At 60.3% G+C, this 57,671-nt stretch carries 42 protein-coding genes and 1 riboswitch (2 of these 43 running past the window's edge); of the genes, 28 read left to right on the top strand and 14 right to left on the bottom strand.

What is annotated here, in order from left to right:
• From BCM02_RS12385 to BCM02_RS12400, 4 genes are all read left to right on the top strand, one after another.
• A protein-coding gene (locus BCM02_RS12385) for a response regulator (RefSeq protein WP_148929409.1) crosses the window boundary here: on the top strand, positions 1-1,049 show its 3' portion. The gene continues 133 nt to the left of window position 1, outside the view; 1,049 of the gene's 1,182 nt are visible here — the last part of the coding sequence; the start codon falls outside the window, past its left edge; the stop codon is at positions 1,047-1,049.
• 622 nt (positions 1,050-1,671) lie between these two features.
• On the top strand, positions 1,672-2,319 hold the full coding sequence (locus BCM02_RS12390) for a DUF4912 domain-containing protein (protein WP_246183366.1): 648 nt from the start codon (positions 1,672-1,674) through the stop codon (positions 2,317-2,319).
• A gap of 115 nt (positions 2,320-2,434) precedes the next feature.
• Positions 2,435-5,296: a 1,4-alpha-glucan branching protein domain-containing protein gene (locus BCM02_RS12395; RefSeq protein ID WP_148929411.1), complete on the top strand. Its 2,862-nt coding sequence runs from the start codon at positions 2,435-2,437 to the stop codon at positions 5,294-5,296.
• Between the two features lie 475 nt (positions 5,297-5,771).
• The gene (locus tag BCM02_RS12400; protein WP_148929412.1) at positions 5,772-6,836 is read left to right on the top strand and encodes a glycoside hydrolase family 15 protein; all 1,065 of its coding nucleotides are present in this window, start codon (positions 5,772-5,774) and stop codon (positions 6,834-6,836) included.
• Positions 6,837-7,217: 381 nt separating this feature from the next.
• Here the strand turns inward: BCM02_RS12400 and BCM02_RS12410 are convergent, their stop codons facing one another.
• Positions 7,218-10,691 (bottom strand): S-layer homology domain-containing protein, encoded by a 3,474-nt coding sequence (locus BCM02_RS12410; RefSeq protein ID WP_187434177.1) that lies wholly within the window; start codon positions 10,689-10,691, stop codon positions 7,218-7,220.
• A gap of 292 nt (positions 10,692-10,983) precedes the next feature.
• Here BCM02_RS12410 and BCM02_RS12415 point away from each other — a divergent pair, with 292 nt between their 5' ends.
• Genes BCM02_RS12415 through BCM02_RS12435 form a run of 5 tightly spaced genes read left to right on the top strand, consistent with a single transcriptional unit; the run spans position 10,984 to position 16,288 of the window.
• The gene (locus BCM02_RS12415; RefSeq protein ID WP_148929414.1) at positions 10,984-12,540 is read left to right on the top strand and encodes a spore germination protein; all 1,557 of its coding nucleotides are present in this window, start codon (positions 10,984-10,986) and stop codon (positions 12,538-12,540) included.
• A gap of 6 nt (positions 12,541-12,546) precedes the next feature.
• Complete coding sequence (locus BCM02_RS12420) at positions 12,547-13,749, top strand: Ger(x)C family spore germination protein (RefSeq protein WP_148929415.1); 1,203 nt, start codon at positions 12,547-12,549, stop codon at positions 13,747-13,749.
• A 3-nt stretch (positions 13,750-13,752) separates the two neighbouring features.
• Positions 13,753-13,986 carry a hypothetical protein gene (locus BCM02_RS12425; RefSeq protein WP_148929416.1) on the top strand — a complete coding sequence of 78 codons (234 nt, stop codon included), beginning with the start codon at positions 13,753-13,755 and terminating at the stop codon, positions 13,984-13,986.
• Positions 13,987-13,998: 12 nt separating this feature from the next.
• On the top strand, positions 13,999-15,189 hold the full coding sequence (locus BCM02_RS12430; protein WP_148929417.1) for a GerAB/ArcD/ProY family transporter: 1,191 nt from the start codon (positions 13,999-14,001) through the stop codon (positions 15,187-15,189).
• Positions 15,167-16,288: a GerAB/ArcD/ProY family transporter gene (locus BCM02_RS12435; RefSeq protein ID WP_187434178.1), complete on the top strand. Its 1,122-nt coding sequence runs from the start codon at positions 15,167-15,169 to the stop codon at positions 16,286-16,288. The genes BCM02_RS12430 and BCM02_RS12435 overlap by 23 nt, the downstream gene beginning before the upstream one ends.
• A gap of 62 nt (positions 16,289-16,350) precedes the next feature.
• Here BCM02_RS12435 and BCM02_RS12440 read toward each other — a convergent pair whose 3' ends face one another.
• On the bottom strand, positions 16,351-17,226 hold the full coding sequence (locus tag BCM02_RS12440; RefSeq protein ID WP_148929419.1) for a sugar phosphate isomerase/epimerase family protein: 876 nt from the start codon (positions 17,224-17,226) through the stop codon (positions 16,351-16,353).
• Positions 17,227-17,430: 204 nt separating this feature from the next.
• Between BCM02_RS12440 and BCM02_RS12445 the strand changes: the two genes are divergently transcribed.
• The 7 genes from BCM02_RS12445 to BCM02_RS12475 all read left to right on the top strand — a co-directional run bounded on the left by BCM02_RS12445 (position 17,431) and on the right by BCM02_RS12475 (position 25,948).
• Positions 17,431-17,898: a hypothetical protein gene (locus BCM02_RS12445; RefSeq protein WP_148929420.1), complete on the top strand. Its 468-nt coding sequence runs from the start codon at positions 17,431-17,433 to the stop codon at positions 17,896-17,898.
• 378 nt (positions 17,899-18,276) lie between these two features.
• Positions 18,277-19,269, top strand: a complete 993-nt coding sequence (locus tag BCM02_RS12450) for a LacI family DNA-binding transcriptional regulator (protein ID WP_148929421.1) — start codon at positions 18,277-18,279, stop codon at positions 19,267-19,269.
• Between the two features lie 47 nt (positions 19,270-19,316).
• Positions 19,317-20,315 carry an N-acetylglucosamine kinase gene (locus BCM02_RS12455; protein WP_148929422.1) on the top strand — a complete coding sequence of 333 codons (999 nt, stop codon included), beginning with the start codon at positions 19,317-19,319 and terminating at the stop codon, positions 20,313-20,315.
• A 5-nt stretch (positions 20,316-20,320) separates the two neighbouring features.
• Entirely contained in the window at positions 20,321-21,631 is a 1,311-nt protein-coding gene (locus BCM02_RS12460; protein WP_148929423.1) for a 6-phospho-beta-glucosidase, read from the top strand.
• Between the two features lie 343 nt (positions 21,632-21,974).
• On the top strand, positions 21,975-24,131 hold the full coding sequence (abc-f, locus tag BCM02_RS12465) for a ribosomal protection-like ABC-F family protein (RefSeq protein WP_148929424.1): 2,157 nt from the start codon (positions 21,975-21,977) through the stop codon (positions 24,129-24,131).
• Between the two features lie 175 nt (positions 24,132-24,306).
• The gene (locus BCM02_RS12470) at positions 24,307-24,723 is read left to right on the top strand and encodes a MarR family winged helix-turn-helix transcriptional regulator (protein ID WP_246183349.1); all 417 of its coding nucleotides are present in this window, start codon (positions 24,307-24,309) and stop codon (positions 24,721-24,723) included.
• A 4-nt stretch (positions 24,724-24,727) separates the two neighbouring features.
• On the top strand, positions 24,728-25,948 hold the full coding sequence (locus BCM02_RS12475) for an MFS transporter (protein WP_148929426.1): 1,221 nt from the start codon (positions 24,728-24,730) through the stop codon (positions 25,946-25,948).
• A gap of 445 nt (positions 25,949-26,393) precedes the next feature.
• Here the strand turns inward: BCM02_RS12475 and BCM02_RS12480 are convergent, their stop codons facing one another.
• The 7 genes from BCM02_RS12480 to BCM02_RS12505 all read right to left on the bottom strand — a co-directional run bounded on the left by BCM02_RS12480 (position 26,394) and on the right by BCM02_RS12505 (position 34,362).
• Positions 26,394-27,191 (bottom strand): hypothetical protein, encoded by a 798-nt coding sequence (locus BCM02_RS12480; RefSeq protein ID WP_148929427.1) that lies wholly within the window; start codon positions 27,189-27,191, stop codon positions 26,394-26,396.
• A gap of 105 nt (positions 27,192-27,296) precedes the next feature.
• Positions 27,297-27,452: a hypothetical protein gene (locus tag BCM02_RS35250; protein WP_187434179.1), complete on the bottom strand. Its 156-nt coding sequence runs from the start codon at positions 27,450-27,452 to the stop codon at positions 27,297-27,299.
• A gap of 244 nt (positions 27,453-27,696) precedes the next feature.
• Positions 27,697-28,491 carry an ABC transporter ATP-binding protein gene (locus tag BCM02_RS12485; RefSeq protein ID WP_148929428.1) on the bottom strand — a complete coding sequence of 265 codons (795 nt, stop codon included), beginning with the start codon at positions 28,489-28,491 and terminating at the stop codon, positions 27,697-27,699.
• Position 28,492: 1 nt separating this feature from the next.
• Positions 28,493-29,431 (bottom strand): ABC transporter permease, encoded by a 939-nt coding sequence (locus BCM02_RS12490; RefSeq protein WP_148929429.1) that lies wholly within the window; start codon positions 29,429-29,431, stop codon positions 28,493-28,495.
• 82 nt (positions 29,432-29,513) lie between these two features.
• A complete protein-coding gene (locus tag BCM02_RS12495; protein WP_425466176.1) occupies positions 29,514-30,590 on the bottom strand; it encodes an ABC transporter substrate-binding protein in 1,077 nt (358 codons plus the stop codon).
• Positions 30,591-30,903: 313 nt separating this feature from the next.
• Positions 30,904-32,502: a response regulator transcription factor gene (locus BCM02_RS12500; RefSeq protein WP_148929431.1), complete on the bottom strand. Its 1,599-nt coding sequence runs from the start codon at positions 32,500-32,502 to the stop codon at positions 30,904-30,906.
• 3 nt (positions 32,503-32,505) lie between these two features.
• The gene (locus tag BCM02_RS12505) at positions 32,506-34,362 is read right to left on the bottom strand and encodes a cache domain-containing sensor histidine kinase (RefSeq protein WP_148929432.1); all 1,857 of its coding nucleotides are present in this window, start codon (positions 34,360-34,362) and stop codon (positions 32,506-32,508) included.
• Between the two features lie 231 nt (positions 34,363-34,593).
• Between BCM02_RS12505 and BCM02_RS12510 the strand changes: the two genes are divergently transcribed.
• The 3 genes from BCM02_RS12510 to BCM02_RS12520 all read left to right on the top strand — a co-directional run bounded on the left by BCM02_RS12510 (position 34,594) and on the right by BCM02_RS12520 (position 37,762).
• The gene (locus tag BCM02_RS12510; RefSeq protein WP_148929433.1) at positions 34,594-35,475 is read left to right on the top strand and encodes a carbohydrate ABC transporter permease; all 882 of its coding nucleotides are present in this window, start codon (positions 34,594-34,596) and stop codon (positions 35,473-35,475) included.
• The gene (locus BCM02_RS12515; protein WP_148929434.1) at positions 35,442-36,302 is read left to right on the top strand and encodes a carbohydrate ABC transporter permease; all 861 of its coding nucleotides are present in this window, start codon (positions 35,442-35,444) and stop codon (positions 36,300-36,302) included. The genes BCM02_RS12510 and BCM02_RS12515 overlap by 34 nt, the downstream gene beginning before the upstream one ends.
• 125 nt (positions 36,303-36,427) lie before the next feature.
• Positions 36,428-37,762: an ABC transporter substrate-binding protein gene (locus BCM02_RS12520; protein WP_148929435.1), complete on the top strand. Its 1,335-nt coding sequence runs from the start codon at positions 36,428-36,430 to the stop codon at positions 37,760-37,762.
• 204 nt (positions 37,763-37,966) lie between these two features.
• Here the strand turns inward: BCM02_RS12520 and BCM02_RS12525 are convergent, their stop codons facing one another.
• Complete coding sequence (locus tag BCM02_RS12525) at positions 37,967-39,352, bottom strand: MATE family efflux transporter (RefSeq protein ID WP_246183350.1); 1,386 nt, start codon at positions 39,350-39,352, stop codon at positions 37,967-37,969.
• 306 nt (positions 39,353-39,658) lie between these two features.
• Positions 39,659-39,749: riboswitch (cyclic di-GMP riboswitch) on the top strand.
• A gap of 145 nt (positions 39,750-39,894) precedes the next feature.
• On the opposite strand from BCM02_RS12525, the gene BCM02_RS12530 reads away from it, so the two are divergent.
• Positions 39,895-42,261 carry a putative bifunctional diguanylate cyclase/phosphodiesterase gene (locus BCM02_RS12530; protein WP_148929436.1) on the top strand — a complete coding sequence of 789 codons (2,367 nt, stop codon included), beginning with the start codon at positions 39,895-39,897 and terminating at the stop codon, positions 42,259-42,261.
• Positions 42,262-42,427: 166 nt separating this feature from the next.
• Here BCM02_RS12530 and BCM02_RS12535 read toward each other — a convergent pair whose 3' ends face one another.
• The gene (locus BCM02_RS12535) at positions 42,428-43,927 is read right to left on the bottom strand and encodes a methyl-accepting chemotaxis protein (RefSeq protein WP_187434180.1); all 1,500 of its coding nucleotides are present in this window, start codon (positions 43,925-43,927) and stop codon (positions 42,428-42,430) included.
• Positions 43,928-44,142: 215 nt separating this feature from the next.
• Here BCM02_RS12535 and BCM02_RS12540 point away from each other — a divergent pair, with 215 nt between their 5' ends.
• Positions 44,143-46,488: a helicase C-terminal domain-containing protein gene (locus tag BCM02_RS12540; protein ID WP_148929438.1), complete on the top strand. Its 2,346-nt coding sequence runs from the start codon at positions 44,143-44,145 to the stop codon at positions 46,486-46,488.
• On the opposite strand, the gene BCM02_RS12545 is transcribed toward BCM02_RS12540, so the two are convergent.
• The 3 genes from BCM02_RS12545 to BCM02_RS12555 are packed head-to-tail and all read right to left on the bottom strand — an operon-like array spanning position 46,479 to position 49,022.
• Positions 46,479-46,745 carry a hypothetical protein gene (locus BCM02_RS12545; RefSeq protein WP_148929439.1) on the bottom strand — a complete coding sequence of 89 codons (267 nt, stop codon included), beginning with the start codon at positions 46,743-46,745 and terminating at the stop codon, positions 46,479-46,481. The genes BCM02_RS12540 and BCM02_RS12545 overlap by 10 nt on opposite strands.
• A gap of 56 nt (positions 46,746-46,801) precedes the next feature.
• Positions 46,802-47,524, bottom strand: coding sequence for an amino acid ABC transporter ATP-binding protein (locus BCM02_RS12550; RefSeq protein ID WP_148929440.1), 723 nt, complete (start codon positions 47,522-47,524; stop codon positions 46,802-46,804).
• A complete protein-coding gene (locus BCM02_RS12555) occupies positions 47,517-49,022 on the bottom strand; it encodes an ABC transporter substrate-binding protein/permease (RefSeq protein ID WP_246183351.1) in 1,506 nt (501 codons plus the stop codon). Before BCM02_RS12555 ends, BCM02_RS12550 begins: the two co-directional genes overlap by 8 nt.
• A 581-nt stretch (positions 49,023-49,603) precedes the next feature.
• Here BCM02_RS12555 and BCM02_RS12560 point away from each other — a divergent pair.
• The 7 genes from BCM02_RS12560 to BCM02_RS12590 form a co-directional block, all read left to right on the top strand.
• On the top strand, positions 49,604-50,590 hold the full coding sequence (locus tag BCM02_RS12560; RefSeq protein ID WP_148929441.1) for a LacI family DNA-binding transcriptional regulator: 987 nt from the start codon (positions 49,604-49,606) through the stop codon (positions 50,588-50,590).
• A 453-nt stretch (positions 50,591-51,043) separates the two neighbouring features.
• The gene (locus tag BCM02_RS12565; RefSeq protein WP_148929442.1) at positions 51,044-52,258 is read left to right on the top strand and encodes a family 8 glycosyl hydrolase; all 1,215 of its coding nucleotides are present in this window, start codon (positions 51,044-51,046) and stop codon (positions 52,256-52,258) included.
• Between the two features lie 232 nt (positions 52,259-52,490).
• Positions 52,491-53,264, top strand: a complete 774-nt coding sequence (locus tag BCM02_RS12570; protein WP_148929443.1) for a hypothetical protein — start codon at positions 52,491-52,493, stop codon at positions 53,262-53,264.
• 242 nt (positions 53,265-53,506) lie between these two features.
• The gene (locus tag BCM02_RS12575; protein WP_148929444.1) at positions 53,507-55,492 is read left to right on the top strand and encodes an elongation factor G; all 1,986 of its coding nucleotides are present in this window, start codon (positions 53,507-53,509) and stop codon (positions 55,490-55,492) included.
• Between the two features lie 90 nt (positions 55,493-55,582).
• Positions 55,583-56,578 (top strand): EAL domain-containing protein, encoded by a 996-nt coding sequence (locus tag BCM02_RS12580; protein ID WP_246183352.1) that lies wholly within the window; start codon positions 55,583-55,585, stop codon positions 56,576-56,578.
• A 30-nt stretch (positions 56,579-56,608) separates the two neighbouring features.
• Positions 56,609-57,082, top strand: a complete 474-nt coding sequence (locus BCM02_RS12585; protein WP_187434181.1) for a PAS domain-containing protein — start codon at positions 56,609-56,611, stop codon at positions 57,080-57,082.
• Between the two features lie 146 nt (positions 57,083-57,228).
• A protein-coding gene (locus tag BCM02_RS12590; RefSeq protein ID WP_148929446.1) for a nitric oxide synthase oxygenase crosses the window boundary here: on the top strand, positions 57,229-57,671 show its start. It continues 664 nt past the right edge of the window; 443 of the gene's 1,107 nt are visible here — the first part of the coding sequence; it begins with the start codon at positions 57,229-57,231; its stop codon lies beyond the right edge, outside the window.

Here is a 57,671-nt window from a genome sequence, read left to right on the forward strand (position 1 = left end):
ACCGCATTCATATCGTGCTGACCGATATTCTCATGCCCGGGATGACGGGGCTCGAGCTGATGAATCTCTCCGGCAAGCTGTACCCGCATATCAAGTGGGTCGTGATATCCGCCTATTCGGAGTTCGCCTATGCGCAGGAAGCGGTGCGGCTCGGGGCCAAAGATTATTTACTGAAGCCGATCGGCAAAGAAGTGCTTGCCGCGATGATCGAGAAGCTGACCGCCGAGGTGGCGGCCGAGACGGAGCAGACCGAGGAGGCCGAGCAGCTGCGGCGCAGCCAGAAGTTCCTGCGGGAGGCCGTCTTTCATCGCTGGGCATCGGGACTTGATATCGGCGGGATCGACATGAGTTCGTTCATGGAGAGCCATCCGCATTTTCAGCTGGTGCTGATCAAGATGGAGAGCGACAAAATCGTGCACCTGGAGCATTTCATTATTGAGAACGTGCTGGGTGAGCTGATCGGCAAATACGGCACCGGCTTCGTGACGACCTTCGACGGCAAGAGCCTGCTCGGTCTCGTGACGCCGCGGGAAGGGGAGCAGTTGAGCTCGCTCGTGGATGAGCTGCGCAGCCATCTCGGCCGTTATTTGAAGGTGCCGTTCCAGATCATGCATTCGGGCGTCATCGCGGACGTGCAGGACGTGCCCGCGGAGGTGCGCCGCATGCGCCAGGCGTCGTCGACCCAAGTGTACGAGCAGGTGGCCGGCGGCGGCGACCGCGCGATCGAGGTGGCGCTGCAATATATGAAGACGAACTACCATGCCGACCTGTCGCTCGAGAAGGTCGCGTCGGTCGTCTACTTGAATCCGGTCTACTTCAGCCAGCTATTCAAGCAGAAGACCGGAAGCGGCTTCAAGGAGTACGTGATCCAGCTGCGGCTGGAGCAGGCGAAGCAGCTGCTGCAGAATCCGAAGCTGAAGCTGGCGGAAGTGTGCGAGCGGATCGGCTACCATGACATGCGGCACTTCTCGCAGGTGTTCCGCAAGAAGTATGCGGTGACGCCGACGGAGTATCGACAGTCGTTCGCCCTGCAGGAGGCGGAGAAATAGCGGAATCGTGCGCGAACGAAAGCGGACGGCTGGCGCCGGGGGAATAACAGAACCGCATACGGACAATGGATCAGACCGCCGGAGCATGCATTCGGCGGTCTTTTTGGTATACGGAAAGCGGCGAAGAGCGCCCGACGCATCGGTTGCTCATGGCGGCGAAGGGCATCTGCGGAGAGGCGCTAACTCCGTACCGATCGCCATCGGCCGCGGGAACCGCGCGGGCAAGGGTGGTCTCTGGCCAACCGTGCCATAATCTTGCGGCCGCCATCATCTCGCCATCGGCGCTTCTTGGACTCCGAATGTCGACCGCGGTTGCGGAAAACGGGCAAATTGTCGATTTTCAACACGTTGTCCATTTTGCCCTGCTGTCGAATAAAACGATAAAATTTGGACAAGTTGACTCTCATCGTTAATAAATGGGTTAAGAAATGATAATAGCGTTTCCAAAGCCCGTATTTTGCCCGTCAAGTCCCTTAAATTAATCTACAAAAAAACATAAAAACTCTAAGACCGTTTTCGGCAGACTTTCCACTTGGCGTCATGTAAACTGTGAACCATGCTGTTGTGGACTGAACCAATTCGCACGCTGCAAATCCATAACCCGGGGGGACTTCGCTTGGACATGACAACGATCCTGGCACTGCTAGAAGCAGGCAAAACGCAAAAGGATATCGCCGAACAGTTAGGTATACCGGTCGGGAGGCTCCGGTATCAGCTAACCAACCACCGCAAATCGCAGGCAATCCGAACGCTTACGCCCGCGCCGCCGGAGGTAGACGATTATGCGTTGCTGGATGAGCGTTACGAACTGGATCACCTGATCGCGATGCCGCGGGATGCGGAGTCGCTGTACGTTTATTGGGAGCTGACGCCGGAGCTGATCCGCATGGTCGAGTCGCATTTCGGCTGCAGCTGGAGCGTGCTGCCGAAGCGGCTGCGCGTGTACGACGTGTCGTTCATTCATTTTAAAGGAGACAACTTCAATCGGTACTGGGATTTCGACGTGACCCAGGAGGCGAACAATTGGTTCGTCAACGGCGTGGCGCCGGCCTGCTCGTACGTGATCGATTACGGTACCATCGCGCTGGACGGACGCTTCATTACGCTGCTGCGCTCCAATTCGGTCCAGACGCCGCCGCGCGAAGAGCAGCGCGAGGGAGAATCGCGGTGGGTGCGGATGGAAGTATCGCAGGCGGCGGAGCCGCAAGCGGCTTGGCAGCCGTACTTCAACGGTTATTCGTTGTCGTCGGCCCAAGCCGATCTGGATTGACGCGCCGGCCGCTTCGCGATCCCGCATCTTCCGGCCTAATCAATATTCACGCATGACCGCGTACGTAACGAAGTTCGTTTCGCTTCCCGCGAACGTTTAATTAGGAGGGGTTCTGTTGGCCAAAGGGTATTTGTCTCTCGTCCTGCATGCGCATTTGCCTTTCGTTTATCATCCGGAGAGCGACAATTATATAGAAGAGCGCTGGCTGTTCGAAGCGATGACGGAAACGTATATTCCTTTGCTCGAGGCATTCGATCGCCTCGATCGGGATGGAGTGGACTTCCGCGTAACGATGTCGCTCACGCCAACCTTGCTGACCATGCTGGCCAAACCGCTGCTCCAGGAGCGGTACGTGCAACATCTGGATAATTTGATCGCGCTGTCCGCGGCCGAGTGCGAGCGGGTGCAAGGCGACGAAGCGATCCTGCCGCTCGCCGAGCGGTATGCCGCGCAATTCGTACATATGAAGCAATTGTTTACGCAAGCGTACGGCTGCAATCTGATTCGGGCCTTTGAGCGGTTCCAGGCGGCCGGTTACTTGGAGCTGATCACGTGCTCGGCCACGCACGCGTTCCTGCCTTACGTCCGGACGGAGCAGGCGCTCCGCGCGCAAATCGATAACGCGGTGCGCATCCATACGTCGAGCTTGGGCAGAGCGCCGCGAGGCATTTGGCTGCCGGAATGCGGATACGTCGAAGGGTTGGACCACATCCTGAAGGACTATGGGCTGGACTTCTTCATGACCGACACGCATCATGTGCTGCATGCCCGTCCGAAGCCGGAGTTCGGCGCTTACGGCCCGGTCGTCACGCCGCACGGCGTCGCCGCGTTCGCGCGGGATCAGGAGACGAGCCGCCAAGTGTGGAGCTCGCTCGAAGGGTATCCGGGCGACCATGATTACCGCGAATATTACCGGGATATCGGCTACGAGCTGGATGAGTCGTATCTGAAACCGTTCATGCATCCCTCCGGCGTGCGGTTGAACACGGGAATCAAATATTACCGGATTACGGGCGAGGGCCAGCCGAAAGAGCCATATAACCCCGAATGGGCCGCGGAGAAGGCCGCTCGGCACGCCGGCCACTTCATGTTCAATCGCGAGAAGCAAATCGAGCATCTGAGCGCGCATATGCCGCGCAAACCGCTCGTGATGGCGGCTTACGACGCCGAGCTGTTCGGACACTGGTGGCATGAGGGCCCGATGTGGATCGAGTATCTGTGCCGGAAGATCCACTATGACCAATCGACGTTCAAAATGATCACGCCGGTCGAATATTTGGCCGAATATCCGGAAAATCCGCAGGCGGAGCTGTCGTTCGCCAGCTGGGGTCGCGCAGGATTCGGCGAAGTGTGGCTCGGTCCAAGCAACGAGTGGATTTACCGCCATCTCCACCGGATGGAGGAGCAGATGATCGAGCTAGCCGACCGGTTCCCGGATGCAACGGGGCTTAAGCGAAAGGCGCTCAACCAGGCGGCCCGCGAGCTGATGCTGGCGCAGAGCAGCGACTGGGCGTTCATCATGGACGCCGGGACGATGGTGGATTACGCGCTGAAGCGGACCAAGAACCATATCGTTCGTTTCCGGAGATTGTATCGGGATCTGCTGCAGGGCGCGGCGGACGAGAATTGGCTCCGCGAGGTGGAAGCGCGCGATGCCATCAGTCCCGATCTCGACTACCGGATCTACCGCTCCAAGCAGCCGGCGGCGAAAGAAGGTACGGTGCTGCCGCGCCAGCTGGCCGGCAGACGTCGCGTCCTCATGCTCTCCTGGGAGTTCCCGCCGATGATCGTGGGCGGCTTGTCCCGCCACGTGTTCGATTTGTCGCGCAAGCTGGCGGAGCAGCAAGTGGAGGTGCACGTCGTGACCTCGCATGTGGAGGGGTATCCGGCGTACGAGGTTAACTTAGGCGTCCATGTCCATCGGATAGCCGCGTATCAGCGGAAGAACGTCTCGTTCATGGAGTGGGTATTCCAGTTGAACTTGGCGATGGCTTCGTACGCGAGCGACCTGATCGCGAATTACGGCCCGTTCGATCTAATCCATGCGCACGATTGGATCGTCGGCGAGGCGGCCAAGACGCTGAAGCAGCGCCACGGGCTGCCGCTCGTCGCGACGATTCATGCGACCGAGCACGGCCGCAACCACGGCCTGCACAATGAGCTGCAGCATCGGATTCACGCGCTGGAATGGCAGCTGACGTACGAGGCATGGCGCGTCATCGTGTGCAGCGACTATATGCGCGACGAGGTCATCCGGCTGTTCCAGCTACCGGCGGACAAAGTCGACATGATTCCGAACGGCGTCGAGACCGCCGCGGTCGTCCGCGTCGAGCATAACGCGGCGGATATTCACGCGCGTTACGCGCTGCCGCATGAGCGTATCGTGCTGTTCATCGGGCGTCTCGTCCGGGAGAAAGGCGTGCACGTGCTGATCGAAAGCGCGGAGCAAGTGCTCGCGGGCTGCCCGAACGCGAAGTTCGTCATCGCCGGCCAAGGGCCGATGCAGGAGCAGCTGCGGCATCTGGCCGATCCGCTTATCGCGAAGGGCAAGCTGGAGTTCGTCGGCTATGCCAACGACCAAATGCGCAACGAGCTGCTGCGCGTCGCGTCCGCGGCGGTATTCCCAAGCTTGTACGAACCGTTCGGCATCGTGGCGCTGGAGGCGATGGCCTCGGGCACGCCGGTCATCGTCTCCGGGACGGGCGGCTTCCAGGAGATCATCCAGCATGGCGTGGACGGGTTTACCGTCCTGCCGGGCGACGCTCCGTCGCTCGCCTCGCATATCGTCAAAATGCTAGAGTTCGAGGATATGGCCAAGGCGATGGCGAGGAAAGCCTCGCATAAAGTGGCGACCCGATACAACTGGGATCGGATCGGGACGTTGACCACGGACGTCTACGATCGGGTCGCGGGGCCGCCGGCCGACGCGCTGCCGTTCGACGGCTTGGCCGCGGCCGCGACGGGAACCGGACAGTAGCGGGAAGTCTATCTTCTACGCATGCGTATGCGCAAGCAGGACGTTGCCGAGACGATCGGCGCCAAGCGTGCGACCTGCGGCTGCATAGGTTGGAACTCGCATGCGGTTTTGCTTACGCGGGTCGCGCGCAAAATGGGCGCCGGCGCACGCGGTACGGGCGTCATGCGGGGAGCAGCCCTCTTTCGTCTCGATAAGGAAAGCCATCAACGCCGCGCGCCGCGCGGCGTTGATGGCTTTTTCGGCATGCGCGCTCGGGCATGGCCGAACAGGCCGGGCGCCTTAGGCGGATGTCCGGCGGGGACGAGCGCGTCCGCCCGGCACGGCGCCCTGAAAGCGCACCCTTTCCGAACATAGCGCATAGTCTATAAAAACGGATCAGCGAACCGTTTGTTTCTGCTAGATTCGGGCCACACTGGATAACAGAGAGATGAACTCTAATCGGGTCGTTTTTTACTACTTGGAGGAGGGATCGGTTATGTTGTCCGAAAGTTACCGAGTGCTGGAACAGCTGCGTTTGCCGCATGGCTTGTATGTGGCGAGTCCGTCGAACGACTACAAATATGTGTGGATCCGCGACTGCGTGTATATGGCGCTGCCTTATCTCGATAAACCGACCAAGGAATACGAGCACACGTATTACAGGCTGCTCGATTTGTTCCGGGAGTACGAATGGAAGTTGGATATCCTGTGCAAGCAGAAGCCGCAATGGGAATGGGAGTACTTGCACGCCCGCTATTCTTATGAGGACGTACGGGAAATTCACGAGGAATGGGGCCATATCCAGCATGACATGATCGGCGCGTTCCTGTTCGGCATGGGCCAAGGGGCGGAGCGCGGGAAGAAGATGCTTCGGGACAAGAAGGACCGGGAGATCGTGCAGAAGCTCGTGTACTATATCTGCAACGTGGAGTATTGGCATGATGCGGATAACGGCATGTGGGAGGAGTGGCGCGAGGTGCACGCGTCCTCGGTCGGCGCTTGCGTCGCCGGCTTGAAAGCGGTGGACCGGATGGTGCACGTGCCGGACGAAGCGATTCAGGCGGGGCTGCAAACGTTGATGCGGCTGTTCCCGCGCGAAAGCCATGACAAGCCGGCAGACTTGGCGCAGCTGAGCCTCGTGTATCCTTACCGGGTGTTCACGGGCGTGCTGGGCGAGACGATCGTGCGCAACGTCGAGAAGCGATTGCTCCGGGAGCGGGGCGTTATCCGGTACGAAGGCGACTCTTATTATAGCACCCTGGAGCAGGAGTACGGCCGGGGCAACCCGCTTTCGTTCTACTATGGGACGGAAGCGGAGTGGACGTTCGGTCTGCCGTGGCTGGCGTTGTGCCACCGGGAGCTGGGCAATATGCCGGAGGCGGCCGATTACGTGCGCCGTACGGAAGCGGTCATGCTGGAGCCGGGCAAGCTGCCGGAGCTGTACTACAGCGGCACGGCGGAGCCGAATCCGAATACGCCGCTCGGCTGGAGCTGCGCGATGTATATCTTGGCCAAGGAAGCGCTCAAGGATTCCGCGCGGGCGCTTCGCGGGTTGGCTTAATTGTAGTCGTAGACGTACTATCGCATGCTGCAAAAAGGCGGGGTGCTCCACTGGGAGCATCCCGTTTCTTGCCTCGGACCGGTTGGCGAACGCGATCATCGTCGCGCGTCCGATGCCGCCGCCGGAGATGATCGCCGTCTCGCCCAGTAGTTTGCTGCTGCCTTTATACGAAAGATTCTCGACGATCGGACGCGGGTTCATTACGTATTCTAACCCAGGTTGCTTGTTTTGATGCTGGGGAGAAAGGCGATGGGCTGCTCGATCACGGTTTCTGGGCTAGTAACTAGGGTATTCAACGAGGCTGCAGGCGTGACGCTGAACGACAAAGAAACCCGCGCCGGAGGGCGCGGGTTTCTTCTCGTGCAGGAATCGTGTTGATTGTTATACACCGGTAACGCGGATCGTTTTCGTAACGCTGCCATACGTGACGGTGACGTCGAACACGTCGTCCACGTTGATGTTGGTAACGGCCGCGGACGTTGTACCGTTGTTCGCGATCGTGACGGTGCCGGATACCGGCGTGATCGTAAGCTTCGCCGTCGCGGTCGTGCCATCGCCGAAGGCGACGATGCCCGTGTTAGGCACGACGAAGGATTTGCCGTATTGATCGGTAACGACCACGTTTGGTGTCGAAGAAGTGGCGGTGAAGAGGCTTGCCACGTTGAACGTGGTGCTGTTCGTGTGGTTAATGCTCGTAATCTCCGAAGCCGTTGTCGAGTTGCTGCCGACGAATTTGATCGACGAGACTTTAGGCGCAACTTTGGAGAAGGTAACCGACTCCGTAAGCTGTTGGCCCGTGCTTGCGATCGTGACCGTAATCGGTACGGTCGTTTCGGTCTTGTCGGTACCGTAAGTCAGCGCGGAGGCAACGTCGAGCGTGCCGTCGGCAACGTCGGTATCGATATCCGAGTTGGTCGGCGCCGAAATCGTGTAATCCGTCGTGTTGGTCAGCAGCACTTTGCCGCCGTCGCTCAGGACGCCATAGACTTTGACGGTATTATCGTAGTTAGCGTGATCCGTATTACCGGCGCCGTCTTCATCATAGACCGTACCGATTTTGTCGACCGAGTAAGAAGCGTACTCGGTGCCGTCCGTCACGCGGATTGTGACGTCGGCGGAGCTTCCGTTCACCAACGTGTCGCCGTCGTACAGGGAAAGCGTCAGCTTTTCGCTGCCGTTCGCGCCGCCGGCCGTGATTCTGGTCGTAGTCGCGCTAGTCAGGTTGAAGGAATTAGCGGCAAGCGATCCGCCTGCGCCAGCCGCGCCTTTCAGAGACGCCGTGCTGCCTACTGTCAGGGACACGTTCGTGCCTGTTGTTTCCGTGACGACGATACGTTTTCCTGTGCCTGCCCCGACCGTGTAGTTCAATGCCGCGTTGACGGCCGAGTCGCTCATGACGCGGCCATATTGGTCTTCAAGGACCAGATCCGTATATGCCAACGTCTTATTCGTGCCTTGCAGCATGGCCGTCGCGAAGTCGCTATCTACGCCGCGCACCACGTTAGGCGTTGCCGCCGCCTTGGCCGTAAGCGTAAGCGTCTTGACTTGGTTATTCGGCGTAACCGCGATAATCGTGTTGGCGCCTGAGCTAATGGCGGCATCCGGAACTTCCAGCTGCGTGATGCCGTCCTTCGTAACAATTTTGAGCGCCGTGGAACCGATTTTCGCGTTGACGCCTTTGGTCGCGTTGTTAAGCGTGGCCAGCGACGTGATCGCCGTACCGTTCTTATCCAGCACTTCAATCGGGATATAGTTGGTCTCGCCGTCTACGAATAGATCAGGCGTGATCAGGTTCACCGTCTCTGCACGGGTTGCCGTAGCTACGGTAACGGCATGAGTCGCCGATTTGCCCGTAGCGGTCGAGATCAGATTCACTTGGTTCGTACCGATGCCCACAAAAGGCGCGATGCCGTTGGCATTGCTCAGCTTAATCGCCGTACGGTCGACGCCGTCGACGGTAACGGTCGTGAAATTACCATTATTGTGCGCTACCGCTGCGGTAGGCACGGCCGCGATCGTCTGATTGGACGCGTTGATGACGATGTCGGCATTCAGTCTGGATGTGGACGTGATCGGGTTGCCGTATTGGTCCTTCACGTCAACAAGCAGGTAGAACGCGTCCGTGGTCAGGTTCACGTCCTCGTCGAGCGTCTTTTTATCTTTGTTGTACACGCCAGCCGCGATGGAAATCTCCGACGCTTTGGCCACGCTGCCGACCTTCAAGGTTTCGACCGCGGATACGCCCGTTTCACCATGGACAAGCGTGACCGGTACGCTATCGTCGACCTTCAATGCCGGGTTGGCGTAAGTGATGACGCCTCTGGAAGCGTCGATCGCGCTTGCGCCGAAGTTGGACGTGAGGGTCGTCGCCTTCGTAATGTTCTCGCCATATTGGTTGGACACTTTATAGGCGATTTCAATGCCATCAGGCGTACCGTCAAAGGCTGCATCATATTGCGGAGCCGTCTTGCTCAAATATTCGATCTTCGTGACTTTCTCGTTCGCCGCCGTGAACGTCGACGTGACTTCTTTTGCCCCTACGCCGCCGACGACAACCGTGTACTCGCCTTCTGTCAGTTTGCTGCTGAGTTCCAGCGTCACGGTCGTCTTATCGTCGGAGAACGTTTTAGCCGAGACGTTCTGCGAGAGCGATCCCTTCTTGACGGTGAACGTCGCCGTCGCCGTATCGATCGCTTTGTTGAATTTGACCTGGATTTTCTTCGCGCCGGCTGCCGTAGCCGCGACTTCCGCCGCTTGCGGGGCCGTTACCGTCGCGCTGCCTTTGACGGCATCTTTCGTCACCGTCACGGTGTACGAAGCGCCGCTCGTCAGCGAGTCCGTCGTCACGACGGCCGACTTCTTGTCGTCGCTCAGCTTCACGTTCGTCACTTTGACGTCTTTGCCGTCTTTGTCTTTGACGGTCACATCGGTCGCCGCGAACGCGTCGACCGCCGTCGTGAAGGACAGCGTGATCGTGTTCGTGCTCGAAGCTTCCGCTTTGAACGCCGTATTCTTAATCGTGTTCGCCGCTTCGGTCAGCTTATCCGCGTTCGTCACATAACGGTCGACCACGACCGCAACCTGCTCGCGCGTAGCGGCGCCTTTGCCGTTGAACGTCGAATCGTTGATGCCTGTCAGGAGGCCGTTGTTCACGGCGAACGCAACCGAATCCCGGGCGAAGGACGAGATTGCATCTTTATCCGCAAACTTCAGCGTGTCGCCTTGACCTTTGATATCGTCGGCCGTCAGTCCCAGCGAACGAACGAGAATCGTCGCCAGCTGCTCGCGCGTCACTTGGCCGGTCGGGCCGAAGGAGCCATCGCCCGTACCCGTAATCAAGCCTTTGGCAACCGCGGTTTCGATGTATTTGTAAGCCCAGTGCGTTTTTGGCACATCCTTGAACGTCGGCGTATCCGGGTTGACCAGGTCCGCGTCCTTCACGAGCGCCTTGACGATCATCGACGTGAACGCGTCGCGCGTCATCGAACCTTTCGGGTTGAACGCGCCGGTCTCGTCGCCTTGGATCGTGCCGGACTCGACGAGCCGGACGATCGCTTCCTTCGCGAAGCCGGAGGCTTTGTCGATATCCTTCGGACCTGCCGCAGCCGCTTGCGCCGCGCCGCCGGCAAGCGGAATCGTACCGAGAACGACACCGCCGAGAACGACTTTGGCCACGGTAACCTTCAGGTTCGGGTATTTTTTCTTGACGTAGTTGATGATGCTGGCCTTGGTCTCGCTGTCCGGGCCGCCTTTGCCGAGCTCTTCCGCGAACTCGGTTTGATCATCCGCTAGGTAAATGATGACCTCGTAGCCACCATTCCTCGATTTCTTCAGTTCGTCGCGCAAAATATTCAAAGCAGGTCCCTCCTGTATTCTGAATGTCCGCCCACGATTACTGTTTCCAGCGAACGAGAGAACCATTCGGGAAAAGACGCAATCGCAAACGAAATTTTAACGCGGCAGGCCGATGACGGGCGGAGCTCGGCGAATTACTTCTCCTGCGTTCCCCCTGCATGTCCATCTCCCGCCTACTATATCTCCCCGCGCGGGGCATCCGAACGAGCATGCGATTAAAAAGCGGACGAGTCCGAACATAGCTTTCGCCATTTTGGGAAAAAGTAGGAAAGATTAGAAGAACGCTCGCGTCATGCCGCAGCCGTTCAATCAGGAAGGGGGGATCCGAGTGCCGGGCAGCGACAAGCAGCCGCCGATTCCGCTGGATGCTTCATTAGACGCCAACCTGATCGCGATCCGCGCGGCCGTCAGCGGCAGCGCGGACATCATCATCCGCGAGTTCCGCGCCGGCGCATCGGCCTCGGCTAAGGCGGCGCTGATCTACGTGGAGGGGCTGTGCGACTCCGCGACCATCGAAGACCATATCTTGAGACCGCTGCTTCGCGCGGACGATCAGGCGGCCGACTTCGCGCGGGAACTTCCGCAGTACGCAAGATCGCATATCCTGACGGTCGGCGAAATCAAGGAGGTCGGCGACCAAGCCGCCTTGTTCGAATCCTTCCTCTCGGGCGCGTCCGTGCTGCTGTTCGACGGATTCGCGCAAGCGCTCGCCCTCGACACGCGGGGCTGGGAACAGCGCGGCATCGAGGAGCCGTCTACGCAGATGGTGCTGCGCGGACCGAAAGAAGGCTTCACGGAGACGCTGAAGACGAACATCGGCCTGCTAAGGCGGAAAATCAAAACGACGCAGCTTCGATCCGAACGGATGACGATCGGGCGGCTATCCCGGACGGATGTGGCGATTATGTACGTGGAAGGGACTGCAGATCCGTCCGTGCTCAGCGAGCTTCGCGTTCGATTGTCTCGCATCGACATCGATACGATTCTCGAGTCCGGTAACATCGAGGAGTTCATTCAAGACGACCGGATGACCTATTTCCCGACCGTCTTTAATACGGAGCGGCCGGATGTCGCGGCGGCGGGGCTAGCGGAAGGCCGGGTGGCCATTCTGGTGGACGGGACGCCTTTCGTGCTGCTTGTGCCCGCCTTGCTCACGCAGTTCCTGCAATCGCCGGACGACTATTACCAACGGGCGGACATTGCCTCGATCTTGCGGCTGCTGCGGCTTACCGCGTTCTTCATCGCGTTGCTGGCGCCGTCGGTCTTTATCGCGATTACTTCCTTTCATCAAGAAATGCTGCCGAGCACGCTGCTCATCAGCATCGCGGCCTCCCGGACCGGCGTGCCATTCCCGGTCTTCGTCGAAGCGATGGTAATGGAGATGACCTTTGAGCTGCTGCGCGAAGCGGGGCTGCGGATGCCGAAAGCCGTCGGCCAGGCGATCTCGATCGTCGGCGCGCTCGTGCTCGGGGAAGCCGCGGTTCAGGCGGGGCTCGTATCGCCGGGCATGGTCATCGTCGTCTCGCTGACCGCGATCACGACATTCGCGATCCCCTACACGAGTTTGGCGACCCCGATCCGCATTTTGCGGTTTTTAATGATGGGACTTGCGGCGATGTTTGGGTTGTACGGCATTTTCATCGGCGTTACGTATCTGATTATTCATTTGAATACGCTCAGCTCATTCGGGGTGCCTTACCTAAAGCCTTACGCGCCGTTCGTCCTGAATGACCAGAAGGACGGGGTCATCCTGCGGGTGCCGATATGGAAGATGGTGCTTCGGCCCTTCTCCATCCCCGTGCGTAACCGGACCCGCCAGCGATCGCCGCAATCGCAAGGAGAGGAGTGAACCGGCATGAGGCGAATCGCTGTAAGGTTGGCCGCCGTTGTCATCGCGTGCGCGCTGCTGGCCGGCTGCTGGGACCGACACGAGTTGAATGATCTCGGGATCGTCTCGGCAATCGGCTTCGATAAGAAAGGCGACAAAATTCAGGTCACAGTACAAATTCTCGATCCCAGCGAATTGGCGGGGAGCGCTGGCAAAGCCAGCGGGTCGGCAGCAGTTGTTGCCTATGAAGAGATCGGCGTATCGGTGGATGACGCGATAGGACGTCTAACCGTGAAGGCGCCGTATCCGCTCTACCTGTCACATACGCGTATGGTCATTATCGGGGAAGAGATGGCCCGGAAAGACGGTGTCGGTAAAGTAATGGACTATTTGTCGCGGGAGCGGCAGATGCGGACCGACTTCTTCATTATCTTGGCGAAGAAGGCGAAGGCGAGCGAGGTGCTTGGCATCTTTACGCCCATTACGAAGATTCCCGGGAACAAAATGTATACCTCGCTCGAAACGAGCGCCAAGGAATGGGCGCCGGTAAAAGGCGTGCATTTGGTCGAACTGATCAACGATCTGGTGACGCCGGGCAAACAGCTAGCCTTGACCGGCATCCGAATCGAAGGGGACCGGAAGAAGGGGTCGACGCCGACGAACATCGCGAACATCCGCCCCGCCGCCAAGCTGATGTATATCGGACTGGGTGTGTTTCGCGGCGACAAGCTGGTCGGTTGGCTGAACGAGGAAGAGAGCAAGGGGTATAAGTATATTCAAGGCGAGGTGGTGCGTTCGGTCGGCTTCGTTGAATGCGGGCCGAACGAGTATACGGTGTTCAAAATTATCCGGGCCGAGACCAAACGTGCTCTGCGCATGAAAGACGACAAGCCGTTCGTCACGATCCATCTCCGCATTGAGGCGGACGTAAACGAGCAAACGTGCGATCTTGACCTGAGTAAGCCGGAGACGATCGATAAGCTGCAGAAAATGGCCGAGAAGAAGACGGTAGACATCTTGACGAGCACCGTGCGCAAAGCCCAAGAGATACGCTCCGACTTCGTCGGGTTCGGCAATCTGGTTGAACGCAAAGCCCCGCGGTACTGGAGGAAGCATGAGTCGCAATGGGCGGATATCTTCCCTGAACTTGAATTCGAGGTGAAAGTCTCGTTCAACATCCGGCGCGTGGGCACGAAGATACGGTCATTTCTGCAGGAGAAGGAGGAATAAGGCATGTGGGGAATCGTGGCGACGATGGCGGCCGGGCTCGTATTCGCCGGCTTCGAGCTGCCGAGGCTGAAGCGGGCGCAGCTGCATAAGGAACGGCTCGTGTTTCTGGCGGCGCTCGGACTGGCCGTGACGCTGAACGTGCTCCATGCGTTGCGGATTCCGCTGCCGAGTCCCTTTAAGCTGATTGAGGCGATCTACGGACCGATAGGCAAGGCGTTCTTTGCGGTATTCAAATAAGGTGAGGGGAGAATGGGGATGCTGGAGCGCGGCCAAATAAACCAAATCCAATTGTTTGCGCTCGTCATGCTGTTTACGCTGGGCGATACGCTGCTCGTCGTACCGGGTTACACGGCGATGATCGCGGGGCGCGACGGCTGGCTTTCCGGCATGCTATCCGTCTCGATGGGGATGGGCGTACTGCTGCTGTATGCGGCGCTGCAGCGGCGTAATCCGGCACGGACGCTCGTGCAAATCTGCCAGTCGCGGCTTGGCCGATGGGCCGGGAGCATAGCGGCGAGCATCTATGTGTTCGGCTTTCTGCTCCTCTTGTCGGCCAGCATGGTGCGGGTACTGACGGATTTTATGTCCACGCAGATTATGCCCAATACGCCGGTACAGGTGATCGCGCTGCTCTTTCTGGTGCTGGTCGTGCGAGCCGCGCGGGGCGGCATCGAGACGATCGCGCGCACGGCGGAGATATCGGCGCCGTGGGTGATGTTGCTGCTCGGCCTGCTGGTTATGTTCGTCATTCCCGAGAGTCATATCGATCGGATCCAGCCGTTCTTGTATAACGGGGTGAAGCCGGTGATCGCGGGCTCGCTCACGTTCCTCGCTTACGGTTTCATCGAGACGGGCTCGTTCCTTATGATCTTCCCTTTCGTTCGGGGGGGCGAACGGGGCCTTCGAAAGCCGCTGCTGCTCGGCGGCGCGGCTGGCGGAACGCTGTTGGTAGCCATCATTTTCTTCTGCCTGACCGTCTTCGGTCCGGGGATTACGGCAAGCAGTACGTATCCCAGCTATATGCTGGCCAAAAAGATAGAGATCGGCGAGTTTCTCCAGCGGATCGAGGCGATTATGGCCATCGCGTGGCTGTTTACGATTTTTTTTAAGCTCACGCTCTCCTTCTACGGCATATGTTTGGGCGCCGCCCAAATGTTCAAGCTGAGCGACTACAAGTTATTTACCTTCCCGCTTGCACTGCTCCTCCTCGTCATGAGCGATCTGCTCGCCCCGAACATCATTGCGATTAATAATAGCGCGCAACATTACCCGTGGTTTGATATGACAATCGTGGTGGGGGGGACGCTCCTGCTCCTTGCGGTCGGCTGGCTTAAGGACAAGCGGGGAGCGGTCGGCGGGCCGCAGAGTATTCATGCGGAGGGCGAACGGGCATCGGATGCGGCGAAGGAGGTGCCGAGTGGAGAAGACGCAGATCGGTAATTTGCAATTTATCGTGATCGCGTGCCTCTTCACGATCGGCGACTCGATCCTCTTCATCCCTTCGCTCGTGGCGACGGCGGCGGGGAAGGATGCTTGGCTCGCCGGCTTGTTCGCGCTGATCTCGGGAATGGGGCTGCTCTTATTCTATACGGTGCTGCAGCGTCGCTACCCCCGGCAGACGATATTGGCGCTTTGCGACCAGCTGCTCGGGCGTTACGTCGGGCGGGCTGTTTCCGCGGCCTTTGTGTTCGTGTTCTTGCTGCTGGTCGCGTCCACGCTGCTGCGCGAAGTGGGCGATTTCATGGCGACGCAAATTTTGCCCAATACGCCCGTGCAGTTCATCGAAATGTTATTCATGCTCATCGTGGTCCGGGCGGTGCGCGGCGGTGCCGAGACGATCGGGAGAACGGCCCAAATCGTCGCGCCTTGGGTTCTTCTTCTGCTTGTCCTGCTGGTGCTGTTCGTGATCCCAGGCAGCCGAATATCCATGATCGAGCCTGTTCTCTACAACGGGGTGAAGCCGGTGATCAGCGGAGGATTGCAGATGATCGCGGTGCCCTATATGGAAATCGCGTCGATGATGATCCTGTTCCCGCTCGTCCGCAATGATCGCCGGGTTCGGCTGAATTTCGTGATCGGGGGCGCACTCGGAGGGGTAATCCTTGCGCTGGTCATTTTTTTCTGCTTAGCCAATTTCGGCGCCCTCATTATCCGGGACAGCGTCTACCCCACCTACTTGCTGGCCAAAAAAATCGAGCTCGGCGAGTTTTTGCAGCGGATCGAAGCGATTATGGCCATTGCCTGGATGTTTTCCCTCTTCGTCAAAATGGCCGTCTGCTTCTATGGCACCTGCGTCGGCGCGGCGCATGTGCTGGGCTTGCGGGATTATCGCTTGTTTACCTTCCCGCTTGCGCTGCTGCTGCTGCCGCTAGCCGACATGCTCGCGCCCAATATTATCGCGTACTTCCGGATCGCAGAATACTACCCGTTCTTCGCGGGCACCTTCGCGGTCGCGCTGCCGCTAGCGCTGCTGGCGGCGGGCAAGGTGCGGGGCGGACGGGGAAGAAGGCGTGAAGCTCGCGTCGCGAAGCAAAAGTAAAATGAACAAAGCCCGCTAGACCACGGCGGCCAAACGGGCTTGTTCAATGGGTGTTGAAAGGTTTACTTATAACGGTTGATGAACGATACCGCTCGGTGAATATCCGAGGCGGGATCGTCGCCGACTTCCCGTTCGATCGTGAGATAGCCGGTATAGCCGATGGCTTGGAGCGCCGCGAAATACCCATCGAAATCGACGTCTCCTTCGCCGAGCGGAAGCTCGATGAAATCGAGGCCGCCGGCAGCCATCTCCGCGATTTTCTCGTGGCTCATCGCGTCGTAGCCGAGGTAGCCGTATACTTTGCGAGGATCGACTTCGCGCAGGCGACGTCCGTCCTTCACGTGCGTGTGGACGATGTAATCCTTGAGCGTATGGACGCCCTTCACGGGATCGTCGCCGGTCACCATGACGAAATTCGCGGGGTCGAAATTGACCGACACGCCCTTGGTGCTGAGCGTATCGAGGAAACGCTTCAGATGCGCGGCGGGCTCGGGACCGGTCTCGATGGCGAAATACGCGCCGAGGCTCGTCGCGTAACGGCCGAGCTCCTCGCAGGCTTCGTGCATGGCGGCGTAGATCGGGCCGTTCTCGTCGTCCGGCACGATGCCGATGTGGGTCGTTACGATAGTCGTGCCGAGGTCGAGCGCCAAGTCGAGAATGCGCTTGGACTTCTCCACCTTGGCGGGATTGACGGATGCATCCTGGAAGCCGTGACCGGCCAGATCGCCGCACAAGGCGCTGATCGCAAGGCCCTGGCCTTCGACGCAGCGACGCAGCTCCGCGCGCTGGGCCGCATCCAGATTGGCGGGGTCCATTTCGCCGGATACGGCGTAAATTTGCACCCCGTCCGCGCCGACGTCCTTAGCCTTGAGCAAGCCTTCGCGAACGCCGATGCCGAAGCTGTCGACGATGACGCCGATGGGATTAGTCAGTTTCATAATGCCGTGCCTCCTTCTGCAAATTCGTGCCTTCTCCTGGCGGCCCGCATTCGGTACAATGGGAAAGACATGCCCGAAAAGGGAGGCCGCCCGTATATACTGCAACTATAGCATGGCGTTCCTTAGCGGGTGAATGTACAGGGTAACAAAGCGCATGGACCATATATTCAGTCCGCGGCGCTAGGCGAGAAATGGGGAATCGGAATGAAACGCATAAGATGGGCGATGACGCTGATCGTCGTCGCGGCGATTTTGCTCGGGGGCTGTTCGGGCGGAGGGACGGAAGGATCGCCGGAAGCGGCGGCGTATTTGGAAAGCAAGGGCTATCAGAACGTGCGGCAGGAAGGACGTGTCGTTCGGTACGTCATTAACGGCCGTCTACTGTCGAAGTCGCCGACCATGGAGCAGTGGGGACTCCAGGACGCGGATCCGTCCGCTTACTTCGGACAGACGATCGCGATCGAACGCTACGTCGCGACGGGAAGTCCGGTCGGCGAGGGCGAAGTGAGCGTATCCGTGTTCATGTCCGGGGATAAGCCGCTCGGTGGCTTCGTGAATGTTCCCGGCGGGGACGAAGTCGGCTACTCGCTGGACGGCAAGACGTTGGAAGAAGTGTCGGGCAAGCCTTATGAGGCATGGAAGCAGGATTGGCTTGCGAAGTATGGCGGGTAAAAGCTCGGCGGCGATGATCGTTCTGCATCGCGCGCCGCTTGGCCGCTCGTCGCGGGCAAACGGCGCTCGTTCGTATCGGTCGGCAGGCAATGCTGTACGCCGTACTCGACCGATCGCCATTTCCCCCTTGCGGCGCGCGTGGAAGCATACTATACTGGGAATAATTAAAGCGTATTAACTTTTGTGAGGATATGAGATGCGACACCGATATTCAGACGGGAACATGGTCTGATAACAGAAATAATAGGAGGAATCGGGGCATCGCCCGTTTTTATTTATTCCAAAAGTTAAAGCGTTTTAACTTTTGGTTGTGGTTTGCGGCGCATGACGAGCACGATTCGCGCCTTCGGACAAGAACGGCATTCGGGAGGAAATTACGTGAAAGTAAGCATATTCGACGTCGCCAGACGTTCCGGCCTCTCGGTCGTGACCGTCTCGAGGGTCATTAATAACGCGGAATCGGTCCGGCCGAAGAACCGCGAGAAGGTGCTGCAGGCGATGCGGGAGCTGGACTACCAGCCGAACGCGGCCGCGCGCAGCCTGGCCAGGGGCAAGACCGGCATCATCGGGCTGACGCTCACGACGTTGTACGATTCCGTATTCGACGTCATCGTGAAGGAGATCAACGACCGGCTGGCGGAGCATGGCTACTTCCTGGCGATCTCCGTCACCCAGGAGAAGGAAGAGGGAGCGCACGGCGCGATCTTCCAGGAGGACCGGGTGGACGGGGTCATCCTGCTCTCGCCGGTGCGGGAGAACGAGTTCGTGCTGGAGCTGAAGAAGAAGGGCATTCCGTTCGTCATGCTCGACAATCAGCACCGCAATCCGTCGGTCACCTCGGTCGTGGTGGACAATTTCAAGGGCGGCTACGAGGCGACCAAGCATCTGGTCGACCTTGGCCACAAGGAGATCGCGCATATAAGCGGCACGGAGCTGTTCCTCAGCAGCCGGGAACGAGAGCGGGGTTTCCTGTTCGCGATGGAAGAGGCGGGCCTGACGCCGATGGCGGTCGAACGCGGTCGGTTCGAGGTCGCGTCGGGGTACGAGATCGCCTCCAAGTGGCTGGAAGACGGCAAGCTGCCTTCGGCCGTCTTCGCTTCTGACGACCACATCGCCCTCGGCGTGATGGACGCGCTGAAGAATAGCGGGGTGCGCATTCCGCAGGACGTCTCCATCGTCGGCTACGACGACCAGCTGCTGGCGTCGCAATTCCGGCCGAAGCTGACGACGGTCCGCCAGCCCGCGCGGCTAATCGGACGCCACGGCGTGGAGCTGCTGCTGGATGCCATCAACGGCGAGACGAAGAAGAACGTCACGCTGCAGCTGGAGCCGCAGCTCATCGTGCGGGATTCGACCGCTCGCAAGGAATAAGGCGCCGCGACAAGCGCGGCGGTATACCAAGACAAGGAGTGATGGACGTGAACTATTATTTGGGCGTGGATGCCGGCGGGAGCAAGACGTATACGTTAATCGTCGACGAGCAAGGAGCCGTTGTCGGCCGAGGTTCGGCCGGCAACGGCAATCATCAGCTTGGCTATGATGAGGCGAAGGCTAACATTACGGCATCGGTCGAGGCCGCGCTTGCCGAGGCGGGGCTAGCCCGCGAGGATATCGAGTTCGCGTATTTCGGACTGGCCGGCGCGGACCGCGAGACGGATTACAACATTTTGCGTCCGCTGATCGCGGGACTCGGCTTTCCGAAGCACGACATTAACTGCGATACGGTCATCGCCCTGCGCGCGGGCACGGACCGTCCTTACGGCGTCGTGCTGATCTGCGGGAGCGGCACGAACAGCGCGGGCCAGAATTCGGCCGGCCAGTTCTATCAGTGCGGCGGCTTCTCCTATTTGTTCGGCGACTTCGCCGGCGGCCATACGCTCGCGAAGGAAGCGTTCCGCGCGGTTATCCGCGCTTGGGACGGACGCGAGGAGCCGACTTCCCTTACGGCCCCGCTGCTGGCGCGGCTCGGCTACGAGAGCGTGCAGGCGATGTTCGACGATTATCTTGATCATGACAAATGCGACGTGCCGCTCGACGTCGCTAAGCTCGTCTTCGACGCGGCGCTGGCGGGAGACGCCGTGGCGCAGCGCTTGCTCCATACGCAGGGCGACGAGCTGGGCAAGGCCGCGGCGGCGGTAATCAAGCGGCTTGGCATGCAGGAAGACGAGTTCGACGTCGTGCTCGCGGGCAGCATCGTGACGCGCGGCCAGGGGCCTTACGTCATAGACCCGATCCGGGCTTACGTAAGCGAAGTTGCGTCGAAGGCGAAGGTCGTGAAGCTGTCGACCGAGCCGGTGGTCGGCGCCGTATGGCTGGCAATCGAGGCCAGCGGGGGGCAAGTGACGAGCGAGGCGCACGAGAAGCTGAAGCGGATATCCGATTACAACGCAATTCCAAGCCAAACGAAGAGGGTGTGAACACGATGACAAAGGGATTGAAAATCGCGGTAATTGGCGGCGGCTCCTCCTATACGCCGGAGATCGTGGAAGGATTTATTCGCCGGTACGACCGGCTTCCGATCCGGGAGCTGTGGCTGGTGGATATCGAGGCGGGACGGCAGAAGCTCGAGATCGTCGGCGGATTGGCGAAGCGGATGGTCGCGGAATCCGGTCTTCCGATCGAGGTGCGCCTGACGATGGATCGCCGCGCGGCGATCGAAGGCGCCGATTTCGTCTCTACCCAGATGCGCGTCGGCTTGCTCGAAGCGCGCAAGTGGGATGAACATCTGCCCAACGGACACGGCGTGATCGGCCAGGAGACGACCGGTCCCGGCGGCATGATGAAGGCGCTGCGGACGATTCCGGTGCTTCTCGACATCTGCCGGGACATCGAGGAGCTGAGCCCGAACGCTTGGCTGCTGAACTTTACGAATCCGGCCGGCATGGTGACCGAGGCGATCACCCGCTATTCGAAGGTGCGCAGCATCGGCCTGTGCAACGCGCCGATCGGCCTGCAGAAGTGGCTAAGCACGAAGTACGACGCCACGCCGGAGCGCATCTATACCGAGTTCGTCGGCTTGAACCATCTGCATTGGGTCACGCGTGTCGAAGTGGATGGCGTGAACCGGCTGCCGGAACTGCTCGATAAGCGCGAAGAATATTCGGGCAAGAACGTGCCGGCGACGGAGTGGGATCATGAGTTTCTCATGTCCCTCGGCGCGCTCCCGTCGTATTATTTGAAGTATTTCTATATGCAGGACGCGATGCTCGAGGAGCAGTTGATCTCGCTTGCGAAGAGCGGCACGCGCGCCGAAGTCGTGAAGAAGGTCGAGGATGAGCTGTTCAAGCTGTATCAAGACCCGGATCTCAAGGAGAAGCCGAAGCAGCTGGAGCAGCGCGGCGGCGCGTATTATTCGGAGGCGGCCGTCAACCTGATGGATTCCCTGTACAACGACAAGCGGGACATCCAAACGCTCAATGTCGCCAACGGCCGCACGCTCGATTTTCTCCCGGCGGACGCGTGTATCGAGGTGAACTGCGTCGTGACGGGCCAAGGTCCGCTGGCGCTGCCGGTCACGCGGGTGCCGGAGCAGACGAAGGGGCTCATCCAAGCGGTGAAAACGTACGAGCGCCTGGCGATCGAAGCGGCGATGACCGGCGACCGCGGGCTCGCGCTGCAGGCGATGACGCACCATCCGCTCGTGCCGTCCGTTTCGGTGGCGAAGACGCTGTTGAACGAAATGCTGGAGAAAAACAAGCTGTATTTGCCGAATTTCTACCCGAGCAACCGGTAGAGGTTGCCATTGAAAGCCGGCGTGTGATAAGTTAGAAGGGCTATTGCGCTTATATTTAGGAAAGCGAGGTGAAGGTAGGATGAATTTCGAAATGGTGAACGATTGTTTGAGCCGTCTGGTAGACATTATCAGCGGTAATGTACATGCTTTTGCCGACAACGGGAGAAGTCTGTCCAAATTTACGGTCTCACCATTCGAGAAGATGCCTGCCTGATCCTTTTATGCGGATATGAACGTCCGGATAAGAGCCGCGGGGGATTTTCCCGCGGCTCTTTTTGCGCTCTCTTGGAGCTAGACGAAAGGGTCATGGTCAGGGTCTCTCCATACCTAGGAGGAACTGACAATGACATTGATAATAAATAGCCAGCAAGCAAAAAAATATCACGGGGCGCAGCTCGTATTGGAGAATGCCACGTTCGACATCCACGACGGGGAGCGAATCGGGCTCGTCGGCCGCAACGGAAGCGGCAAATCGACGCTCATGCGGCTGATCGCCAAAGCGGAGAAGCCGGACGAAGGACAGCTGACGGTGCGCAAAGACGCTTCAATCGGCTATTTGGCCCAAATTCCGGCGGAGTGGGAAACGCGGACGGTCTACGACGCGCTCGCCTTCGGATTCCAGGCGCTACTCGAATGCCGGGAGCAGATGCGGGCGATCGAAGCGGCCATGTCGGATCCGGCTGCCGCGGCATCGGACGGCTTGGACGCGCTGCTGGGGCAGTACGCGAAGGCGCAAGAGCGCTTCGAGCAGGGCGGCGGCTACGAGCTGGATGCGCGAATCGACGCGGTAGCTAGCGGGCTGCGGATCGACCGAGCGATATACGCCCGCCAATTCGGCACGTTGTCCGGCGGGGAGAAGACGAAGATCGGCCTGGCGTCGCTTCTCGTCCGGCGTCCGGAGCTGCTGCTGCTCGACGAACCGACCAACCACTTGGATATGGCCGGCATCGAGTGGCTCGAATCGTACCTGAAGCAATATAACGGCGCCTGCTTGATCGTCTCGCATGACCGCACGTTCCTCGACCGCGTCGTCGCGAAGATCATCGATCTGGAGGACGGCGAGACGACCGTCTATCACGGCAATTACACGTGGTACGCGCGGGAGAAAGAGGAGCGCCTGCTGCGGCAGTTCGCGGAATTCCAAGAGCAGCAGAAGCAGATCAAGAAGATGAAGGAGACGATCCGACAGCTGGAGGAGTGGGGGCGCGTCGGCGGCAACGAGAAGTTCTTCCGGCGGGCGGCGTCGATGCAGAAGGCGCTGGACCGGATGGAGAAGCTGAAGCGTCCGGTGCTGGAGCGCCGCGGCGCGGCGTTCGACCTGCGGCAGGCGGACCGCTCCGGCTCGCGGGTGCTGCATTTCGAGGGCGTGCGGAAGGCGTACGGCGGCAAACAAGTGCTGCGCGGCGCGGACGGCTTGCTCGAATACGGCGAGCGGGTCATGCTGCTCGGCGGCAACGGCGCGGGCAAATCGACGCTCGTTAAGCTTATGCTCGGCTTGGAGCAGGCGGATTCGGGCGTGCTCCATTGGGGCTCGCGCGTCGATATCGGCTACCTGGCCCAACAGGAGTACCCGGAGGACGGTAAGAGGAGCGTGCTCGCCTATTTCCGAGAGGAAGCGGGATTAGAGGAAGGCGAAGCGAGAGCGCGGCTGGCCAAGTATCTGTTCTACGGCGCGGACGTGTTCAAGCAGGTCGGCCAGCTGTCCGGCGGGGAGTGGACGCGGCTGCGGCTCGCGCTGCTCGTCCTGCGGAAGCCGAACGTGCTCATTCTGGATGAGCCGACGAACCATATGGACATCGCCTCCAAGGAAGCGCTCGAGGAAGCGCTCGACGATTACCAAGGAACTCTGCTGGCTATCACGCACGACCGTTATTTCATTAACCGGTTGGCGGAGAAAGTGTGGGTGTTGGAGCAGGGGCGAATTAGCGCGTATCTCGGCGGTTATGACGATTACGAGGCGGAGCGCGGGAGAAGGAAGGCACAGGAGACGGGAGAGGCCGATACCGCGGGCGCGGGGGTTCTTGCGGCGCGCGAGAGCGGTGGCGGGAAGACGAAAGCGATTGCGTCGATCGGTGAACGGAACGGGAATGCCGCGTTGAAGGCGAACGATGGCGTCGCCATGGCGAGCGGTCAGGGAGAAGGGCGCATGAGGGCGGGAACGAACACGGTTCTTCGAGCGCGCGGAGCAGACGGCACGATTTCCGAAGCCGATACAGCGAACAGAGATAGCGATGCGCAGAGCCGGGTGGTTGGCGGCGCTGGCGCAACCGGACGCCCCGAGCGCCGAAGCAAGCCGAATCCGGCGCTGCGCGAGCGGCTGGAGCGCGAGATCGCGCAGACGGAAGAACGGCTGGCGCGGCTCGACGAGACGTTGAACGACGGGAAGGTCTTAGGCGACCACGCGGAGACGGCGCGACTCTGGGCGCAGCGGGTGGCGGAGCAGCAGGAGCTGGACCGATTGTATGAAAGATGGATGGCCCTTGAGACGCTCGAGGGATAACCGGCCAGCGGCAAGGCTAAACCTATGGGTGCGATGCCCATAGGTTTTTTCGCTTAAGGGGCGACCGTGACGCGTACTCCTACGGTTGACGATTTTAATTGCTAGTCATATAATTGCTATAGCAAATAAATGAACGGAGCGTGCGAACATTCAAATCGACGACTCGTTAGGATTTATGATCAATCATGCCGGCCGGCGCATTACGCTGCTGCTCGCGCTGCGATACCAGCCCTTCGATATTACGACCGAGCAGTGGAGCGTACTCAACCGGCTGTACGAGCAGGACGGCATCAGCCAGAAGGAGCTAGCTCGAAGATCCGAGAAGGACCAGACCAACATTACGCGCATTTTGGATCAACTGGAGCGCAAGGGCTTGGCGGTTCGCAAGGCGAACGAGGCCGACCGGCGGTCTTTTCTCGCATTCATCACGCCTCGGGGGCGCGAGCTGAACGAAACGCTGCTGCCGATTGAGCAGGAAGCGATTCAATCGGTGCTCGGCGGATTGAACGGCGAAGACGTGGCACAGCTTCGGCGCTTGCTCAAGCAGGTGACGCTGGCGGCCGAGAGAGCAATCGAACAAATGGGGGAATGACATCATGAGCGAACCGAATGGATTCGAAGCAAGACCGAAGCTCTGGACCCGCGACTTCGTCGCGGTATGCTTCAGCAGCTTCTTTTTATTTATGACCTTCTATATCCTGGCGGTTACGCTGCCGATCTTCGTCACCGATACGCTGCACGGCGGCCAAAGCCGGATCGGCCCGGTTATGACGGTATTCGTCGTCGCGGGTCTCGTTTTCCGTCCGCTGGCGGGTAAGTGGCTGGACGAAATCAACCGGCGCACCATCGTGCTTATCGCGCTAGGATTGTTCTTTGTTTGCAGCGGCCTCTACATGCTGGTGGACAGCTATGCCTGGCTGCTCGCGCTGCGGCTCGTCCATGGCGTTAGCTTCGGCATCGGAGCGACGGCGATCGGCGCGATCGCGATGGATCTCGTGCCGGCCGCCCGCAAAGGCGAAGGCGTCGGCTACTATAGCCTATTCATGAGCTTGGCCATGGTCGGCGGACCGGCCATTGGCCTCATGATCGCGGAGACGGGCTCGAATCCGCTGCTATTCGGCACTTGTTTCGCGCTGGCGCTGTGCGGCCTCGTGTGCGGGCTGAGCGTACGCATCCCCGCGCGCCTGCCGCGCAAGCCGGGTCCGGCGCCGACAGGCTGGCGCCGGTTCATTGAGCCGGCCGCCGTGCCGATCGGCCTGACCGGGGCGGTGCTTGCCTTCTCTTACGGAGCGATCACGACGTTCCTCTCGGTTTACGCCAAGTCGCTGAACTTAAGCGCGTACGCGAGCGTCTTCTTCATGGTTTTCGCGCTCATGATCATCCTGTCCCGTCCGTTCACCGGCAAAATGTACGACCGCTCCGGCCCGCATCCGCTCGTCTATCCGGGCGTTGTCCTCTTCGCGCTCGGCATGATGGGCCTCGGCGGCGCGCATTCGCTGCCGATGTTCCTCGCGATGGGCGCGGTGCTCGGCCTCGGATACGGCGCGCTGTTCCCGAGCTTCCAGACGATCGCCATCCAATCGGCGGAGCCGCACCGCAGCGGCCTGGCGACCGGGACGTTCTTCCTGCTGTTCGACGCAGGCTACGGCATCGGCTCCTCGGTGCTCGGCATGGTGTCGGCGCGCACCGGCTACCACACGATGTACATCATCGGCGGCATCGTCGTCGCCTGCTCGGGCGTCATGTATTACGTGCTGCATCACCGCAGAACCGCCAGCCGTTCAGCCGCGATGACGACGACCGCGCCGCATGCGTAACGGTCTGCGCAACCGAGACCCTTCAGGGGGCTCGGTTTTTTTGCTGTCTTGGAAATTGTGCAACTGTTCATATTTTGGAAAAAACGTAAAGCGTGTCCGCTTGAGCGGACGAAAGCGAAGGTCAGCGCGGATCAGCATCAAGCACACCGCAGGAACGCTAATTAGCAGCGTCCGGAGGTGAACGTTGTTCGGAGAAAACGACTTCGGAAGCATAGGCTTAACCTTCCGGTTCCCCTCGGCGGGAAGGGTGAAGAACACGCGCATGAAGCTTTGTCCGCAAGGACAAGAGCGTGGCTAGCTCGAAGCGAACCGCCAACCGCGAACACTCGAGCTAGAACGAAGAACGGGTGTCCAGAGGGCGGTAGCCCTTGGTTCCCCTCGGCGGAGGGGGAAGGGGCGAGGGGGAAAGAAGAAAGGAGGGTTCTCGAAGGGCAAAGCCCTTATGTTATTTCACCACCAACGTCACGTAACGCGGTACGTCGTACGCATAGAAAGCGGACGTGAACGGTCCCCGGTCGGCGAACGGAATGCCCGCCTCGCGCAGCAATCGGTGCAAACTTTGCTGCTCCTCCGGGCCTTTGTTCGTCACGATCAGCACGCCCGGCTGCTCCAGCCGGCGATACGCATGCTCGATCAGGCGGGCCGGTTGGAACGTGCCGATCGGCAATCCCCAGTGCAGCAGCGGATCCGGCGTCACGAACGGCAGGAACAGCGTGCAGACGTTATAGGGCGCTTCCGCCTTCATGAAATCCACCGCTTCATAACGAACGATACCGGGTTCATTCAGCTCCCTCAAATAAGCCTGCGCGTAATCATAGGCCGTAAATCCGTTGCGGTAGCGGCGGTACGCATCCAGCTCGATGCCCGTTAGCGACTCGACCTCGTAATGGCGGCGGAAGAAGCGGAAGAGCGCGGGCGCGTAATAAAACGTGCGGCTGCCGACATCGACGATTCGGAGCGCGCGCGGAAGCCGCTTCGCCAGCTCGGGCTGTAGCCGATGCAGGAAATCGAGCTGGTACAGATTAAGCTGGTAATCGGTTAAGCCGAGCAGCTCGCGCCAGCGTCCGAAATCGTACGCGTCCAGCAGCTCGCGTTCTTGGCGCTTCGTGGCGGCGTCCGGGTACAAATGCGCTTTCGGCGCGGGCTTCAACCGCACGCGGCCCAGCCGGATGCGAAGACGGCTCCGCATGGCGAAGCGGAGGGCGTTCCACCCGCTGGCCAGCCGCATTTTCCAATCGTTCATCGGGAACAAGCCTCCTGCCGCTGTCATGTCTAAGCGCTAGTATATCCAATTCGGCCCCGAGCCGGAAGTTGGCGCGTTAGCCGCCCACGAATGTCAAAGGGGCCGCTATTGCAGCAGCCCCAGTCGCTTCGCTTGCTCTTCGGTCAAAATAAATTCCTCGCCCGGCCACATCTCCTCTTCGGCATCGCGCCCGAACAACTTCAGAATGTCCGGCCAAATGTTCCGTTCCATCGCCTCGGCGACCGTGATGATCACTTTCATTAGCAGGCCCACGCTCCTCTTGGTCTTATATACCGATACTGTACCCGGCGGAAGGCGGGGACAAACGCGGCAACTCGCCCGGTCTGCCGATCATCGGACGCCGCGGATAGCGAACGTGTCGCAAGAAAAAAGTCTCTGCCGCTCGCAACAATGCGTGCAGGGCAGAGACTTATACGTTAATGCCGGCGGAGGAATGGCCGTATGCGAAGGATGCCGAAAGGGCATCGTGCGCAAGAAAGCGCTCCTAGCCGAACACGACGCGGTCGTCGGACAGCTTGTGGCCGCTGATCCGCTCGAATTCGCCGAGCAGCTGCTCGACGGTCAAATCCTTCTTGCGCGCTTCGCTGACGTCGAGGATAATGCGGCCTTTGTCCATCATGATGAGGCGGTTGCCGAGGCGGATCGCCTGTTCCATGTTGTGCGTGACCATAAGCGTCGTCAGCTTCATCTCGCGCACGATGCTCTCGGTCAGCCGCGTGATGACTTCCGCGCGGGCCGGGTCGAGCGCGGCCGTATGCTCGTCGAGCAGCAGTATTTGCGGCTTGGTGAAGGTCGACATGAGCAGGCTGAGCGCTTGGCGTTCGCCACCGGACAGCTGGCCGACTTTGGCGCGCATCCGGTTCTCCAGGCCGAGACCGAGACGGCGGAGCTGCTCATGGTAGAACTTGCGCTTGCCGCCCGTGACGCCGATGGAGAGGCCGCGGGATTTGCCGCGCGTGTGCGCCATCGCCAGGTTCTCCTCGATCGTCATGTTCGGCGCGGTGCCGGCCATCGGATCTTGGAACACGCGGCCGATCCACCGGCTGCGCTTATGCTCCGGTTCGCCGGTTATCTCGGTATTCTCGATGCTGACCGTGCCGATGTCCGGCGTCATGACGCCGGAGATGACGTTCATGAGCGTCGATTTGCCGGCGCCGTTGCTGCCGATGACGGTGACGAAGTCGCCGGGATTGAGCTTCAGGTTAATGTTGACCAACGCGACCTTCTCGTCGGGCGTGCCCGGGAAGAATAGCTTGGAGACGTTCGATAGCTGCAGCATCTTAAAGCGCACCTCCCGCGGACTGTCCTGGATGCGAGATCGGGGCGGCGGCGGCAAGTTCCGCGGCGCGCTTCTTCGCCATGCTCTTCTGCTTCACGGAGCGGCGAACGGTCGGCAGCAGAAGCGCGATAATGACGATGATGGCGGTAATGAGTTTCAAGTCCGACGTATCGAGCCACTCCACGCGCAGCGCGAGGGCGACGACGATCCGGTACACGATGGAGCCGAGCACGGCGGCGAGTGTGGCGCGCAATACGGTGCGGGCGCCGAAGATCGCTTCGCCGATGATGACGGACGCCAGACCGATGACGATCATGCCGATGCCCATGGAGCTGTCGGCGAAGCCGGTCTGCTGGGCGATCAGCGCGCCGGAGAGGGCGACGAGGCCGTTCGAGAGGCTGATGCCGAGAATTTTGGTCGTGTCGGTGTTGGCGCCGAAGCTGCGGATCATGCGGGCGTTATCGCCCGTCGCGCGCAGCGCGAGGCCCATGTCCGTGCGCAGGAACGCGTCGAGCAGGAACTTGATCGCGAGGACGCAAGCGGCGATGACGGCGAGTTTCACCCAAATGTTGTCGATCGACGTGAACAGCGGGTCGGTGTCGAGAATCGAGACGTTCGGCCGGCCCATGATGCGCAGGTTGATCGAGTAGAGCGCGATCATCATCAGGATGCCGGACAGCAGGCCGTTGATCCGGCCTTTCGTATGGAGCAGGCCGGTAATGGAGCCGGCGATCGCGCCCGCGAAGAACGCGGCGATGACGGAGAGCCAGACGGACGTGCCGTGCGAGATGAGCACCGCGGCGACGGCGCCGCCGGTCGTGAAGCTGCCGTCGACGGTCAAATCGGGAAAGTCGAGGATGCGGAACGTGATGTAGACGCCCAGCGCCATCAGCGCGTAGAGCAGCCCCATCTGCACCGCCCCGGTCATGGAGTCGAGCATGGTGGAAACCTCCTAAGAGTTTTATTATTCCTAAAAACAAGAAGAGGGTGAACTTCAAGGACGTTCACCCTCGTGCGCGTGCTTATTGAATCAGGTTCTCCGCCGGGTCGGCCACGGCGCTCTTCATGGCGTCGGTCAGCTCGATGCCGTAGTCGGCAGCGGCCTTGGCGTTGATAATCAAATCCAGTTTCTCCTGCATCATGACCTTCATCTCGCCCGGGTTCTTGCCGTTCTTCAGCACGTCGACGGCCATCTGGCCGACTTGGTAGCCATGGTCGTAGTACTTGAAGCCGACAGTGGCGAATGCGCCTTTCTCGACGGTGTCGCGGTCGCTGGAGAAGAACGGAAGCTTCTCTTTCTTGGCGATTTTCAAGATGGCGTCCGCGCCCGTAACGACGACGTTGTCGAGCGTAATGTAGAACGCGTCGACGCGGCCGATCAGGGATTCGGCGGCCTGCTGCACTTCCGAGGTGTTCGTAACGGCGGCTTTCACGAGCTCGATGCCTTTCTTGCCGAACTCTTCTTCCGCTTTCTTGGCCATGATGACGGCGTTGGTTTCGCCTTCGTTGATGATCAGGCCGACTTTCTTGACGTTCGGGAAGTTGTCGGCGATGAAACCGACGAGCTTCGTCGTCGCTTCCGGATTCGTATCGGAGGCGCCGGTCACGTTGCCGCCCGGTTGATCGAGATTGTCGACGATCTTCGAAGCGACCGGATCCGTTACGGCCGCGAACAGCACCGGGGAATCCGTCATATTCTTCACGAGCGCTTGCGCCGAAGGCGTCGCGATGCCGAGCGCGAGGTCCGGCTTGTCGCTGGCGATCTTCTGGGCGATCGTCGTGTTGTTCGTTTGGTCGTTCTGGGCGTTCTGGTAATCGACTTTCAGGTTCTCGCCTTCAACGAGGCCGCCGTCTTTGAGCGCGGCGAGGAAGCCTTCGCGCGTCGCGTCCAGCGACGGATGCTCGACGATTTGGGAGATGGCGATCGAGTACGTTTTCGCATCGGCGGCATTGGTGCCGGAAGCGGCGTTCTCCGTCTGCTCGCTCGCGCCGCTATTCGCGTTCGCGTTGGTGCCGGTGTTTTCGTTCTTGCTGCCGCAGCCTGCAATAAGGAGGACGGCGGACAGGACTAGCGCATACCAGGACGTCTTTTTCAAAATGAATTCTACCCCTCTCTACATGTGACGCAATGTGGCGGCGCGGCATTAACGCTTTTGCCCATAAAAGCAAAGAAGTAAAAAGAAAAAGCATTCAGTACAACAAAAAAACTGTCATGCTTTTCCAATTATCGTTAGCTTGCCGGACGCAAAATTGAAATAATTCGATTATTTTAATTTTAAAGCCCGACTCTAGTTTCGTCAATCGTATATAAATAATGTAAATATATGAAACTATGCATACGAGAGTCAAAAAGTCGACAGGTTAGATTCGATGCCGAGATACTTCTTGATCTGCTTCGCGATCCAATGGCGTCTATACGCGCTCCTGGATCTGCTTGCGGTATTCGCCCGGCGAGCAGCCGGTCTGCTTTTTGAACACCTTGCTGAAATATTTCTCGTCCTGGAAGCCGCATTTCTCGGAGACTTGCGAGATGCGCAGCTGCGGCGAAGCGAGCAGCGCCTTCGCCCGCTCGATGCGGACGCGGGTGACGTAATCGGAGACGTTCTCGTTCATCACCTGCTTGAACTTGCGCGAGATGTACTCGCGGCTGAGGAAGAAACGGCTCGCGATCGTCTGCAGCGAGATGTCCTCGTGCGCGAACTGCTCGATGTATTTGGCGATGTCGTGGATGCTGCCGTGCGTCTGGCGTTCGTCCGAGCACGCGAGCGCCGCCTCGCCCACTTCGTCCAAGACGAGCCGCTGCCACGCCGATAGATCGAAGGCGCCCTTCTCGTCGGCAGGCAGCTGCAGGGCGGTCGCGCCGCCGTCCCGCGCGAGCTTGCGCTCGCGCAGCCAGACGGATTTGGCGACGGCGATCTCCTGCCACCACAGCTGGAGCTGTTCGGGCGAGATCCATTCCGCCGCGCGCATCGCGTCGAACCAAGGGGCGATCGCCGCTTCCGCCTGGACGGGCTGTCCGCTCTGTACGGCGTAGCGCACGCGCTCCTCGTAATCGTTGAACAGCGGAGCGTCCGTCTTGGCCGTCGTCCCCGCGTACCGGTGGCACCATGCGCCGGCGTCCAACAGGTTGCGGCGGGCGAGCGCGGTTCTGGCCTGGCGGTAAGACATGCCGAGCTCGGCGGGCAGCGCGGCGTGATCGCCGATGCCGAAGGCGAACCGCGTCTTCAGCGTCCGGCGGATCGCCGCGTCGATCTCGGCGAGCACGCCGGCGGCGTCCTCCGCCTCGCCCCAGAAGAGCAGCGCGATCTCGCCTTCGGAGCCGCGGCACCGGAAGGCGTACCCGATGCGCCGCTCGCGCAGAAACTCGTTGCAGATGTTCAAGAGCGCGAAGTACAGCAGGTCCCAGCCGGCGGCGAACTTCTGCCGGATCGCGTCCGAGGCGGGCTCGAGGCTTAGCAGCGCGATGCGACCGCGCGTTGGCGCGCCGCCAAGGCCGAATTCCTGGCGAAGCGTCTCCGCGGCGCCGGAGGAGGCGCCGGGATCGGTGACGAGCGAGGAGAGGAATTGCTCCAGATAGACCGGCTTTAGCTGATGGATCTGGCTGCCGTGATGCTGATCGCGCCGGCGCGCCTCCTCGTCCGCCTGCCAGCTGGCGATCGCGCCTCCCAGCGCGGCCGCCAGCTGCGCGGGATCGATCGGCTTCAGGATATAGTCGATGCCGCCGTGCTTCAGCGTCTGGCGGACGAATTCGAAATCGTCGTGTCCGCTGATGACGATCACCTTGCTCTCCGGCGCGTGGCGCGCCGTCCAGGCGAGCAGTTCCACGCCGCCCATGTTCGGCATCATCATGTCCGTGAATATAATCTCCGGGCGCTCCGCCATGATCGTCGCGGTCGCCGCCGCGCCGTCTGACGCCTCCAGCACCGTGCCGATGCCGTGCGCCTCCCAGTCTACCAGCAGCTTGACGGCCTCCCGGACGTGTTTCTCGTCATCGATAATCAATGCTTTCATCGGTTACAGCACGGCTCCTTCCTCGAGCGGAATATGCATCAGAACGCCCAGGCCGTGCGGATGCGCCGCATACAGCTCCAGGGTGGACGACGGATGAAAATGCAGCCGCAGCCGCGACAGCACGTTGCGCAGGCCAATCCCGCCTTCGTCGATATGCGCCACGGCGCCGCCCTGCGTCAGCGGCTGGTCGCCGGCGGCGAGCGCCTGCGCGGCCGCATCCAGCTGGGCTTCGGTCATGCCCTTGCCGTTGTCCTCGATCCGGATGGACAAGCTGCCGTCCGGGAGCAGCTCGCTGACGAGCAGCAGCCGCGCCGGCTCCGCTTCGGAGGGCACGAAGCCGTGCTTGAAGAAGTTCTCGACGATCGGCTGCAAAATCATTTTCGGCACGAACACGCCCTTGGTGCGCGGATCGATGCGCAGCGTCGCTTCGAGCCCGGTATCGAACCGCTGTTTCTGCAGATCGAGGTACGCCTGCACGTACTCGAACTCCCTGGACAGCTCGACGACGGCGCTCTCGGTGCTCATCTGGTAGCGCATCATTTTGCCGAGCGAGGTGAGCAGGGAATACACCTGCATGTCCTTGTGCTGCAGCGCCACGGTGCCGATCGATTGCATCGCGTTGTACAGGAAATGCGGGTTCACCTGCGCCTGCAGCGCCTTCAGCTGATTCGTCTTGCTGGCGATCTCGAGCCGGTATTCCTTCAGAATCAGGTTGTTGATCGTCTGCATCATCGAGCGGAAGCGCCGGGCGAGCAAGCCGATCTCGTCGTTGCTCTGGATATCGATGTTGACGTTCAGATGGCCGGTCTCGATCTTGTTCACGTAGCCGATCAGCCGCTGCAGCGGACGCGTGATGCGCAGCGAGACGTAGAGCGTCGCGAGCACCGCGATCGCCAGGAAGCCGATGCTGACGCCGGCGTTGATGCGCGCGATATTGCCGGCCCGCTCGTACAGATGCGTATAGGGCGACAGCTTGACCAGGTACCAATCCATGTAATCGGTCTGGATGCGGTCGTAGAAAATCATTCCTTTGAAGTCGCTGCTCTTCTGGTCGATATAGCCGCTGTCCGAGTCGGCGCGGCGGACCTTGGTGAACCACTCCAGCACCTCTTCCTGCTTGGCCTCCTGCGAAGCGAGCACCACCCGGCCGGACTTGTCGACGATGTAGAGCCGTTCGGCCTCGTCGTACAGCTGCCGGTTCAAATCCTGGAGCACGGACAGCTTCACGTCGATCGACAGCCGGGCGAGCAGCTCGTCGCTGGGCGCGCGGAAGATCGGCCGATGCAGGGTGAATACGGGTTCCTCGGGCTGCGACGTCTTGAAGGTCAAGCCGTACAGATGGCTCAGATGCGTCGGCTCGATGGACGTTTTGCCCGTATATTCGGCGTCGCGGGGCGGCTTCTCGGTCTGCCCGACCTTCATGTCGCTGTTGCGCAGCAGGTAAGTCGCGTTCGTCTTCACCACGTACAGCCGCACCTGATGGAACTCCTGCACGCTTTGATAAATGTTGTACAGATGGTCCTTCAGCAAATTCCGGTTGCGGATGACGTCGGTCAAATCGTTGGGGAACACCTCGTCCTCCATGTCATGCTCGAGCAGGTAATACAGCGAGCGCGGCACGTTCATGGCGTTGTAGACGGCGAGCGATTTCTGGTTGATGTTGTTCATGTAGTTGACGATGTTCGTCTTGCCGAGCGACAGCAGCCGGGTGTTCATGGCGACGGATTCTTCCGTCACCGACGACTTGGTCGCGTTGTAGGAGATGATCATGGAGGTCGTGATCGGCAGTATGGTTGCCGCGAGCAGCAGCAGCATGAGCCGGTTGCGAATCGTATTTTTAAAAGGAACAAAGCCGGACATAGACGGGTCGACCACACCTTTCCTTCGCTTCGAATGCGCTTACATTTCGCGAAGCATGCACCGGCCGTCCGCTTTGCGCCGCTGCTGCTTCAATTGGTTAAACAGTAACCGATCCGGCGTCGGAGGTCAATATATTCCACCTAGCTGTTCATCATCCTCAGTGTGCCGGGCGCGCGGCGGATTTTATACTAGAGTCAGATAGAGCGTATAAGGGGAGGGGAATCGCGCGTTATGGTGAAACGCAAACAATGGAGCGAATGGATGCAGCAGACCGTCTTCGTCGGACCGGGTCTCCTGTTCTTCGCCCTCATTATTTTACTGCCGTTTTTTATGGGCTTTTACTACACGTTCACGAATTGGGACGGGGTCGATAAGGCCGATTGGGTCGGCCTGGACAATTTGACGCGCGTCTTCACGGACGATGAACGGTTCTGGTCGTCCTTCTGGTTCACGTCCAAATTCACGGTAGCCGCCGTCGTAACGACGAATCTGATCGCGTTCGGACTGGCGCTGCTGCTGACCCGCAACTTGAAGCTGAAGGGCGTCCTTCGGACGATTTTCTTCCTGCCGAACGTCATCGGGGGATTGCTGCTCGGCTACATCTGGTATTTCATCTTCGTGCGCGGCTTCTCGTCGATCGGCGAAAGCACGGGGATCGGATTCTTCGAACTGCCTTGGCTCGGGACCCCGGCGACCGGATTCTGGGGCATCGTCATCGTGTTCGTCTGGCAGACGGCCGGCTACATGATGCTCATCTATGTCGCGGCGATTCTCAACGTGCCGAAGGAACTCATGGAAGCGGCCCGGATCGACGGCGCGAGCGGCTGGCGCATTCTGCTTAGCGTCACGATGCCGCTCATCATGCCGGCCATCACGATCTGCTTGTTCCTGACGACGTCGAACGCGTTCAAAATGTTCGATCTCAATCTGGCGCTGACCGGCGGCGGTCCGGGCAACGCAACGGAATCGATCGCCCTCAACATTTACAAGGAAAGCTTGACGAACGGCCGCTACGGCCTCGGCACGGCGAAGGCGATGATCTTCTTCTTCGCGGTCGCGCTCATCACGCTGCTCCAAGTATGGACAACGAAGAAACGGGAGGTGGAAGCATAGTGGAGGAGAAATACGCGAAACGCACGTTCGGCCTGGAGCTGCTCGGCATTGTGCTTGCCCTCGTTTTCTTGGCGCCGTTCTATTTTCTGCTGAACAACTCGTTCAAGAAGCTGCCGGAAATTCTGCTCAACGCGGCCAAGCTGCCGGAGGCGTTCAGCCTGGACAACTTCCGCCGCGCTTGGGTCGCGATCGACTTTCCGACCGTGCTGATGCACTCCGTCGTGGTGACGGGCCTCAGCGTGCTGGCGCTCGTCATCGTCAGCTCGATGACCGCCTACCGGCTTGTTCGCCGGCCGACGCTGTTCAACAAAGTGCTGTTCAACGTGCTGGTCGCCGCGATGATCATCCCGTTCCAATCGATCATGCTGCCGCTCATGAAAGTGACCGCGATGTTCGAGCTGCGGGGCGAGCTGTACGGCATCGTCATTTGTTACCTCGGCTTCGGCCTTCCGCTCTCGATGTTCCTGTACCACGGCTTCATCAAGTCCGTGCCGCTGGAGATCGAGGAGGCGGCCGTGGTCGACGGATGCACGCCGTACGGCGTGTTCGGACGCATCGTGTTTCCGCTGCTGAAGCCGATCACGATGACGGTTATTATTTTGAACGTTCTGTGGATTTGGAACGATTATCTGCTGCCGGTGCTCGTCATCAACGACTCGTATACGACGATTCCGCTTGCCGTGCAGAAGTTTTTCGGGCAGTATTTACGGAAATGGGATTTGGCGATGGCGGCGCTGACGTTGTCCACCATTCCGGTCGTCGCGTTCTTCCTACTGCTGCAGAAACATATCATCGCGGGCATCACGGCCGGTTCGGTCAAGGGGTAAGACACGAGGTGTTCAACATTTTCCACCTCAACCGTTCAATTTTCTCGGTGTCGGCGTGAAGCGCTTCCAACTTATAATGACGATGTAATCACGGATTCGCACTGATGATTAGGAGGGTTTATCGGATGAAAAAGGGGATCACGATGCTGCTGACCGCGGCGCTGTTCGTTGTATTGGCAGGCTGCGGCAACGGCAACAATGGCGGCAACGCAGGCAACAACCAGGCGAGCACAGCAGGCAATACAGAGACGAACGCCGGCCAGACGAACGCGGAGAAGCCGGAAGAGCCGAAGAAAGAGAACGTCACGATCAAAGTATTCCAGTTCAAGGTCGAAATCGCGGACGCGCTGCAAAAATTGGCCGAGGCGTACGAGCAGGAAACCGGCGTGAAGGTCGAAGTCGAGACGCACGGCGGCGGCGAAGACTACAGCGCGCTGCTCAAAGCGGAACTGGCGGCGGGCGAAGAGCCTGAAATCTTCAACTCCGCGGGCTGGGCGGGCTTCGATCCTTACGTGGATCGCGCATCCGACCTGAGCGGCGAAGCATGGGCGAAGGACCTTGTGGAAGCGTCCAAAGCGCAAATCTCGCGCGACGGCAAGCTGCTCGGCATGCCGATGAACTTGGAAGCTTACGGCTTCACGTATAACAAAGATTTGTTCGCTCAAGCGGGCATTACGGCGCTGCCGCAAACGCTCGACGAGCTGGAAGCAGCCGCGAAGAAATTGCAGGACAAGGGCATCACGCCGTTCGCGCTGACGAGCGAGTGGTGGTCGATGGGCATTCACACGCTGAACATCGCGCTGGCGAACCATGAAGATCCGGCGACGTTCATCGAGGACGTGAAAGCGGGCAAGGCGACGTTCAAAGACGAACCGGTCATGAAGGACTGGCTCCGACTGGTCGACATCATGTTCGCGAACGGCCAGAAGAACGCGCTGACGACGGACTACAACACGCAAGTGGCGGAGTTCGCGGCAGGCAAATACGCCATCATTCAGCACGGCAACTGGATCCAAGGCATGGTGGACGAAGTGAATCCGGAACTGAACCTCGGCATGATGCCGGTTCCGCTCGGCGCGAAGCCGTACACGTTCACGGGCGTGCCGAACAACTGGATCGTCAACAACAAGTCCGCTCACGCGGAAGAAGCGAAAGCGTTCCTGAACTGGATGGTGTCCTCCGAGACGGGCAAGAAATACATCGCGACGGACTTCAAATTCATCCCGGCCGTATCGACGATCGCGCCGGACACGGCGGCCATCGGCAAAATCGGCGGCGACTTCGCGACCTTCTCGCAAGAGCATGCGGATCAAGTCAAAGGCTGGAACTGGGACCGCTTCCCGGACGGCATCACGCAGCAATGGGGCTCCGCGATGCAGGAGTATCTCGGCAAGCAAATCAGCGGCGACGAGCTGCTCGGCAAGCTGGACAAAGCCGTGGCGGATATCGTCAAACGTTAATATCGCATTTGCGGCACGGCATTCCTCGGGGATGCCGTGTTTTTTTGCATGGCGGGTTCCGCATCGGAGGCGATGACCGATAGCCCGGCAGATTTGGGCGAATGGATTTTTGCTTCTATAATATATAGTCCAACGCACAACAATAGGGCTGGCACGCGTCATGATGATGACGCAGGCCAGCCCTTTGCGCTGTCTCTAATGAAGTTAATGCGCCGCGACGGTCGTATCCGAAGCGCCGGGCTCGACGAGCGAACGGCTCTCCCAACGGCGGCTACGCCAGCGCGCCCACATGATGACGGCGCGCAGCCATTCGTCCGCGGCGATGGCGAGCCAGATGCCGACCAAGCCGAGATCGAGCTGGAATACGAGCAGATAGCCGAGCGGCAGGCTCATGAGCACCATCGAGATGAAGCCCATGTAGACCGTGAACTTCGCGTCGCCGGCCGCGCGCAGCGCGTTGACGAGCACGAGGTTGCCGGCGCGGCCGGTCTCCAGCACGATGCTGATGAGAATGACTTGCGCGACGATCGCGACGATGTTCGGATTGTCGGTGAACAGTCCGGCGAGCGGGTAACGGAACAGCATGGCCAGCACGTCGACGAGGACCGTAATGCCGACGCTCCACGTCACGCTGGTCACCACCCGGCGGAACGCGAGCTCCTTCTGCTTGGCGCCGACCAGCCGGCCGACGATAATCGCCGTGCCCATGCCGATCGCCGCGCTGAACAGATACACATATTGCGAGATCGAATTCGCATATTGGCGGGCGGCCAGCGCTTCCGATCCGAGGTACGTCACATAATAGAGGAAGACCGTTTGGCAGGCGTGGTACGTCACCTGTTCAAGCGCGGATGGAATGCCGATCCGCAGGATCTTCTGAATATATTCCTTCGTGAAGGTCAGATAATAACGGAAGGCGATGCGCACTTCCATGACCCGGTATAGCAGCCAGAGGAAGACAAGGAACGCGACGCCGCGGCTAATGACGGTCGAGACGGCCGCGCCGGCCACGCCCATCTCCGGGAAGCCGAGGTTGCCGAAAATCAGCGCATAGTTCAGCCCGATATGAAGCACGTTCATACCGAGCGCGACATACATCGATTCCTTCGTAAATCCGTAGGTGCGGATGAGGCTTGCGAACACGTTAATGAGCGCCTGGATGAAGAGAAAGCCGCCGACGATGCTCATATACGTTTTGGCATAATCGAGCACTTGGCCGTGCAAGTTCATTTCCCCGAGAATCATATTGCCGAAGATCAGCAGCGCGCCGCTAACGGCCAGACCGAGAATCAGGTTAAGCGTGATCGCCAGGCCGGCGATCTTCGACGCTTCGAGCATCCGCCTTGCCCCGATATACTGGGCCACGACGATGGCCGCCCCGTTGCTGACGACTTCCATAATGAGAATACATATAAATAAGTACTGATTGACGACCCCGACCGCGGAGACCGCATCATCGGACACAACGCTGAGCATGAGGGTATCGGCGGTACCCATCAGCATAAACAGCGAAATCTCTAAAAAGATCGGCCACGTCAATTTATAGAGGCTAAGCCCTTTGCCGCCGTCGGCTTGTGCTTCGGTTGACAATGTAAACCACCTGCGCTTTCGTTCCTTTTTTGCAATGGGGCTATCGTAACATAGACCTATTAGCTTTGCATCAACTTCGTGTTAAAAATAAGTGAGCAGCTTTCGCTTTTTTCATGGCAGCGTTGCCATATTCGCCAAGGGCAATTTTTGGGCTTAAACAGTGTGCGAAATGCCTTGCGTGGCGGTACATCATGGAGCGATTTGTCACTCCGCACAAACTTAGCCAAATGGTGGGAATGACGGTTTTTGAGGGCATCCGGGGTAGACGATCTTAGGCAGAACGTCCTATAATGATGCTAAACAACATCATGTTCAGGGCAAACCGCGCCGAAAGGGCGGGACGCAAAACTATAGGGGCTTACCGGAGCTTGTCTCCCGTTGCCAGCCAGCTGCCGCGTATGAAGAAGAACCCGCGGAGGTTCTTTTTTTCTGCCCCCGACAGTTGACCCTCTAATGCGTTAAAGCCATCGTCCCTATCCATCATCAAGCTGCGGTATTAGCAAAGAACTTCTCAGACTATCAACGACGTGGAGCTGACTCCGATGCCCTTGTGGATTATTTCCTTATTATTCACTCTCCTTCCCAGCTATTTGCTGTTCTATATGGGAGCCGAAATTTATTGGCGCAACCCGCGGCATCGGCTGCATCAGCTGACGATGGCGTTGATGTTCACGCTCGGGTTGATGCTTGTCCTCCAGTTCGCGATCAATCATTTCCTCTCGTTGTCGGCCAGCGAGCTGGCGGTTCGGCTTCGGTTTACGATGGCCTTCCTGACGATGGGCTTCGCGCTGCTGTTCTTTCGCCATCTGACCTCGGACGGCAAGGCGACGAAGACAGGCCTGGCGCTCGCGCTCGTTCCGTTCGTCTGCGCGGCGGCTTCCTTCCACTCTTACTTCTTGAACGATGTTCGGCTGGAGGTTCGCGGCGTTCACCGGCTGGATGAGTTCGGCTCGGTCTACGGCGTGCTGCTCGGCATCGCGATCTCGTATACGTTCATCGGCGTCGTCTTCATGCTCGTACGCAAAATCATGTTTGCCAACTCTCGCCGGGCGACCGAGCTCAAGCGAATCAGCTCGATCCTGTGGGGAACGCTGTTCACCGTGCTCGCGGTCATCGTGGCCGTAGGCATCAATTTCGTGCTTCGTTCCAAAGGCGTGTACACGTTCAATTTCCTTCCGACCGGTTGCGTCATCATCTGGGCGTTCGCGCTCCGTTACGCGATGGTCAATCACGACTTTCTGGCCGCGACGGGGAGAAGATACGAGCTCTTGTTCAAACTTTCCCATCACGGCATCGTCCTGCTCGATCATCAATGCCGGGTCGTCGAGGCGAACGCTTCGTTCGCGAAGCTGATCGGCCTTGCCCCCGGCGAGAACGCGCACGGTATTCGCTTCTCGGGGCTGCTGCGCGCAGACGAACGAGAGACGTTCGAAGAAGCGTACCGCGAAGCGAGCACGACGCTTACGCCCCTGCACCTGGAGCTGGTGCTGAACGGGATGAACGGGCAGACGCGGGTCGTGGAGGCGCACAGCGATTATATCGAGATCGACGGAAGCTTGTACGCGTTTCTGCTCGCGCGCGACATGACGCAGCAGAAGGAGGACGAAGAACGGCTCGCCCAGCTCGCTTACGAGGACGAGCTTACGGGGCTGGGCAATCGCCGGCACTTCTCGGACCGCATTCGGGAAGATCTGGCCCAAGGGCTGGAGCTGGGCGTCATGCTGCTCGATCTCGACCAATTCAAATGGGTGAACGATACGCTTGGCCACTCGGCCGGCGACGCGATGCTGCAGCAGGTGGCGGGCAAGCTTCGGACCGCTTCCGGGGGCTTCGTGGCCCGGCTCGGCGGCGACGAGTTCGGCGTGCTCGTACACGGCGGGCGGGACGAGGTGCTGCGTCAGGCGGAGGCGATAATCGCCGCCATGAAGGAGCCCGTCATGCTGGGCGGCAAGTCGTACGCGATTACCGCGAGCATCGGCATCAGTCTGGCGCCGGAGGACGGCCACGATAACGAGACGCTGCTGCGCGGCGCGGATACGGCGATGTACGTGGCGAAGAACGGCGGCCGCAACCAATATTATCTGTTCCAGCCGCAATTGAAGACCAACGCCGACAACTACATGACGCTCGTGAGCGGTTTGACGACCGCGCTCGAGAAGGGGGAACTGCAGCTTCACTTCCAGCCGCAGATCGATCTTCCCTCCGAGCGCGTATATGGCGCCGAGGCGCTGCTGCGCTGGACTTCGCAGGAACTGGGCGCGGTTCCGCCCGGCGTCTTCATTCCGATCGCGGAAGCGAACGGGCTGATCGTGCCGATCGGCCGCTGGGTGCTCGAGGAGGCGATCCGGCAGGCGAAGCATTGGGTCGATCAGGGCTGCGAAGAATTCGTCGTCTCCGTCAACCTCTCCGCGATTCAGCTGCGGGACGCGGAGCTGGCCGGGCAAGTCGCGGGGCTCTTGGATAGACACGGCTTGCCGCCGCGCAATCTTTGCCTCGAGATCACGGAGAGCACGGCGATCGCCGATGTGGAGACGTCGTACCAAATTTGCACGGCGCTCGGCGAGATGGGCGTGAAGCTGGCCATCGACGATTTCGGCACGGGGTATTCCTCGCTGGCGGTTCTGGGACGGTTCCCGTTCGACTTCATCAAGATCGACCGTTCCCTCGTCGAGGAGATCGTCACGAACAAGAAGGATCTGGCGGTCATCCGCTCGGTCGTCGCGCTCGCGCGCGATCTGGGGCTGCAGGTCGTCGCCGAAGGCGTCGAGACGGCGGCGCAGCACGAGATGCTGCGCGGGCTGGGCTGTCATGAAGGACAAGGCTACCTGTACGGCCGGCCGATGAGCGGCCGCGACATGGACGACTATTTGAAGCGCAAAGGCGGCTGCGGGCAGGCGGGCACGGCTTAAGCGGGAAGAAGCTGGATTTCCGGGTGTTCGGGAATTCTCGTTGGTATCTCCCCCTAACGAGCATGGCGCTTCCGGGTATCGCCCAATATGGGCAGAGAAGCAAAGAAAGAGGGCGCCGCGTGGCGTCCTCTTCTCGTTGTTCTCGTATGCTGCGGCGTTGGCGCGCTTAAGATGCGGCGTCCTTTTTCGCTTGGTACAAGCTCATCAAATGCTGGACCTCGCCGCGGCTCTCGCGAATGTCCGTCGTGATTTCCTGCTGATTCGCGCTCTGTTCGCCGACCGTCGCGGACAGTTGATCGAGCGTCGCCGACAACTCTTCGATGAAGGCCGCGAAGTCGGCGGTAGCGGTCTTGACGTGAGCCGATTTTCGGCCGATGGATTGCGTCTGCTCGTGGTTGCTCTTGATGTTCTCCGTCAAGATGCCGACGGCGGCCTCGATCGTGCGGAACGTGCCGCGCGTCTGATCGGTCATTTCGACCGATTGGGTCATCTGATCCACGTTGCGGGACATGAGCTCCTGGACGGAGCGCGTGTCGGACTGAATTTTGCCGATCTTGCTCATCATCTCGTCGGCAAGCGTCGTGCTCTGCGCGGCGAGCGAACGCACTTCCTGCGCGACGATCGCGAATCCGCGGCCGGCTTCGCCCGCGCGCGCCGCCTCGATGCTGGCGTTGAGCGAGAGGATGTTCGTCTGGGCGGAGATGTCGTTGATGGAGCGGATCGAATGCGTCACTTCCGCGATGCTGGCCTGCAGGTTGGACATCTCTTGGTGCATGATCTCGAACGAGCCGCTGAACTGCTGCATCGCGCTGGACAGCGCCTCGACGCGCTCGGATCCGTGCTGGCTCGCCTGCTCGGATTCGGCGGCCTTCTGCTCCAGCATATCCGATTGCTCCACCATCCGGGCGACCATCCGGTTCGTCTCTTCCAGCTCTTCCGTGATGTCGCTGATCGTCTGCGCCTGCACGGTCACGCCGGATGCGATTTCTTGGAAGCCTTGATTGATTTCTTTCATGGATTCGGCGTTGGTGCCGTTTTTGCCGAAAATCCGCTCGATGTTCGCCGACAACGCCGCGGAAGAGGCGCGCAATCGTTCCTCGCGTTCTTTCTCCAGGCGAAGCAGTTCTTCCGTCGCGGAGCGGCTCTCGTCGATATCGGCAAACATCTGGGAGGCGATCTTCTCCTTCAGGAACAAGATGACGCTCACCACCGTGTAGGTCATCAGGTGAATGATGACCGTTCGCGCGGAGCCGTCGAGCATGGGGTCCCCTTGGTGGTACCAAAAGAACGCGCCGTAGATCAGGAAACCGGTCCCGAAGTAGATGAGCATGATGCCTCTGCGCAAATAAATCGATCCGGTCGCGACCAGCATGTACAGCATCATCAGATTGGACATGCTGGCGCTGCGGAACAAGAAGACGGCCACGACGGCGCCCATCAGCACGAGGCCCGCATAAGGGAACAACGTAACGGCGACTTGACGCCGATTCAGCACCATAAGTCCGACCACGATCGAGGTGCTGACCAGCATCATGATTTTGAGCGGCCAGGGATTGCCTAAAGCGAACTGCGCTAATATGCCCATCACGCTCGCGAACATCAGAGCGGCTCCGGCCAGCCTGTTTTTGCGGCGCATGTCGAGCAGCTGCAGCGTATTGATATCCATTGCTTTTCCTCCTTGCGCAAAATAGGGATTACTGCTTGTTATCGGCATTTCGCCCGCGAACGAAGAGATCGTTTTATCGTTAAAATGTTCCGATTCGGCAAGCGGGCTGAACAGTCGCGTCGAAGACATGATACAATGGAGGGAACAAATGTTCCTTGCGGCGGCGCGCGCGGGCGCGGCGGAGAGTGACCGGCCAAAGGAGAAACGGAGGCGACATGACGACGACGGTAGCGATCGCGGTGCGGCCGCTGGTGGAATACGCTTATTCGAGCGGCGATATCGAATCGGGATTTCGGACGGCGACGGCGCTGACCGAAGGGACGAAGGCGCACCAGCGGGTGCAAAGCCGGTATGGCGAACGGGACCAGAAGGAAGTGTACGTGAAGGCCGAGGTCGCTTGCGGGGAGCTGGTCTTCGTCATCGACGGCCGCTGCGACGGCGTGCTCGAGGCCGAGGACGGCGCGATCACGATCGACGAAATCAAATCAACGTCCGGGGATCTCGCGAATATTGCCGAAGACGGCTATCCGGTGCACTGGGCACAGGCATATTGCTACGCCTACATCGTGGCGCGGGAGCGGGGGCTCGCGGCCATCCGGGTGCAGTTGACCTACGTGCAGGTGGACAGCGAGGCGGAGAAGCGGTTCGTCCGAGAACTGGCGCCGGCCGAGTTGGACGCGTTCGTGCGCGAGACGATCGGGCGGTATGCGCCGTATGCCCGCATGCGCGCGGCGCACGAGGCGGCCAGGGACGCGAGCATCCGCGAGCTGCCGTTCCCGTTCCCGGCTTACCGGAGCGGCCAACGCAAATTCGCCGGCGCCGTCTATAAGTCGATCGAAGCGGGTACGAAGCTGTTCGCCAAGGCGCCTACGGGCACGGGCAAAACGATCTCGACGCTCTTCCCGGCCATCAAGGCCGTCGGCGCGGGCGCGCTGCAGCGGCTCTACTATTTGACGGCGAGGACGATTACCCGCACGGCCGCGGAGGAAGCGCTGGCGCTCATGGAGACGAAGGGACTCCGCATGCACGCGGTGACGATCACGGCGAAGGAGAAGGTTTGTTTTCAAGAGGAAGTGCGCTGCTCGCCGGAGCACTGCCCGTACGCGGACGGCTATTACGACCGGGTGAACGGGGCCGTGCTGGACATGCTCGAGCAGGAGACGGTCATGACGCGGACGGTCATCGAGCAGTATGCGCGCAAGCATCGGGTATGCCCGTTCGAGTTCTCGCTCGATGCCGCTTACGCGGCGGACGCGGTCATCTGCGACTACAACTACATCTTCGATCCGCGCGTCAGCCTGAAGCGGCAGTTCGAGGAGCAGAAGCGCAGAACGGCGCTGCTCGTCGACGAGGCGCACAACCTGGTCGACCGCGCGCGGGAGATGTATTCGGCCGAGCTTGAGAAAGGCATGTTCCTTGAGCTGAGCCGGTCATTCAAGACGACGGAGCGCGAGGTCGCCGCGGCGGCGAAGGCGGTGAACGACTACTTGCTCGGGCGGCGCAAGGCGATCGGAGAGCGGCTGACGGAGGTGGAGACGGCGAAGCCGGAGCCGCTGCTGGCGCTCGTCGAATCGTTCTCGGCCGTCGCGGAGCGGCACTTGGCGCGCGGCGGAGGCGAAGACGGAACCGAATCGGGCGCGCAGCTGCTCGATGCGTTCTTCGCGTCGCAGGCGTTCTTGCGCACGGCCAAGCTGTACGACGAGGAGCGGCATGTCACGTATACGGAATGCTTCAAGAGCGAGGTCAAGGTCCGCATGTTCTGTCTTGACCCGTCGCAGCAGCTTCGCCAGATGACGAAGGGCTATCGCTCGCAGATTCTGTTCTCCGCGACCCTCTCGCCGCTGTCGTACTACATGGACATGCTGGGCGGCGGGGAAGAAGATTATTCGGTCGCGATTCCGTCGCCGTTCACGGCCGAGCAGCTGGATGTGCGCCTCGTGCCGCTCTCGACGCGCTATCAGGACCGGGAGCGGACGCGCGAGCCGCTGGCGGAACTGCTGGCGGAGCAGGCGCGGAAGCATGCGGGGAATGGTCTGTTCTTCTTCCCCTCATATGCTTACATGGCGGACATCTACGAACGGTTCGCCGTTCTGCTCGGCCCGCGGATCGAGGAGGGGAAGATCGAAGTCATCGTGCAGCGCACGGCGATGTCGGAGGAGGAGCGGGAGCAATTCTTGGCCAGTTTCGAGGCGGAACGCGGCGTGCCGCTGTTCGGCTTCGCCGTCATGGGCGGTATTTTCTCCGAAGGAGTCGACCTGGTCGGCGACCGGCTGACGCTCGTCGGCATCGTGGGCGTCGGCCTGCCGCAGATCGGGTTCGAGCGCGATCTGCTCAAGGCTCACTTCGACCGCACGCGCGGCAGCGGCTTCGAGTACGCTTACGTCATCCCGGGCATGAACAAGGTGCTGCAAGCGGGAGGACGGCTCATCCGCTCGGAGGACGACCGCGGCACGCTGCTGCTCATCGACGACCGGTATCGCCAGACGCAGTACCGCCGGCTGCTGCCGGAGGAGTGGCGGCAAGGCGGCGAGGATGCGGGGGAGTGGGCGTATTACCGGTAGGCGCTTGCCCCCGCGGCCGGGCGCTTGCCGGCTTGCGCGCGCAGCTTCCGGCGAGCGGTGCCGACCGCGCGCCGGCGGTCAGAGCTCGCGGATAGCGCGTACGTATCGGGAACGGGAAGGAAGGCGGAGGCTCGTGTCGGAACAGCGGGAGCGGGCTTGATCCGAACCGGACGGCCTAGTCGGTCAGTCTTCGTCTCCCAGAGACGGTTCGACTGCCGTCCCCAGGCCGGATTCGAACGCAGCCTACCGCCTAGCACGCAAAGAAGCCGCCGGCTGATGCCGGCGGCTTCTTTGCAATGCCCCTATGAATGCGTTACAGCACCTGCTCGAGGAAACGCGCGGCGCGTTCGCTCTGCGGGCTTGCGAAGAACGTCTCCGGGTCGGCGCGCTCGATGAGTCGGCCGGCATCGAGGAAGTAGATCGTGTCCGATGCCTCGCGCGCAAACTTCATCTCGTGCGTGACGATCAGCATCGTCATGCCGGAGGAAGCCAGATCGCGAATAACCGCGAGCACTTCCTTGACCATCTCCGGGTCGAGCGCCGAGGTCGGCTCGTCGAACAGCATGATGTCCGGGTCCATCGCGAGCGAGCGGGCGATCGCCACGCGCTGCTTCTGGCCGCCGGAGAGCTTCGACGGATAAACGTCGGCTTTCTCCGCGAGACCGACGCGCTCTAGCAGCTGTAGGCCTTTGGCGCGCGCTTCTTCCTTGCTCAGCCCCTTCACGCGCGTCGGCGCGAAGGTGATGTTGTCGATGACCGTCATGTGAGGGAACAGGTGAAAATGCTGGAACACCATGCCGATCCGCTGGCGAACTAGGCCCATGTCGGTCTTCGGATCGGTCAGCACGGTGCCGTCGATCGTAATGGAGCCGCCCGTCGGCGTCTCCAGCAGGTTGAGGCAGCGCAGGAAGGTCGATTTGCCCGAGCCGGACGGCCCGATGATGGCGACGACCTCGCCGCGATCCACCGTGGTCGATATATCGTGAAGGACGGCGTTCTTCCCGTAGGATTTGTTTAGATGCTCGACTTTAATCACTGCGGCGCATCCTCCTTTCAAGCAGCCCGGCCAGCGACGTCAGCGTCAGCACGAGCACGTAGTAGATGGCGCCGACGAGCAGCAATGCCTCGAACGCCTTGAACGTATTGGCCTGCACGACATTCGCGCGGCGCATCAGATCGGCGACGCCGATGATCGAGACGAGCGACGATTCCTTCACGAGCGCCACGCATTCGTTGACGAGCGCCGGGAGGATGTTCTTCACCGCCTGCGGGAAAATGATGCTGATCATCATCGTCTTGTACGGGATGCCGAGGGCGATCGCGGCTTCGCGCTGCCCTTTGTCCACGGCCATGATGCCGCCGCGTATCGTCTCGGACAAGTAAGCGGCCGAGTTGAGGCCGAACGCAAGACCGGCCGCCATAAGCGGCGAGATGTCATAGTTGAACAGCTGCGGCGTCCCGTAGTAAATCAGGAATAGCTGCAGCAGGAGCGGCGTGCCGCGAAAGATCGACGTGTACACGGTCGCGAACCAGCGCAGCGGCGCGATCGACGAGATTTTGAACAGCGACAGAATGCCGCCCCAGATGAAGCCGAACACGGCGGAGACGAGCGTGAATAGCAGCGTGACGAAGATGCCTTTGAAAATATAGCCGACATAGCCGTTCAGCACGCTGAAATCGATGCCCTTCTTCGTGCTCTTCACGCCGGACTTCGTATTGAACCACTTATCGACGAGCGTCTGCAGCTCGCCGCTGTCTTTCATCTTCTGCAGCTCGGCGTTGAACGCCGGAATCAGCTCCGAGCCCTTGGGGAAGGCGATCGCATACCCGAGGTCCTCCGGATTCGGCTCGAGCATCGCGAAGCTTAAGTCGGGATTGGCGTCCGTGTAGCCTGCCGCGACCGCGTCTTCGACGATGACCGCATCGAGGCGGCCGGATTTGATCTCTAGAATCAGGTTCGGCAGCTTGTCCAGCTTCTTGATCTCGCCGAGCCCTTCCATCTTCATGACCGCTTCTTCCTGCGTGGAGCCGAGCTGCACGCCGACGCGCTTGCCCTTGAGGGCGTCTTCGGTCGTCAGCCCGCTGTCCTTGAGGGCGACGATCGTGTTGCGCGCGGCATAGTAGGAATCGGAGAAATCGATGCTCTGCTTGCGCTCCTCCGTGACGGACATCGCCGACATGACGAAGTCGACGCGCTCCGTCTGGAGGGCCGCGATCAAGCCGCTGAAGTCCATGCCCGAAATTTCGAGCGTATAACCGAGACGTTCGGTTATCGCCTTGGCGATCTCGACGTCGAGGCCGATAATGTCGCCGCCGTTCTTGGCGTCGACGCTTTCGTAAGGCGGGTAATCGGGCGAGGTGCCCATAATGATCGTTTTGCCGCTATCGGAAGTCGATTCTCCCGCGGCCAAGGCCAGCCCGGCATCGCCGGTCAAGCTCGCAAAAAAGCCGCCAAAGCCCGATCCGCCCGCGATTCCCGTGACGAGAATTAGCGCGGCGAGAGGGGTGACGACCCATTTTAACCATCTGCTCATTGGATTGTCCTCTTCTGTATAAAGTCTGTATAAATATGCGCACTTAGATACTATACCCAAATCGAACGCAACTCTCAACACCGGATAATGTTACCATTTGGTGTCGGCTTTGATAGGGCGCTTTGGTTTTAGTCGAGTGTCGCTTCACTGTATAAAAGCCCGTAACGGCGGGCTTCGATGGTTTTTTCGACAACGTTAAAGGGCTTCAGGCCGACAGCTTGAGCGGCATGCCGAAGCTGTTGGCGTCTATGCGGGAGAGGACGGACGGGCGGCGCGGAACGTCGAACAATGGCGGCGCGGTTCAGACGCATTTTGACAAGCGCAGTGCGGCAGAACTAAAGGGAAACAGGAAAAGGGATATATTTACTCCTTCTCCGAGGGTCGCCTATACTAGCAGCAAGTCATAAATAAATTAAACCGGTTTTATTTTACGCCGCTCCAGCTCCGCTCCTATTCGAACCAGCCCGGATTTTCAGCCGATCTTCCGCCAATGGTTTCGGCCTAAAGTTAAACCGGTTTCATTTAGTTCCGAGCTCTTGAAGCAACGCTCGCTAAATTATTCGCAAGGAGCAATCGCGCTTATGAAAGCCAGCATTTACGATGTAGCCAAACGGGCGGGGCTGTCGGTCGTTACCGTCTCCCGCGTGCTCAACAACGAATCGACCGTCCGGGAGAAAAACCGGCTGAAGGTGCTCGAGGTGATGAGAGAACTGGATTACCATCCGAAGGCGGCGGCGCGCAGCCTGGCGAAGGGGAAGACGAACTTGATCGGCATGATGCTCTCGACGTTGGACGATTCCTTCTTCGACGCCGTCATCAAGGAAATTAGCGACCGCCTCGCGGCCAAAGGGTATTACTTGACGCTGTCAGTCGATTCCGACCTGTCGCCGATGCTGTTCCAGGAGGATCGCGTCGACGGGGTTATCCTGCTCTCGCCGATCAACGAAATCGCGCACATGCGCGAGCTCGACAAGCGCAAAATCCCGTATATTTTGATCGACCACCAGCATCCGGCTCCCTCGGTCTCGAGCATCGTCGTGGATAACTATGCGGGCAGCGTTATGGCCGCGAATCATCTGCTGGCGCTTGGGCACAAGGACATCGCGCATATTACGGGGCCGCCGCTCTTCTTGAGCAGCCGGGAACGGGAGCGAGGCTTCCGGCACGCCATGCGGGAAGCCGGTCTTGCGCCCTTCGCGGTCGTGCCGGGCGAGTTCCAGATCGCCTCCGGCCTCGAGGCCGCAGACCGCTGGCTCGCCGCGGGCCGCCTGCCGACGGCGGTATTCGCCGCCGACGATTACACGGCGATTGGCGTCATCACCGCCCTCCAGGCGGCGGGCGTCCGCGTCCCTCGGGACGTGTCGGTCATCGGCTTCGACGACCAAGTCATCGCTTCTCAATATCGCCCGGCGCTCACCACGATCCGGCAGCCGGCGGAGCACATCGGCCGGCAGGCGGTGGATATCATGCTCGCCACGCTCCAGGGCGAGCTCCCGACTCCGGCGAAGGTCGAGCTCAAGCCGGAGCTCGTCGTCCGCGCGTCGACGGCGAAGCCGAGGGGGGAGTAGGGGGATGTCGTCAGGTTAAGAGAATGCGGTTGGTGTGGGCTTTTCACTCGCTGTTGTCTTCGAAAGTCAAACGGCTGCTCTTTCACCCGTCCCGACGCGCTTAACCAGTGAAAGTGAGCCTTGTCCGTCAGGACAAAAGCGTGCCACGCTCGAAAGCTCCCGCCGTCCGCTAGCCCAACTCGCCAGCGCGAAAAAGAGAGCCCAACAATAGCCTTGTCCGCCAGGACAAAAGCGTGCCTCGCTCGAAACGAACCGCCGTCCACCAGCCCAACTCGCTAGCACGAAAGTGGGAGTCCAGAGGGCATAGCCCTTGGAGCCCCCTCGGCGGAGGGGGTTGGGGGAGCGACTTTTATAGGGGAGGTGATGCTCACCACCTACAAAAAGACGAGAAAGAGAGCTGAAGTAGAGAACAAATTAGTCATCCTGTTTACCAAAAAACAAGGAGGCAAGTTAATGAAAATGAAACTAAAAGTACTCCTGTTAAGCGGACTCTGTCTATCGCTACTGCCGGTCGGCGCGGCCCTGGCGGCCGGCGAAGCCAAGCCGTTCCCGCAGCATACGGCGTATACCGCCGGCACGATCAAGCCGAACAACGTGACGCAGACGGCGATGGACAACGCGGTGAAGAGCAAGTGGACCACGTGGAAGACCAACTATCTGAAACCGGCGGGCACCGGCAAATATTACGTCAAATACAACAGCGCGGGCGAGACGGTGTCGGAAGCGCACGGCTACGGCATGCTGTTGACCGTCATGATGGCCGGGGCGGACGCGAACGCGCAAACGTATTTCGACGGGCTATACCGGTATTTCCGCGAGCATCCGAGCGCGATCAACGCGAATTTGATGGCATGGAAGCAGAACAGCAGCTTCCAGAACATCGAAGGCGAGGATTCCGCGACCGACGGGGATATGGATATCGCGTACGGGCTGCTGCTGGCGCATCGCCAATGGGGAAGCTCGGGGACGATCAACTATTTGGCCGAAGCGAAGAAGGTCGTTAACGCGATCATGCAAAGCGACGTGAACCAGACCCGCTGGACGCTGCGGCTCGGCGATTGGGCGACGAGCGGCAACTGGGGCAGCGCGACGCGTCCGTCGGACTTTATGTTGAATCATATGAAGGCGTTCAAAACCGCGACCGGCGATACCAAATGGGATCGCGTGGCGAACCAGACGTACGCGATCATCAACGCCATTTTCACGAACAATAGCTCCGCGACCGGACTCATGCCGGACTTCGTCATCTATCAGAACAACGCGTACGTGCCGGCGCCGGCCAACTTCCTGGAGAGCGGCAACGACGGCAGCTACTACTACAATTCGTGCCGCGCGCCGTGGCGGATCGCGACCGACTACCTCATCAGCGGCGACAACCGCGCGCTGAACCAGCTCAACAAGCTGAACGGTTGGATCAAAACAAAGACGTCGAACAATCCAAGCAACATCATGGACGGCTATACGCTAAGCGGCAGCAAAGTCGGCGGTTATAACAGCGGCGCGTTCTACGCCCCCTTCGGCGTCAGCGCGATGACGAGCTCGGCGAATCAAAGCTGGCTGAACGCGATCTGGACGAAAACGGCCGGCAGCGCGTCGGAAGGCTACTACGAAGACAGCATCAAACTGTTCTCCATGCTGGTCATGTCGTCGAACTGGTGGACGTACTAAAGCCAGGCGCGTCGGCCATACACCCCTCGGCAGTGCCGGGTCCCTCGGGCCTTAGCGGCAGTCGCCGAGGGGTGTTTGTCAGCTTACGCGCGATTTAAGTGATTTTTACCAGCGGATTCCAAAAGGTGGTTCCCAATCAGCCGCGATTCCCTTATGATGAGGGAAGCAGGTAAGAGCATTGTAAGATTTCGAGCTCGCATCGGGCATGCGCATATTTGGATGGAAGGGGCGGATGGCAGTGGAACGATGGGAGACGGCCGCGGCCGATTTTTTGCTGGCGTGGACAAGCCGCAACGATGTGATCGGCGCGATGCTGTGCGGCAGCTATATTACGGGTAACCCTTCCCGCCGCTCGGATGTGGACATTCATCTTATCTTATCGGAGGACGCCGAGAATCGGGAACGCGGCAATCTCGTGCGAGGCGGCCTCATGATCGAATATTTCTTGAATCCGGCGCAGCAAATTCGCGCGTATTTCCGGCAGGATTTCGAGGCGCGTAGCACGATGTCGATGGTGCAGTTCGCCACGGGCCGGATCGTGTACGATCCGACCGGCGTCACCAACGCGCTCAAGGCGGAGGCGAAGCAGTGGCTCGCGAAGGAGCGGGAGGGCTTGTCCGGCGCGGAGCTGGAGCTGGCCAAGTACGCGGTGTGGGACGATATGGACAATGTGCTGGACAGCTTCGAGCAGCGGAAGCCCGACTATCCGTTCGTCTGCCAGCAGGCGATGATGCGCTTGTTCCAGACGTACAGCCGTTTCCTCCAGCTCGCTTCGACGCCGCACCACCACGTGCTGGCTTATTTGAAGGATCCCCGGTATTTGGGCAAATATTTGGCGCCGCCCTTCCCGGATGAAGAATTCGCCCGGAAGATGGTGCGGCTGATCCAAGACAACGATCCGTACCGGCAGGTGCAGGAGTACGAACAGCTGGTTCAGCACGTGTTGCGCGAAATGGGCGGGTTCGATCCGAACGGGTGGCATTTGCGCACGCCGCTGAGCTTGTAGCCGGAAGTCGGCGAGGCAGGCAGCGGACTGACCGGCGATCCCGGTGGGCAATACATAGGAACAAGGCGCCTCGGGGCAGACCCATGGCGCCTTGCTTCGTTCCGGACGGCCGCGCAACGCAAGGATCGCCGGCGCTCACGCTCCCTGTTCATCTGCCCGAAGACTCGTCCGGCTTGCGAACCGTCCTATTATTCCGCATGATAAAAGGAAATGCATTCAGGCTCGAACAAGGAGGACTCCTCATGACGATCTCATTGCGCAACGTCGGCGTGTTCGCCCATGTCGATGCCGGCAAGACTACGACGACGGAGCACATGCTTTACTTGAGCGGCCAGCTGCGCGCGCCGGGCAGCGTGGACAGCGGAACGGCGCAGACCGACTGGCTGGACGTGGAGCGGGAACGCGGCATCTCGGTCAGGGCGGCCGTCACGCGCCTGCAGTGGGACGGGGTGCCGATCAATCTGGTCGATACGCCGGGACACGTCGATTTTCTGTCCGAGGTGGAACGGACGCTGCGCGTCATGGACGGCGCCGTGCTGATCGTCTCGGCGGTCGAAGGCGTGCAGGCGCAGACCGAGGTCATCTGGGACGCGCTGCGTCAGCTCGGCATTCCGACGTTGATCTATATGAATAAAATGGACCGGATCGGCGCGGATCCGGAGGCCGTGCTCGCGCAAATCCGGCGGCTGCTGTCGCCGCAGGCGGCGCCGCTCTTCGCGCCGGACGGGAAGGAGAGCGGCTTCGCCGGCACGATCCCGCTGTTGAATGGAGATAGCGGCTTCGCGCTCGGGGCATCCGGCTACCGGGAGCTGCTCGAAGAGGCCGTCGCCGAGGGCGACGAGGCTGCCATGGAATGTTACTTGGCGGAAGGCGGCCTCGCGGACGGGCAGCTGGAGGCGGCGCTGCCGGCACTCGTGCGCCGGCGCGCGCTGTTCCCGGTGCTCTTCGGCGCTTCGAGCCGCGGCATCGGGGTGAAGGAGCTGTTGGATGCGGTCTTGGCGCTGCTGCCCTCGCCGAAAGGCTCGGCGGAGCGCCCCCTATCCGGCGTCGTGTTCAAAATCGAACGCGATCCGGCCATGGGCCGCATCGCTTACGTGCGGCTGTACGACGGCGCGATCCGCAACCGGGACGCCGTGCGTAATCATTCGCGGCAGCTGGAGGAGAAGGCGACGCAGATCCGCCGCTTGAACGGCCGGAAGACGGAGGATACCGGCCTCCTGGAAGCGGGCGACATCGCCGCCGTGTCCGGCTGGAGCCGGGCGCGGATCGGCGATGTGCTCGGTACGGACGCCGCCGTCCCCGGCGAACGCCGGCTCGCCGTGCCGCTGCTGACCGTGCAGGCGCGATGGAAGAACGACGCGGAATATCCCGTCGTCATCGCGGCTTTCCAGGAGCTCGCCGACGAGGATCCGCAGCTGGACTTGCAGTGGCTGCCGGAGGAACGGGAGCTGCACGTGAAGGTGATGGGCACCATCCAGATGGAGGTGCTGGCGCATGTCATGCGCAGCCGGTTCAAGCTCGAGGTGTCCTTCGACGAGCCGACCGTTATTTATAAGGAGACGCCCGCCGCGCCCGGCGAAGGCTACGTGGCCTATTTGGCGCCGAAGCCGTGCTGGGCGATCCTTCGCTTCCGTATCGAACCCGGCGCGCGCGGCAGCGGCATCCGCTACCGTTCGCTCGTGCGGGGGGAGCGACTGCTCGAGAGCTATCAGCACGAGGTGGCGCGGCGCGTGCCCGAAGCGCTCCAGCAAGGACTGCTCGGCTGGGAGGTCACGGATGCCGAGATTACGTTGGTCGAAGGCGAGCACCACGTGTGGCATACGCATCCGCTCGATTTCGTCATCGCGACGCCGATGGGCATCATGGACGGGCTGGCGAACGCGGGCACGAAGCTGCTGGAGCCGCTCCTTCGCTTCCGGCTGTCCGTGCCGGAAGCGTACGGCGGGAAGCTGATGAACGAGCTGATGCTCATGCGGGCGGTATTCGAACCGCCCGCGGTGCAGGGCGAGCGGATAGAGATCGAAGGCATCCTGCCGGTGGCGACCTCGCTCGATTTTCCGGCGAGGCTCGGTTCGCTCACGAAAGGACGGGGGACGTTATCCGCTTCGTTCGCGGGCTACCAGGAGAGTCCGCCGGACGTTCGGACCGAGCGGCGAAGAAGAGGCGTCGATCCGCGCGACCAGGCGAGGTATATTCTTGCGGCTCGCAGCGCGCTCGCCAGCCAGTAGCCATGCCCGTTTATGGGAAAAAATTAACGAGGGTATCCCTATTTCACTATGATACACTGACACTAGACTAACTAGAGGCGGTGTGCATCTATGTCGGAATGTCGGAGCTGCCAGCCCGGGGAGCTGCTGTACCGGGTGACGGCGGGCACGGACGCGAACGAAGAAGTGCTGCAAGGGATCTTGCCATTCATGCGCGCATCGGGCGTCGTGGTCAAAGAAGAGGAAGGCGCGGTCACGGTCCGCGAATCGGGCATGGCGGATTTCATGGACTTTTGCCGGGATCATATGAATACGTCGGGAATAACGTTCCGGTTGGACGGAGAAGAAGAGCGGCGGCCGTTCGAGGCGCTGGCGCCGCTGCTGGACGCGCGGTGGATCGATTCCATTGTCTTTCAGGGGCGCGTCGTGCCCTATTGCCAGCCGATCCTGGACCGGGACGGCAAGCTGTTCGCGCACGAGATTTTGTCCCGGTTCGCGCGGGAGGACGGGACGCTGGCGCCGCCGGGCGAAGTGTTCCGGGCCGCGAAGGCGCGAGGACGCTTATACGCGCTCGATCGCGTGTGCCGCATGTCGGCCGTGAAGTGCGCCGCCGAGCTGCCGGGCAAAGTGTTCATCAACTTCATCCCGACGTCGATCTACGCGCCGGAGCATTGCTTGCGATCCACGGTCGCGCTGGCGGGGGAACTCGGCATCGATCCGTCTCGCTTCGTCTTCGAGGTGGTGGAGACCGAATACGTGGAGGACCTGGCGCATCTGAAAGGCATTCTGGATTATTATCGCCGGCGGGGCTTCCAGTATGCGCTGGACGACGTGGGCGAAGGTTTCAGCACCGTCGAGATGCTTCGCGAGCTTAAGCCGCATTACATGAAGCTCGACATGGGCTACGTGCGCGGCGTGGCGGGCGATCCGCGGAAGCAGGAGGTCGCGCTTAAGCTGCTCGCCGCCGCGCGCGAGATCGGCGCCGTGCCGCTGGGGGAAGGCGTGGAGGCGCGGGAGGATTACGACTGGCTGCGCCAAGCGGGGTTCGAGTTATTCCAAGGTTATCTGTTCGGCAAGCCTGCGCCCGTTCATGGGAAGCAAGCGTAGAGCACGCCGATAGCGATGGGAGATGATGGAATGGCCGTAAGACGGGAAACAATCGGACAGGTCGGAATGAATCTCGTTTGGAAGCAGGAATGGCGTCCGCAAGGAGAGAACATCCGGGCTTCCCGGACGAACGGTCTGCCGGACAGCAGGCTGGCCGCCTACATGGACTACCATCCGGACGCCATCGTGCTGCTGAACCGCGAAGGAATCATGCTGCGCGTCAACCGTACCTTCGAAACGATGTTCGGTTATACCCGAGCAGAGGTCGAGAACAAGCTCGCGTACGAATGCCCGGTCATTCCGCCGTCTGAGCTGCCCGGCGTCGCGGAGCGGCACGCCCGGGCGCTGAACGGCGAGGTGGTCGCCGGCGTCGAGACCGTGCGCATCGCGAAGGATGGCCGGCGGATTGACGTCGTCGTGACGGTCAGACCGCTGGTACGCGGCGATGACGGCGTCGACATCTGGATCTCCGAGTTCCGCGATGTCACATGGCAACGTCATTGAGCTGTCACCAATTGCGAACAAATTCGCCATCAAGTCTCCACCTGCAGGTCCCGGAAGCCGGGGCCTATTTGTTATATAATAGTAATTAATCCTGAAGGGGCGCGAGAGGTCCCTTCGGCACACAACAACAAGAGAAGGTGACGGAAGTGAAGCAGCGCGAGACGGCCCGGCATCAAGAGCTGGCCGAAGAAGCGGTACGATTCATCGAGAGCTGTTACCGGGAGCTTGGCCGCGCGGAGCGGCAGACGGCGGCTCGGGCGGCCGAAGTGCGGGCTTCCATCGCAAGGACCGGCACCTATGCGCATACAAGCGAAGAACTGGCCCATGGGGCCAAAATGGCGTGGCGCAACAGCAATCGCTGCATCGGCCGGTTGTTCTGGGAGACGCTTCACGTCATCGACGAGCGCGGCGTCGCGGATAGCGACGGCATGGCGGAAGCCATCTGCCGCCATATGGCGTACGCGACGAACGAAGGCCGCGTCCGGCCGGCGATCACGATCTTCGCTCCGGCGGACGCGGACGGCGCGGGTCCGAGGATATGGAACGCGCAGCTGGTCCGCTACGCGGGCTACGAGCGGGAGGACGGGAC

Source organism: Paenibacillus methanolicus (assembly GCF_008124765.1).
GTDB classification, from domain to species: Bacteria; Bacillota; Bacilli; order Paenibacillales; family Paenibacillaceae; genus Paenibacillus_Z; species Paenibacillus_Z methanolicus.

Excerpts from the sequence above, each read along its gene's own strand:
- BCM02_RS12390 (WP_246183366.1), top strand. The coding sequence starts at position 1,672 with ATGACAACGATCCTGGCACTGCTAGAAGCAGGCAAAACGCAAAAGGAT.
- BCM02_RS12400 (WP_148929412.1), top strand. The coding sequence starts at position 5,772 with ATGTTGTCCGAAAGTTACCGAGTGCTGGAACAGCTGCGTTTGCCGCAT.
- BCM02_RS12415 (WP_148929414.1), top strand. The coding sequence starts at position 10,984 with ATGCCGCAGCCGTTCAATCAGGAAGGGGGGATCCGAGTGCCGGGCAGC.
- BCM02_RS12420 (WP_148929415.1), top strand. The coding sequence starts at position 12,547 with ATGAGGCGAATCGCTGTAAGGTTGGCCGCCGTTGTCATCGCGTGCGCG.
- BCM02_RS12425 (WP_148929416.1), top strand. The coding sequence starts at position 13,753 with ATGTGGGGAATCGTGGCGACGATGGCGGCCGGGCTCGTATTCGCCGGC.
- BCM02_RS12430 (WP_148929417.1), top strand. The coding sequence starts at position 13,999 with ATGGGGATGCTGGAGCGCGGCCAAATAAACCAAATCCAATTGTTTGCG.
- BCM02_RS12440 (WP_148929419.1), bottom strand. The coding sequence starts at position 17,226 with ATGAAACTGACTAATCCCATCGGCGTCATCGTCGACAGCTTCGGCATC.
- BCM02_RS12445 (WP_148929420.1), top strand. The coding sequence starts at position 17,431 with ATGAAACGCATAAGATGGGCGATGACGCTGATCGTCGTCGCGGCGATT.
- BCM02_RS12460 (WP_148929423.1), top strand. The coding sequence starts at position 20,321 with ATGACAAAGGGATTGAAAATCGCGGTAATTGGCGGCGGCTCCTCCTAT.
- abc-f (WP_148929424.1), top strand. The coding sequence starts at position 21,975 with ATGACATTGATAATAAATAGCCAGCAAGCAAAAAAATATCACGGGGCG.
- BCM02_RS12470 (WP_246183349.1), top strand. The coding sequence starts at position 24,307 with ATGATCAATCATGCCGGCCGGCGCATTACGCTGCTGCTCGCGCTGCGA.
- BCM02_RS12475 (WP_148929426.1), top strand. The coding sequence starts at position 24,728 with ATGAGCGAACCGAATGGATTCGAAGCAAGACCGAAGCTCTGGACCCGC.
- BCM02_RS12480 (WP_148929427.1), bottom strand. The coding sequence starts at position 27,191 with ATGAACGATTGGAAAATGCGGCTGGCCAGCGGGTGGAACGCCCTCCGC.
- BCM02_RS35250 (WP_187434179.1), bottom strand. The coding sequence starts at position 27,452 with ATGAAAGTGATCATCACGGTCGCCGAGGCGATGGAACGGAACATTTGG.
- BCM02_RS12485 (WP_148929428.1), bottom strand. The coding sequence starts at position 28,491 with ATGCTGCAGCTATCGAACGTCTCCAAGCTATTCTTCCCGGGCACGCCC.
- BCM02_RS12490 (WP_148929429.1), bottom strand. The coding sequence starts at position 29,431 with ATGCTCGACTCCATGACCGGGGCGGTGCAGATGGGGCTGCTCTACGCG.
- BCM02_RS12500 (WP_148929431.1), bottom strand. The coding sequence starts at position 32,502 with ATGAAAGCATTGATTATCGATGACGAGAAACACGTCCGGGAGGCCGTC.
- BCM02_RS12505 (WP_148929432.1), bottom strand. The coding sequence starts at position 34,362 with ATGTCCGGCTTTGTTCCTTTTAAAAATACGATTCGCAACCGGCTCATG.
- BCM02_RS12510 (WP_148929433.1), top strand. The coding sequence starts at position 34,594 with ATGGTGAAACGCAAACAATGGAGCGAATGGATGCAGCAGACCGTCTTC.
- BCM02_RS12515 (WP_148929434.1), top strand. The coding sequence starts at position 35,442 with ATGGACAACGAAGAAACGGGAGGTGGAAGCATAGTGGAGGAGAAATAC.
- BCM02_RS12520 (WP_148929435.1), top strand. The coding sequence starts at position 36,428 with ATGAAAAAGGGGATCACGATGCTGCTGACCGCGGCGCTGTTCGTTGTA.
- BCM02_RS12530 (WP_148929436.1), top strand. The coding sequence starts at position 39,895 with ATGCCCTTGTGGATTATTTCCTTATTATTCACTCTCCTTCCCAGCTAT.
- BCM02_RS12535 (WP_187434180.1), bottom strand. The coding sequence starts at position 43,927 with ATGGATATCAATACGCTGCAGCTGCTCGACATGCGCCGCAAAAACAGG.
- BCM02_RS12540 (WP_148929438.1), top strand. The coding sequence starts at position 44,143 with ATGACGACGACGGTAGCGATCGCGGTGCGGCCGCTGGTGGAATACGCT.
- BCM02_RS12555 (WP_246183351.1), bottom strand. The coding sequence starts at position 49,022 with ATGAGCAGATGGTTAAAATGGGTCGTCACCCCTCTCGCCGCGCTAATT.
- BCM02_RS12560 (WP_148929441.1), top strand. The coding sequence starts at position 49,604 with ATGAAAGCCAGCATTTACGATGTAGCCAAACGGGCGGGGCTGTCGGTC.
- BCM02_RS12565 (WP_148929442.1), top strand. The coding sequence starts at position 51,044 with ATGAAAATGAAACTAAAAGTACTCCTGTTAAGCGGACTCTGTCTATCG.
- BCM02_RS12570 (WP_148929443.1), top strand. The coding sequence starts at position 52,491 with ATGGCAGTGGAACGATGGGAGACGGCCGCGGCCGATTTTTTGCTGGCG.
- BCM02_RS12575 (WP_148929444.1), top strand. The coding sequence starts at position 53,507 with ATGACGATCTCATTGCGCAACGTCGGCGTGTTCGCCCATGTCGATGCC.
- BCM02_RS12580 (WP_246183352.1), top strand. The coding sequence starts at position 55,583 with ATGTCGGAATGTCGGAGCTGCCAGCCCGGGGAGCTGCTGTACCGGGTG.
- BCM02_RS12585 (WP_187434181.1), top strand. The coding sequence starts at position 56,609 with ATGGCCGTAAGACGGGAAACAATCGGACAGGTCGGAATGAATCTCGTT.